Source organism: Donghicola sp., assembly GCF_025210255.1.
GTDB classification, from domain to species: domain Bacteria; phylum Pseudomonadota; class Alphaproteobacteria; order Rhodobacterales; family Rhodobacteraceae; genus Donghicola; species Donghicola eburneus.
The window spans coordinates 115343-172313 of sequence record NZ_JAOARZ010000026.1; the positions used below are offsets into that span (position 1 = coordinate 115343).

A 56971-nucleotide genomic window follows, 5' to 3' on the forward strand; every position below is an offset into this window, starting at 1 on the left:
CGCGTTCCGTGAGGGCGTTTACGCTTCGCTCGCCAAAATTATGTGATCAAGTCCGCGGTAGAACTGCGAACAAGAAGATGACCGACGCTCCGATCAGGCTGTAAATCGGCAAGGCCCACCAAAGTGAGATGCCGAGCTCTGCAATCACCCAAGCGGTGAAAACAAGCGATACCGGAATCGCAAAGAACGCAGCGCCAGGTAAAACAGCGCGCGGCTTCTCACCTGATACATCACGCTGATCGTGTTGCACCTTGGCTCTCGAAGCCGTCTGCTTTTTTCTTATTATATTTGCGCTGAACATCTCATCTACCATCGCTGTCTATTGCAGAAATATAGGTGTATCAAATGCGGTTCAACTCCTAAATTTGATATAGACTTTTTGCCGGTGGAAATCCGCATTCACTCTTTTGAAATACGGCCAAATGTTGCCGACGTTTAACTGTTTGACGCAAATTGATAGAGCAGTGTTCACAATCTGTTGTTCGGATTGATTAAAATCGCAATGCGCGAGGCGGCAAACTTGGGTGCTGTAATCTCACGGGTAACTAATTTACAATGCTTTATGTAAGTATAAGTTATTTTTCGACAATCCGCAAACCCGATTTTGCAACTCGTGAGTGAAAGAGATTGCATTTTTATAAAGTCGCGAGCCGAGCTCGCCCGCTGCTGCGCGCGCAGCATTATCTCATCCCTTTAGGAGAGATAAGGTTTCTGACGCATGTTGTACGAGTGATTTGCTAAGAGGTCCGATCTAGCGAAGTTAGTCCGACGGCAAATCGTCTAGAACGCTCAGGAACTTGTCAGATGCACGAGCCCAAGTGAACATTTTCGCGCGCTCTCGTCCTTGCTCCCTCAATTCGTCTGAGAGAGTGGTGCATTGCTCCAGATTCTCCATGGCTTTTGTCCAAGCACCTTGATCGGAAGGGGACACGCTGACGGCTGCGCCTTCAGTCACTTCGGGGATCGCTCCGCCCGTGGAGGCAATTACGGGACATCCTAGCGTCATAGCTTCTGCGGGGGGGAGGCCGAAACCCTCTGTTTTCGAAGGGAATACGAGCGCAAAAGCGTTTTCATAGAGCGCACGAAGTTCTTCATCGGTAACGCGCCCGAGCATTTTGATGTGCTCGGATTCCCTCAGGCCATTGGCGCCAAAAACGGCTAAATTTCCACCGCCTGCAATCACCAGTGGTCGTTGCTTGTCTGAACGCGCGTTGGATGCGTCGACGAGCATTTTCAAATTCTTGTGGGGGGCGAGACTGCCGATCGCCAGAAAATATCCGCCAGTGCTTAGGCTGTGCCGGTCAAGGATACGAGCATCGGCGGCAAGCCGAAGGATGTGATCGGCACCATTCGGGATGACGATAGCTTTGTCTTTCGGAACCACGCCAAAGTGCTCAAGTTCCCTCTTTGAATGCTCAGAGACTGTCAGAATAGTTTGCGCGCGATGCCCCAGACGGGGTTGAACGAAGTGGTAAAAACTGCGGAAAGCGCGAGAATAGGTCTCTGGCTGCCGAAACGCTTGCGCGTCGTGCATCATAACAACCTGCTTTTTCCTCAAAACAGGTCCCATGTTGCATAAGCTGATCAGCCAAGACTCAGGACTTTCTTTGGCAAGCGCCAGTTGCTCCCACGGGTGGCCAGTCAATTTCGACGCAGAGGTGCTGGTGATCGATAGCAAATCCTTAGGTCGTTCACTCGCCGCGACGACGGTGCCCTTAGGGCGGACGGCCAAAATATCTTTGAAGCGAGAGGGAATGCCTGCGTCCAGCGATGCAGAGATAAGTTCGGTTGCGACGCGATCGACGCCAGTGAGCGGGCGCATCAAGAATCGCGCGTTCAATACATAACTATTCATAAAGAAATACCGTGACTGAGAATAACCAGATCCTGCTATCTCTGCCTAACGCTTTTGGACCAAAAATGAGACTACGAATATCGAGATTTAGACCGAACTTCATTGTTCAGCGAAGCTGTTGCAAGGCAAAAATCCTAGATCAGAAAAAATGATCCAGAAGGAAACTATTTGCAAAAGCAAGCGCCAATATTTGTGCGGTCATTTGTTGTGCAGGTCCTATTTTAATGGCCCAAGACTTCGCTAACTGTGGCATGCTCAAAATATGTTGTGTACAAGGTGAGAGAGGTCTGAGAGTGCCGGGCGAAACACCGTGCTTGGCCTCGTAGAATTTTAGTATTTCTATTGTAGTATTTAAAAAACACTGAAGGCGTTCTTCTGATGAATTCTGTTACTCCGGTTATCTTGTGCGGCGGCTCAGGTACACGGCTCTGGCCGCTGTCTCGAAAGAGTTACCCGAAGCAGTTTGTACCGCTTGTGGGTGGGAGCACCCTGTTCCAACAAACAGCAAAACGGCTGAGTGGCGTGGGCGACGGGATCGCTTATGACAAGCCGATGGTTGTGACCAACTCTGACTTCCGGTTCATTGTGGTCGAGCAATTGTCTGAGATGGGAGTCGATCCCGGCCCTGTTCTGATTGAGCCGTCGGCGCGTAATACTGCTCCTGCCGTGCTAGCCGCCGCGATGCATTTGTATGCGTCAAACCCTGATGCGATCATGCTGGTGGCTCCGTCCGATCACATGATGCCTGATTCCGATGCGTTCCGCAGTGCGGTTGCGAAGGGGGTCAAAGCAGCAGAGAAAGGCAAACTTGTACTGTTTGGAATCCGCCCTGACCGTCCCGAGACCGGTTATGGTTATCTGGAGCTGAACGGCCAGACTGAGGACGGTGTGACCTCGCTCAAGTGCTTTGTCGAAAAGCCTGACGCAGAAAATGCGCAACGGATGGTGGATGCTGGTGGGTTCTTGTGGAACGCGGGCATCTTTTTGTTCCGTGCGGCGGACATCATTGCAGCCTTTAACGAGCACGCACCGAATCTGATCGCTCCGGTCGAAAAGGCTGTCGCAGACGCCGTACCTGACCTCGGTTTCCTGCGCTTGGCGCCAGAGGCGTGGGAGCAGGCCGAAGATGTCTCGATCGACTATGCCATCATGGAGAAGGCTTCGGATCTGGCAGTTGTACCTTATGACGCGCTTTGGTCGGATCTTGGCGGTTGGGACGCTGTTTGGCGCGCAATGGACCGGAACGACGATGGCGTTGCGACCACTGACGGTGTGACAGCAATCGACTGTAAGAACTCCGTGCTGCGGTCCGAGTCTCCTCAGGTCGAACTGGTTGGCATCGGGGTTGAAGATATCGTCGCTGTCGCAATGAACGACGCGGTTCTAGTTGCGCACAAAGATCGCGCGCAGGACGTGAAAAAAGCGGTATCCGAACTGAAGAAAAAGTCTGCACTGCAGGCAGAAGCTTTCCCCAAAGATCACCGTCCGTGGGGTTGGTTCGAGAGCCTCGTCGTTGGCTCGCGTTTCCAGGTGAAGCGGATTCAAGTGCATCCCGGTGCATCTCTTTCTCTCCAAAGCCACTTCCATCGCTCCGAGCATTGGATCGTGGTTGAAGGAACCGCCAAGGTGACCGTCGATGACGAAGTGCGTCTGGTGACCGAGAACGAGTCTATCTATGTGCCTCTTGGCTCTGTCCACCGGATGGAGAACCCCGGCAAGGTGCCGATGGTCCTGATCGAAGTCCAGACAGGCTCTTACGTCGGCGAAGATGATATTGTGCGCTACGACGATGTGTATTCCCGTGGACAGGGTGCCAAGGGTTAAGTCGATATTTGCTTAGTGCTCTGGGGCGCCCTTTGGGTGCCCCGAAGCCGTTTTGTTTTCCAGTACATTTTATTGCGAGCAGGCCAATGCGGAAGCTGTTAATCAACGGGCGTTTCCTGTCCGGCGGCGAAACGGCCGTTAATGCTGTTGCCAAAGAGTTGAGCGCTGCGTTGCATCAGCACAGTATCGCGCACCCGAATGGTTGGCAGGTCGAGCTCGTGGTGCCTCAGGCTCTTTTGTCAAAGGCAGAGGCGACCGGCATTCCATCGCGAGCTCATGGTCGTCGATCAGGTATCGTCTGGGAGCAAACCGAACTTCCGAGTTTGCGTTATGACGGCGTAATTCTAAGCCTTTTCAATACGGTGCCGGTATTTGGGCGCGGCTACGTGACAATGCTTCACGATGCCCATGTCATGACGTCTCCGGACTCTTATAGCCGTCCGACGCGGAGATGGAGAGAGTTTCTTTCTCGAAGAGCGGGGGCCACGGGCAACTACGTGCTGACCCCTTCAGAACACTCCAAGGTCAGTTTATTGGAGCATGGGATCGGACGAGCTGAACACTACGGCATTGTACCTAATGGTCCTGGGAATGTCGGGCGCGTCCAGGGGGATCGCGCAATCTTCAAGCGGTTATCGTTCAACGACGAAACCCCATTTTGCGTCGGCCTCAGTAGCCTGCTGCCACACAAGAATATCGGTGACCTCTTAAGCGCGTTCGCGCGGCCAGAGTTGGCGAACATTCAGTTGGTACTTTTCGGCAAGGCGTCTCGCGCGGACTTTGTCGCAGCGGGCCATGACGTTCCTGACAACGTGCATTTCCCTGGTTTTGTGTCAGACGAAGAACTTGCCGCACTTTACGACAAGGCGCTCGCGGTTTGTGTCCCTTCTTTGGAAGAGGGGTTCGGTATGCCCGCGCTAGAGGGCATGGCGCGTGGGGCGATTGCTGTTGTTTCGCCCTGCGGCGCGCTGCCAGAAGTGGTGGGGGAGGCTGGCCTCTTTGCCAAAGTCGGACAGCCCGACCAGATCGTAGCCCATATCTCGCGGATCAACACCGATCCGGCGTATGCCGAGGACCTGCGCGCGAAAGGGCTTGCGCGTGCTCGGGCTTTCACGTGGGAAATCGCCGCTGAAAAAGCCTTTGCACACTTAGAGGCATGGGGCTTGGCAGAGTAGGCCACCAGCGTCAGCTGATGGCCGATAGGCTTTAGCGCGACTCAAAAATGCTCATTTCAAGAACACTTGAGCGGATGCCGATATAGATTGTCGGCGCTGCGAGGATCAACGTGACCAACGTGATCAGAACAAAGCGAATTTCTTGGCTAAATTCGAACGCGCCAATCGCGAAAATCCCAGTGATGACAGCGATCCCGTAGACGCCAAGCAGCCCTAAGCCCATGAAAAGCGGCGGCATTGCGCTGCTCAGATCAATCCGACCCCAGTATTTGAACACCAGCAAGGACCCGATAAAGGAGAGGATCTGGACACCCGCCTGCGCCCACGCGATGGTCTCAAACCCCATGGGGGCAAAGACGACAATCGTCCCCAGCATTAACGTGGTCCAGACGAGGTTGGTGTGCAGTGTCACTTGGGTCGAGCGTCGGGCTGCGAAAACCGGCTCGATCAGGTCATTGCCAGAGCGCGCGACTGCCCGAAGGGCAAAAGCATAGAGGGTTCCAAGCGCCGCTGCATATTCGGGGCGGAAGAATGTCTCAATCAATCCACCGCCCAACGCTGAAATTGCGATCGCAAAACCGCCCGTCAGGAAAACAGAGCCAGCGAGCATGATTTTGAAGATCGGATCCAGAGGTTGAGAAAAGCGGGACGCGGCGCCAAATAGCTTGATGGCGAAGCTGCGCAAAGGCTGTGCGATGATGTCCACGGTGCCGGTCGCCAGTCTGTTGGCAAAGCGGTAAAGGCCAGCCTCAGTCGTGGAAAGCGCGTAGGCAAGGATCAGGTCCGTGCCGAAATTGGCCAAAAAAGACAGGAATCTAGAGCCATAGAGACCGCTGGAGAATCGCAGACCTTCGTAAGCAATCTTACGATCGAATCGGAGTGTAGGGCGCTTGGGGCATGCTGCGACAAATAGGACAAGCTCTAACAGGGTGCGGATACCGCGATAGGCGACCAATGCAAAAAGCGACTTCCAGACAACTAGAATAATGCAACCGACCAAAAGTCCGCCCAAATTTCCTGCAATCAAAATGAGAAAGTACCGCTTCATTAATCCCATGCGCGTAAGCACCGCCGAAGCCCAACCTATGATTGAAACAAACGGTTGGAATATCCCGAAATAGCGTAGAACCTCTGCGAGATCGGGCGCATCAAAGAGTCGGGCCAGCCACTCACTGCCTAGATACATGGCAGCGCCACCCACTAAGCCAATTGCCAACATGATCCAAAAGACAGTCGACAAAACTGCAGTCTCGTCCTTCTCGGAATTGACGAGGAAATGAAAATATCCGCAGTGAGTCAGCATAATTACAAACTCAACTGCGATAATAGCAATGGTGTAGGTGCCGTAATCGGCCGCTGTCAGAAATCCTGCAGCTAATAGGGTAATAACAAACGATGCAATTTGTTGAGATGCGAGGCCAAAAACGGATATCGCGGCTGTGCCACCTGTTTTTGCAAAAGATGACTTTAGCTTACTAAAGAGCAAAATATCACTCCGATAATATATCTTACGGAAACAAAAGAGGGCGGGAGAGGAAAGGCGCCCAAAGAGGAAAAATTGTGATAATTAAGAGATAGCGCTCTTGTCAGCCGTGGCGCAACCATGTTCTTTAACCGTAACCCGAAGGTGTATTTGTTCGGATAAGTGCACAATCGTGCATTTTTGGAGTTTCTATTTATGACTGATTTTGGCACCCAAAGCCCACATTTTTCGGCGCAGGTTGCTGGACGAGCCATGGGCGACTCAGATTTCATTCGCCCGGAAGAAGATGATCGGGCAGATTTGAGCCGCATGTTGCGGTCGGTTTGGGTTCGTAAGAATATTATCCTTGGTTGTATCTTTGGCTTTGCTGTTGTGTTTTTCCTGTCTGCTTATATGCAGCCCAAGAAATATACGGCGCACACAACCATCATGTTGGACACACGGGGCCAGCAGTTTGTTTCTATGCAAGAACAGGTCGTTGGCGATCTGAAGCTGGATGACGCGCTGCTAGAAAGCGAAGTGACGGTCCTGCGGTCGATGGCACTACTGAGTGCAGCAGTAGAGCGCATAGGGCTGGATCGCTTTGATATACTAGCTGGCGAAGATGGATATGAGTACTTTGACGACAGTATCGTGTCGCGTGATCAGCAACGCCTTAAATTCGTCGCCGAAGAGCTACAGAACGGGATCAATGTTTACCGTGTTGGTGAATCTTATGTGATCGAAGTCTCTGTGACGACAATTGATCCGCAGCTTTCAACTATTGTCGCTGACACACTTGTAGAGGTCTACATTGCCGATCAGCTGAATGATCGTCAGGCGGTTGCAAGCAACGCGACGCGCTGGTTGTCTGATCAGGTGGAAGTCGCACGCCAAGAAGTGTTGGCCGCCGAGGCGCGTGTCGAGGAATTCAAACGCGAAGTCCTCCAGTCTAGCGGTGCGTCTGAAGATGTTCTTGAGCAGCAGCTGGGTGAGTTGAACCAGCAACTCGCGCTCGCGCGATCTGAACGCGCGACCGAATCTGCAAATTTGCGACAGACCCAACTACTCAAAGACGCGCAAGGCGCAGTCGCGGTCGCGGATTCGCTGGATGTGCCCTACGTAAAGGCGATGCGAGAAGCACGTCAGGAGCTTTTGCGCGAAGATGCCTCGCTTTCTTCGGCTCTCGGTGAAAACCACCCAACGCGTCGGAATATCGCCAAAGAAATCGCAGAGATTGACGCGAGCATAGCCCAAGAAGTCGACAACATTATGCGAGGCTATGAGACACGCATCAATGTACTGGCGTCGCGCGAGCTGTCCCTGAGCGAAGACGTATCGGACCTGCAAGACAAGCTCTCTAACTTATCGAACTCGTCTCTGCGCCTTCGTCAAGTTGAGCGGGAGGCAGAGGCAGCGCGGCTGCGATTTGATGAAATGCTCACCCGCCTTGGCATGACACAAGCGCAGGTCGAAATTCAGAGAGCTGACGCAAAGGTCATCAACCCGGCCTCTTTCCCACTGGTGCCCTCGTCCCCGCGCGTGAAGCTGTTGACCGTGTTTGGCGCAGCGATCGGAATGACAGTAGGATTGGTCGCAGTGTTGATCATCGAGATGACCCGTGGGGGCTTCGCAACTGCACGTCAGTTAGAAAGCGCGACAGGTCTGCCTGTCATGAGCGCGCTGCCCCGCGCAGAGGTCACTTCTCCTAAAGACGTCGTCGGTCTATTGAATAGCCGTGGCTATCACCTGCTGAATGAACGGATCAGGCAGTTGAGGGCAGTTTTGCCGATCGCCACACGGCAGCGCAAGAATTGCTACCTTCTCTTGTCGTCGGCACCGGACGAGGGGAAGACCTCTACCGCTGTTGCGCTCGCGCACGCCAGCGCAATGGCAGGTGTCTCGACAATCCTTGTCGACTTGGACAATCGCCGAGGCACGTTGCAGGCAGAATTCACCGAAGGCCAAATGGTCGACCTATCGAATTACTTTAAAGGTGAAATCACAATTGATGAGGCAATCATCAAGGGGCAGAAAACTCTATTTGATATCACCGGCGCGGGCAAACATCAGTCTCTTATGGCTGATGGCGTTAATGGAGAGCAGCTTCGTGATATGGTGGCAGAGTTAAAAGAGCGCTACGATGTGGTGGTAATTGACGCACCGCCCATCCTAGCGGTGTCTGACGGGCTGCAGATTGCCACTGTGGTTGATTGGGTGCTGTACCTTGTGCGCTGGCGCCATACCTCTGAGAAATCGGTTAAATATGGGCTCGATACGCTCGAAAACGTTGGTGTGAACAATATTGGCCTTGTGATGACCATGGTCGATGTTAGGGAAGATCCTGATAGCTATGCCCAGAAATACGATTACGCATAAGCTATATGGTAATTTGCAAAATTTGAATTTATATGGTGCCCATTGCTATTATTTTGATTGTGTTTGATTTGAGTCTGCTCTGTGAATTTATGTGCTAATTTTGACAAATTTCATGGAAAAGTTTCAATTAATATGTAATTTAGTTATCAAGTTATATTTTTCAGGCCATCATTTCCTTGGCCATCAAAGACTTAGGTCGCGAGTCGCGGCAACGTTTCGCCAGATTTTATAAAACAAGACTTTAACCGGGGGCCATTGTGACAAATACCTCTACTTCAGCTGGAAATCGCGGGGGACCTGCCGGGTCCGGTGTCGCCTATCTCCTGAGATATGAAGGTGCGTTGAAACGCGTCGCCGACATTATTCTGGCAATCCTACTCCTCCCTATGCTGCTTCCGATCATCGGTTTGCTGTATCTTATTATCCGCTCTGACGGCGGACCTGGCTTCTTTGGCCACAAACGTGTGGGCCGTGAAGGCAAAATCTTCAAATGCTGGAAGCTGCGTAGCATGGTGCCGGATGCCGAAGAGCGCCTGCGCGAGCATCTTGCCAATAATCCTGCGGCAGCCGCCGAATGGGAACGGGATTTCAAACTGCGTGACGACCCGAGGATCACGCGTTTGGGTGCATTCATCCGTAAAACAAGCCTCGATGAGCTGCCCCAGATCTGGAATGTTCTGCGCGGCGAAATGAGCTTGGTGGGCCCGCGTCCCGTGACCTCTGATGAATTGTCGCGCTACGGCGCTCATCAGTGGGCCTATCTGATGATGCGTCCAGGCGTAACTGGCCTGTGGCAAGTCTCGGGCCGGAACGACATTAGCTATGACGAACGTGTGGCGTTGGATACGCGTTACTGCCGCGAGGTGTCTGCGGTGCAAGATGCGATCATCCTGTTCAATACGATTGGTGCGATTACAAAACGCACTGGTGTTTAAGTCCTAAATCTCCTTCGACCACACCCAAGGCGCGGGCGTCCATCCCCTTACGCTCGCGCCGTTTTTGTATGAACACGAGTGCGATTAAATATGCGAATTTCAGTCATCATTTGCTCCGTCGGTCGTCCCGAGGCCATCGAGTCGGTGCTGCCCTTTATCGCCCGTCAAACCAAGCAACCCAGTCATGTTCTGATCGTTGTGACGAAACCCGAAGATTTGCCGCCCGAAAGCGCGTTGCAATACAATCTTCCGATTCAGGTACTGTATTCTCCCAAGGGGCTGACCAAACAGCGCAACACCGGTTTGGACGCGATTCAGAACGAGTGTGATGCGGTCTTCTTTATTGATGATGATTATCTTCCCGCTCAGGATGCGCTGGAGGTGCTTGAGAGTGGCTTTAGCAGGTTCCAGGACGCCGCGGGTTTGACCGGTACGCCCTTGGCAGACGGAATCAATACCGAAGGGGTCTCCGTATCCGAGGCGCGGAAACTGATAGAGGCGTATGAAGCGAAGCCGCGAGATACGACGGCCATGGCCGCTCAACGCAAGCTTGTTGGGCTCTATGGGTGCAACATGGCCTATCGTTGCAGCTCGATTGGCGCGGTGCGTTTTGATCCTCGGTTGCCGTTGTATGGCTGGCAAGAGGATACGGACTTTTCCTACCGTTTGGCCGGCGAGAAAATCCGTCTCGGAAACCTAGCTGGCGTGCATTGTGGGACGAAGTCGGGCCGTGAAACGAGCGGCGTCTTACTGGGGTATAGTCAGATCGCCAACCCCGTGTACTTGATGCGAAAGAGGTCCTTGCCGCTGCAATTCGGCCTTACTTTGATGAGTAAAAACGTTTTGGCAAATCACGGAAAGATATTGTTTCCAGAGCCTTGGATCAATCGCAAGGAACGGGCGAAAGGCAATTGGTTGGCTTTCTTCGATGTCCTTCGGGGGCGCCACGATCCAGAGCGTATTTTCGAGCTAGGTGCGCGCAGGGGCTAGGAACGCACTATTCGCAAGTGGGGCGCCAGCGGAGAAACCGCCAGCGCCCCTTTTTCATTCTTGATCGCATGCGCAAAGCGGGTTCACCAGCTTGACTCGGAAATCACCGTTGTAGAGTTGCGGCATTTCTGACGGACCAAAGATCACCTTCACCTCCTTGCCTTCGGGGACGGCATAGGGGCCAAAGCTGCTTTGATCACTGCCAGAAACAACCGTCGATACCTTGGTTTCGCCCGCGACAATGATGTCCAGAGTGACTCCGCTCGATGACAGCATATTCAGCTTTACGTCGGTCTCGATGTTGATCATCTGCTCTTTCTCCGAGATGTGCTCCAAGACGACACGCATGTTCTCATCTTCGCCGCCGACGATGTTGAAGCCCGTTGGAAGCCACGCAAAGTTCCAGAGGTTCGGCTCTTTTGTCGTGCAGAGGTACGGACGCCACGGCACGCCGCCGCGTTGTTGGCCAGGACAGGTTTCCAAGTCCACGATCCGGTCATCAGATCCAACCAGCAGATAGCGGCGGAAACCTTCGACACCGTCGGCGGTCCGTGCGTTTTCTCCTTCTGCGGGTCGGAAAAACTGGTAGTAGCTGTCGGCGACGACCGGTTGCGCTCCTAGATCAATGTCCAGTTCCAGATCAATCGGTGCGCCGTCAGTGTGAAAGAAGATCACACGATCCCGCATCAGTTCTAGCTCGCGATCATATTCACGCATATCGCCGCGGCGCGGCTGCATGTCATGACGTCGGATCGCCACATCGCGCGGGGCGCCCCAAATCACCGCGTCACTGCCGCCGAAAACACAGGCATAGGTAAAAGGATCAGGCTGGTAAAACTCTACTGGCTTGCCTTGAAGTTTCGTATGCGCGTAGGTCAAGGCTTGTCCGAGCGGAGTCAGCGACATGTCCGATTGTAGCACCGGTGGATAGTTGTCCCCTCGCTGCGTCAGGGGATACCAGACTGCACGCTTTACGCCCGAGGCTGCCATTGTGCAGTAGTTCCGCCAAAAAAAGTCTGGTGCGCTGGCCAGATCCCGCTGCCCGAATTCGGTAATTTCGATGTCCATATCCTTCATCTTGGGGTGGCGGCGTAGGACAGAAAGCTCAGCCGGGATATGCTCCGGCTCTGTTGTATACGTGTGGATTGAGACGGCATCCATGTAATCGGCTGCCCCTAGATCCAACATTTCCCAGATATAGGCGCTTGCGATCGAGTGAGCCGAGGCCCCGATGATCCGCGTATTCCGTACGTTTTCGTGCTCGTTCAGCGCCTTTAGGTAATCGACCTGCACTGCGGCTAATTCCTGCGCGGATTTCTCTTTGATCGGGCCGTAAATGAAGCTCGGAGAATTGAACTCGTTCCCAATCTCGATAGACCGCACGTCAGGATAATGTTCGAGGTAGGCAGACACAAACTCAGCGAGCGCGTCGATTCCCTCGGACTTCAAAACGGTATTTCCGTCCTCGTAGTTGGCATTGTCTGCCCAAATGATGAGCGATCCAGCGAGACCCGCGCGGTTTAACTCATCCACACCCTTCTGTTGATCGACACCGAAATTGTACTTACCTTTCTCGGTTTCGATATGAGCCCAAACGGTGTTATCTCGCAAATCGTTGATGCCAAGCGATTGCAATCTTTCGATCACGCGTGTGCTGGGAACCAAGAATAAACCTGCATCTATTCCCAGAAGGGGCGCTGTATTTTCCTGTGCATACAGGCTGTTCGCGGTAAAACATACCGTCGATGCAAGGACGGCGGTAATGTTTTTGAAAAAATGCATTGGAAAACTCTACTATAAAAGAAGTTAAAATACTTGCCTTATAGTGTTGGTGTTTGGGTCCTCGATCAAGCAAAGAAAAAATATCATAAAGAGGTGGTATCGTTAAGCGCTCGACATAGGGTGACCGTGGGGCTGAAGCGATAAATCGTATGAATGTGTGTTGCGAATTTGGTGAATTCGGTTAGATAAAAGGCATTGATTTAGTAATTTTCGTGTCGCTGCGGCGCGTCATTTTATCGACGGCTAGTTTGCTATGCAGGTATTCGCCACAACGCCTTTGGCGCTGTTTATGTTGCTCTACATCATGGTACGCGGACCGGTTAAAGGTTTGTGGTGTCTGTTTTTGGTCCTGCCGATGGGTGCGGCGGCGGCGATGAACGTCTCCGGCCTTGGGTCGATCTACATGGCAGACTTCGTCATCATGGCGATGTGGGCGTCGCTCCTGCTGTTTCCGACCGGTTTTTCCGAACTTTTCGCCACACTGAAGCCGGGCCGTCCAGGTTTTATCCTGCTGTTTTTGTTGATTGTGTCGCTCTTGAGTGCGTTTTTCATGCCGCGCTTCTTTCGAGGAGACACAGAAGTGTTCATGCTGGTCAAAGTGCCAGATTGGGGTATGGCCTTCCGGCTTCGCCCCCTCGAGCCAACGACGCAGAACATCAGTCAGCCGATCCGCTTCATGATCTCCATGTCGGCCTTTGTCATCCTTACCACGCTCTTTCGCAAGCACGGCAGTGCGATGCAGATTCACAAGGGCATGATTCTGGCGACTTGGGTCAACGTGCTGCTCGCGTTTTTGGACGTTGCTTCGCACGCGGTCGGCTTCAACGACCTGCTTGATGTGGTGCGGACCTCGAACATGGCGATGCTGGATGATCAGCGGATCATGGGCATTAAGCGGATCGCAGGCGGCTTTGCCGAGGCGTCGGCCTTTGGCTTCTACACGATGGGGCTCTTCGCTTACTGGATGCGTTATTGGTTCTCGGACAAAACGTCATGGAAGAGCGGGCTCATAGCGCTCTTGATGTTTGCCCTGATCATTCGCTCCACCTCAAGTTCGACCTATCTCGCGCTGATTGCTTTTCTGGGGCTGTACTTCCTCTGGCACTTCCGCACGATGTTCAAGGCGCGCCGAGCGCTCCTGATCTACATCTCCACGATTGTGGCGGTGCCCATGATGATGATCGTTTTCATCATGCTATTTACATTGAACCCGATCCTCTCTGGGATGCTGGACGAGATTTTGTTGACCAAAATGTCCAGCGATTCCGGCGTTGAGCGTATGATGTGGAACACGCAGGCTCTGACTGCGATGATCGACACCTACGGGCTAGGGGCGGGAATCGGGAGTGTCCGCGCCTCCAGCTTTCTGTATGCTTGTTTAGGAAACATCGGGATCGTTGGAACTGCGTTGTATCTGGTATTTATCGCGCAGTTTTTGCTCGCCCGGCCGCCAAAGTCAGAGCGAGACACGCATACAGCCGCTGTGATCGCGGGCTTGCAAGCGTCGTGCATTGGATTCCTGATCCAAGCGATGATGTCAGCACCTTATCCGAACCTTGACGTGGTATTCTTTGCCCATGCAGGTCTGGCGATGGGGCTGCTCAGGCGGCAAGAAATACTTGTGCGCCGCAAGAAAAGGTCAACGCGTGCACGACCTGTCAGGATGGGTGCAGCACGCAGCATGGCGTAATCGCGGGCAAACAGGTGGTTGAAGACTCGGAGCAGTTGATCAACTAATGGCATCAACAGAGCAGCTGAAAGGTGCCCGAAGATGTCCCAGTGGATCCGATTCCTGACCTTCGCCCTGTGCGTCGCGTTTACGTTGATTTTCGCAATCGCCGCGGTCTGGGTGAATTGGCTGGGACTGCTTGCGCTGGTCTTCGCAGGTCTGACGCTGGTTGGTATTAGGGACATGCTTCAGACCAAGCACGCTATTCTGCGCAACTATCCGGTCATCGGCCACATTCGCTTCATGCTCGAGGATATTCGCCCTGAAATCCGACAGTACTTCGTCGAGAGCGACGAAGATGAGGTTCCCTTCTCTCGTGAGGGGCGGGCGATCGTTTATCAGAGGGCCAAGAACGTTGAGGACAAGCGCCCCTTTGGCACCAAGCAGCGCGTGAATGCTGCGGGATATCAGTGGCTGACTCACTCGATCCAACCGCGCAAGATCGATGACAAGGATTTCCGCGTCAAAATCGGTGGGCCTGCGTGTACGCAGCCTTATGACGCGTCGGTTTATAATATCTCTGCAATGAGCTTTGGCGCGTTGTCAGCGAATGCGATTTCCGCGCTGAACAAAGGTGCAAAGAGGGGTGGGTTCGCCCACGACACTGGCGAAGGCGGGATTAGCCGCTACCACCGCGAGGGCGGAGGCGATCTGATTTTTGAGATCGGCACGGGCTATTTCGGCGTGCGTGACGACGAGGGCAACTTCGATCCTGATAAGTTCGCCAAAGTCGCGGCCGATGATCAGGTCAAGATGATCGAGATTAAACTCAGCCAGGGTGCCAAGCCTGGGCAGGGTGGGATGCTGCCTGCCTCAAAAATCTCTCCTGAGATCGCTGAGGCGCGCGGCGTTCCGATGGACAAAGACTGCATATCGCCCGCGTCGCACAGCGCTTTTAGTACGCCGCTTGAGATGATGGCCTTTATCCAGCAGTTGCGCGAACTGTCGGGCGGCAAACCTGTCGGCTTCAAACTGTGTATTGGCCACCGCCGCGAGTTCATGTGTATCGTCCGCGCTATGCTCGAAACGGATATCACGCCGGATTTCATTGTCATCGATGGCAAAGAGGGCGGCACAGGGGCGGCTCCGCTGGAGTTTGCGAACCACATGGGCATGCCCTTGGTAGAAGGGCTGACCTTTGCCCATAATACTCTGCGTGGTGTGAACCTGCGTGACCGGATCGCGATCGGCGCTTCGGGCAAGTTGATCCACGCTTTTGACATCGCGAAGGCGCTCGCGCTTGGGGCGGACTGGGTGAATTCAGCGCGTGGGTTTATGTTTGCTGTCGGATGTATTCAGGCGCAGGCTTGCCACACCAATCACTGTCCGACGGGCGTTGCGACCCAAGATACCCGGCGTCAACGCGCGCTTGTCGTGCCGGACAAGGCAGAGCGAGTTTACTACTTTCACAAAAACACGCTCAAGGCGTTGGGCGACATGGCTGGCGCTGCGGGCTTGGATCACCCCTCGTCTTTCTTGCCGCATCACCTGATGATGCGTGAGAAAGAGCGCAACATGGTCACGGGCGAGGAAATCTATCCCTATATGCCAGAGGGTTTTCTGCTGCGCGAGGACGACGGTCGGTTTGGTTACCTGCAGCGATGGCGCCGCGCTGCCAGCGCTAGCTTCGCGCCATTTGATCAAGGCGTTTAACGGTATCTTGCGATTTTCGCGGTGTTAAGTAGCATCAAGTCTACTCTTTTGGGTGTATGGATACCCATTCGGACTGGTTTTTCAGCCCGAAGATAAATTGAGCGGTCAACGGTTTTCTCGTTTGTGTGGGCTAGTGTTAGGGCGATGCGCTTGAGCGTGTCGGGTCGAAGGGGAACCTGCGATCTGAGCCCGCTTGAGTTACGTGAAGGTCGTGGGGTCAATTGTGAAAAGCGGAGCACCCGAACAATTCAGCGCCAGCGCGCAGGTCATGAGTCTCGCGCGCGCTGCCGAACTGTCCCGTGACCAAGGCTTCGTCTTTCGCGACTTCGAAATTTCCAAGATCCGGATGATTACCGAGAGCATCCGTGCCTACCCGGTCCGGATGACACTGGTCTATCTTGCTGTGATCTTGTTTTGGACGGTCTTCATGTCCTACGGGTCCGCGTTGCATGGGCCCAATACTATCGCAGTGAACCTTAGCCCGCAGGTCTGCCTGTTTACGATCTGCGTGGGACTGTTGCTGTACCCAAGGCACCTGCTCTGGGTTCCTGTTGCGGCGCTGTGCTTTATGTACTTCGTGCCCTTTGTGCTGCCTTTTACGGGCAAGCCGATCTGGTTGGTCATGCCAGAGGTCACCCCAAGTCTGATCCTTTTCTTCCTGATCACCAACCTGATCGCGGGCTTGGTCATTGGGGTGATTGCCCGCTCTGTCTATCGGCGGATTGGACGTATGTTCCGGCCCAATGACACAGATTTGCTGATTGGTTGGGTCATCACCATCAGTTTTGCTGCAATCTGTTTTGTCCAAGTCCACATTGCCCAAGCCTATGCGCAACTTTTGCCCGCCCAAGACCTGAAGGCCTTGGGCTTTGACGAGAATTTTGTCGATTTCTCGATGAACCGTGTCCTGCGCGGTGCGTCAGTGGTGGTCGGGTTTTTTGTTGCGGTGCTGTACACGGATCGTTTGAGCGCGGTCGTTCGTTACCTTCCTGCGATGCTAATCTTCCCGCTCCTCGCTATTCTGCACCGCGCGGGGTATTTAGGTTACCCGATGCTGGATACGGCGATTGTCGGGCTGGTCTACGCGATGATCCTGCCAGCGGGGGCGGCGCCCGTCATCGTGATTGGTGGCATTACCATTTATTCGGCGCTAACCGGCCAATACCTGACAGATACGCCGCCGGGCGATGTGGAGTCAGCCTTGCTCGAGATTTATTCGATCGGCTCGCTCTTCTTGATTGTGGCCACGATGGCGTTGCGCGGGCGGGGCCGCCATGAAAGAGAGCAACGCTCCGCCAGCTTGCGGCGTCTGTCTCTGGTGCGGGAATTCGCGGGTGTCGGGCTCTTTGCGGTAAACATCCCTCGTAATAGCTTCCGGATCGAGGTTTCGGGCCAGACCCTGCTCGGGCTTCCCAGCGAAACCACGTTGGATGCTTTTATCGAAACGATCGCGATGGATCATCGCCGTGCTGTCCGTGATGCGTTTGTTGCCGGAAGCGACGAGACGAGCACTATGGTTGTGCCGCTGCTTCGAACGTTTTCCGAGGGGCAAGAGCGCCTTGTCCGTCTGCATTTGTGGGGCGAAAACAGCATCTGGAAAGAACGTATCGTCTACGGCCTGCTGATCGAAGTCACCGACGAGTACCGCCGTGAAAAGGCGCTTTCGAATGCGCTGAAGGAGTTGTCTTTGCGCCAGGAGCGTCAGAACCAGCTCTTTTCGATCGTGTCTCACGAGGTGCGCACGCCGGCCTCCGTCCTCTCAATGCTCATCTCAGAGCTTGAACGCGGCGAGGATGTCGAAGAGCTGCGCCCGCAGATGCGCGAGGCATCAAATCAGCTGTTAACTGTGCTGGACGATATGCGCCAAGCAGTGAATCCAGAGAAAAATCAGAAGATCAAGATCAGCCCCTACGTCCCAGCCGAACTGGCCGAGCAGGTGTCATCAACCTACCGGATGATGGCGCAGACCAAAAACTTCCGGATCAATATCTGTCTCGGCGAGGGCGCGGATCGGTCGATTATGGGGGATGTGTCACGCCTTAAACAGGTTCTTGGCAATCTGGTGCGCAACGCAATTATCCATTCCAAAGGCTCCGAGATTTGCATTGGTTACGAGCGCCGTACTGATGACGGCCCTCAAGGGACCAACCTAACCCAAGTCTGTTGGACAATCACTGACGATGGCGTTGGTATTCCGCCCGACGATGTTGCGCGCTTGTTCCAACCCTTCGAGCGGGGCAGCGCGGACGCGCGCAATCAGGCGGATGGTAGCGGTCTTGGGCTTTTCATTGCCAAGCAAATGATCGAACTGCTTGGGGGGCAGCTGAGTTATTTCCCTTCGCCGATGGGGGGTGCAGGCTACCGTATCGTTATGCCAGAGGTCGTGACGCCTGCAGGCCGATCGAAATCTGTCGTAGCTGCTGACAAAGATTTCGACGAACGGCTTAAAACCCTGCGCGTCGTGTTGGCCGAGGACAACATGCTTGTCGCCAAGATTACGCTCAAACAGCTGGGGCGCATTTTCGGCAGCATTGAGCACTTTGAAAACGGCGCCCTTGCGCTGGCGCGGATCCAAGCCGATCCGCCGGACCTGTTGTTGACTGACCTCTTTATGCCGGAAATGCCAGGTGATGAGCTGATCCAAGCGGTTCGGACAGAGTATCCTGATTTGCCCATGATCGGGCTAACTGCGGCGGTTGTCGGGGATGACACACGCCGTTTCGAGGAGGTTGGGGCAACCGCTTATCTGCCGAAACCACTCTCTATCGAAAAACTGAAGACGATCCTTCAAGAGCATCTGCCCTGACGGTCAGGTAGGTGTTGCTATCATCTTAGGTAGACGTTGTGATCCGAACCGAGAGTTTGGGGTCATCTTTGCGGCACACCTTTGGATGCCAGACGCTCGGATTGGACGGCGGATGTGCCGAAAATTGCTCTGCAATTGACCTTGTGCGCAGATGAACTGGTGACACTGACTTGTTAGTTTCGTTTCATAAAATGAACGACCAAGGCGTATTAGTCATGACAGTCCCTCCGCACAGAGACGCACTTGTCTCCCGCTTACAGCAGGAGTTGACGACGTTTGCGCTTGTTCGCGAAGTGTCATCGCAGGATGCCGCCAAAGCGCGTGTGCTGCACAACTGGACCTTTGTGTACAAGCCGAACGTACATGTCGAAGTTTGCGGTACAGCAGGCCAACATGTTGGGCACTGCGATGATTTCGTCATAACGGGTCGAGTCGTGCAGGTGGACATCGACGAAAAGGTCGTGGTCACCACGACGGGTCTCTATCGGCTAGAGCAAAGGCCAGCGAGCGACCGCGCGGCGCGAGACCGCTGCTCAATCAAGGTGGAGCTTTATAAGGTCAAGGAAATGCTCGATGAATACCGAGAGGATCTGAAAACCGTACGGCGTTATCTGTCCGAGATGTTGTCAGAAGACAGCATTCCGGGCGAAGGCGAAAGTTTGCGTGCACTGAAGCATGCCTTGCACTGAACCAGAAACAGTGGTGGCAGAGCTGCCACAATCAGTAAGATCAACGAAAAAGTAAGATTTACGATACTCTGCGTTTTCACATCCCTGTGATAGTTTTCTGACCGAAGGTTAATAGGGCCCGCTCGGCCCAGACGATCACAGTGAAAACGCAGGAACATTGAATGACGACTTTTACAACGAAGGCTTACGGTTGGTTCGAGAACGAGAGCGTTGATCCGACGGACATCTCTGAAGCGCAGATTTACGAGGTAGGCTTTGTCGGGACGAACGACCTGCAGATGTCCTACGAATACACGTACGAAGATGAAGATTGGCCTTTCGTAGAGATCAGCATCGAGCAAGGCCAGCTTTACAATGTGGTGATCGACGGTGAAATCTATTCGCTGCTCGAGGCGTATTCGACCTTCGCCACAGTTTCTTTGGAAAACGGCGATACAATCGATTTCGCGACTGTCCGTTACGGCGATTACGAAAGCGAAAGCTATGTGTTCCTGATCCCGCTGGCGGGCGATTACAGTACTTATTTCAACGAAAACTTCGACCTGGACGCACTTGAAAATGTGAGGTCTTCGGTAGACTTCGAAGACTATCTATTCTCTGGCACATTCGCCGAGGGCGCAACCTTTAGCCTGCTCGATCTGCCCGAAGTCGCGGTGTCGCAGGATGACTATATCGCAGACTTCCCCGGATACGACTATATCGTCAGCGGCGATGGCGATGACGAAATCTACGGCCTGTCGGGCAATGACACGATCAAAAGCGGCGCGGGCGACGATTATCTGGTTCCGGGCCAAGGGCGTGACAAAATTCTCGGCGGCGCGGGCTTCGATCAGGTCAGCTACAATGAAAGTGACGGCGTCACGCAGGGCGTGAAAGTGAACCTCGCCAAAGGGTTTGCGATCGATAACTGGGGCGATCGCGACACCGTCAAACAAGTCGAGGCGGTTCGCGGCTCTTCGCTCGACGACACGCTGATCGGGAACAAACAAAATAACTTTTTCCGCGGTCTAGAGGGCGATGACACCATTAAGGGTGGGAATGGCTCTGACCAAGTGCGTTACGACCGCGACGCGCGCTATGGCGGCGAAGATGGCGTAACAGTCAATCTGGCCAAGGGATTTGCGATTGATGGTTTTGGGGATCGCGACAAGCTGGTCTCAGTCGAACGCGTCTTGGGCAGTGACTACAACGACAAGCTGATCGGCAATAAGGGCAACAACATCCTGAGCGGTTTGGACGGGCGCGATGTAATCCTCGGGGGCTCAGGCGCTGATACCATTGAGGGTGGCGCGGGCAACGACAAGCTCAAGGGCCAAGGCGGAAATGACGTTTTTGTCTTTGATCTGGACTCCGGCCGCGACAAGGTTCTGGGCTTCAAGACTGGCAGCGATGTGTTTGACCTGACCGAAGCGGACATCGCCTTTGACGAACTGAGCTTTGAACAAAGTGGGAAGTTCGTTTTGGTGGAGTTCGAAGGCGTGGACATTCTGGTTCGTGGCTCCAGCCTGTCTGATCTGAATGACGCGGATAACTTTATCTTCTGAGCCTAACCAGTCGCAGGTAACCTTAACGTACTGGCTTTAAAAGAAAAGCGGTGGGAACTGCACGTTCCTGCCGCAAATCGGCACCCATGTTGCCGCGGACTCACCTCAGCCTGATCTGTGGTGGAATGTGGAAAGATTGGGTGCGTCATGGGGGACTTCCTCGTGCACGTCGGCTCTGCCTTTGACGAGGCGGATGACGACGATTTTACTGTCCTGGAGGCTCTGCGAGACGTCGCAGTGGTTCTGGTGGACGGCGCACCTATCACGATATCCTTGACGGGTCCTAACCCCGGCGGATGGCTGGCGGCGTGGAATTTGAGCGCCGACGTTCCGCTACTGCAAAAAATCGAGCTTTCTGGCAGCGGTATGGCAGGTGTCGATCCAGAGATCTGGGTCAATAGTGTTGGTCAAATCCTGCTCTTGGGGATGGGCAGCCAATCTCTCTCTTTGACCGCGCCGACCTCGATCAGCGTCTTGGGGGTTTCTGCCGATCTTTCAGACCTGACCCTGATTAACAGTGGGTCTCTCTATGTTGCGTTGTCCGGCGCATCAGGTGCAGGTGTCTATTCCGCGTCCGACTCTGGTTTGGAATTGCTCGGCGATTTAACACACCCTGATGGCTTGGCGCCGACTTCGCTGGCCTCGTTCGGGGGAACGGTGATCATGGGCGGCGTCGGTGATACGGTTCTGGCGGTGTACAAAGCTCAAGCTGATGGCAGCTTGAATCCAGTGTCCAACCTCGTGGCTGAGGACAATCCTGGTATCGCAGGCTTGGTGCAGCTCGCGACGACAGTTGTCGGGGGAACCCGTTTTGTGATCGCTACGGGCGCTCAGAGCAATTCGGTGAGCGTGTTCAAGCTGGACGGTACGGGAACTTTGCAGGTCACGGATCATCTGAACGATACAAATACATCGCGTCTTGCGTTTGCGCAGGTGCTAGAAGTGGTCGATGTGGGCGATCAAGCTATGGTCATCGTTGGTGGTAGGGATGCGGGCCTCAGCTTCTTTCGTCTCTTGCCGGATGGCACTCTCCTGCACGAGGGGGAAGTGGAGGATACCCTCGAGAGCGCTTTGACAGGTCTGACGGCGCTGTCGGCATACCGAACTGACGATGGGCAGATCGGCGTTATCGCAGGCAGTGCTTCGGAGCAGGGCATCAGCCAGTATCAGAGTTCCAACTCGCTCGATCGTCAGACGATTCATGCAGTAGGGGCAAGCGCTGAAGGCGACGATACCCCTGCAGTTCTTATGGGGAGCTCGGCGAACGATCGTCTGAGAGCTGGTTCTTCGGGGGATATCCTGCGCGATGGCGCCGGCGAAGATACCATGTATGGCGGGCGAGGGGTGGATGTCTTTTCGCTCGTTTCGGACGGCGCCAGAGACGAAATTCGCGATTTTGACATGAAGAATGACCGCCTCGATCTGTCTGGTTGGGCGTTCTACAGAAACCCCGATCAACTAGACATCACGGTGACAGAGACGGGTGCGACAATCTCTTACAGCTTGTTGGACCGGACCGAGACGTTGATCTTGTACAGCACCCATGGCGGGTCGATCCCTTGGTCTCGGATCATGGCCAGCTTGGTGACAGGCCCAACTCGTACACTGCAAAGTTGGGTCGAGCCGCTGGTGGAATTCTACGCTGTCGACGAGCCAACAGACAAAAGCGACCGTATCAAGGGAAAGGATTTTGGCGACTGGCTGAATGGCTTGGACGGTAATGACTGGCTGAGCGGGTTGGGTGGGCATGATCGTCTGTTCGGCGGTGCAGGTGACGATACATTGCTTGGTGGCAGCGGGAATGACGCGTTGAACGGTGGCGCAAACAATGACGTTTTGCGTGGTCATGGCGGCGATGATGTGTTGTCCGGTGGCGCGGGCAAGGACCTATTGGTTGGCGCCAAAGGCGAAGATACATTGGACGGCGGAGGCGGCGGGGACAGGATCCTTGGTGGTGCGGACGCGGATGTTGTGAACGGCGGTGGCGGTAACGACACCATCCGATCTGGCGGCGGTTCTGACCATATTTCCGGCCAGAATGGCAAGGATGTGCTGATCGGGGGAGGCGGAAACGATACCATCATTGCGGGCGGCGGCGCCGATCTTGTCAAAGGCGGCGGTGGTGTGGACCAAATTTCCGGCGGGGGCGGGCGCGATCGCCTGTATGGTGGGGCCGGCTCAGATACGCTGGAAGGCAGCGCGGGCAATGACAGACTCTATGGCAATGGCGGGTCAGATAATTTGGCTGGCGGAGGCGGCAAAGACTTGCTGTCCGGTGGTGCGGGACATGACTGGCTGGATGGCGGGACCTATCCTGATCGCCTGCTTGGTGGTGGAGGGCGCGATACCCTGCTCGGTGCCGAAGGTGGAGATGTCTTAGAGGGCGGCGGTGGGAATGATGCGCTTGATGGGGGCGCAGGCAATGACACCCTGAGCGGTGGCAAGGGACGGGACACTCTGATCGGCGGCGCAGGTCGTGACACATTTGTCTTCGTCGGAGGGCACGACCGGATCGAGGACTTTGATCCAAATTTCGATGAGTTGATGTTGGATCGCGGGCTCCGGGCTGCGCACAAAAACCTAGAGATATCGGAGACGAAAACAGGTTATCTGTTCGACTGGGGCAAAGCGGGGGATTTGCTGATCCTAGGGGATCTGGACCCCGATCAAATTCTGGATGATCTGGGCTGGTACTAGCCCGATTCTCCTGAGTCGCGCACAGCCCTAGCGGGAAAAATCGCGCCAACCGTTCGGGATTTAGAAATAACCGTCACCCTTTGCGATATATTTTTCACGCCACGGCTTAGGGAATTGTTAATGGTGCTGGCGCAACGGTTGACCGGTATCAGCCGTTTGCAAGAATTGGTTTTGAGTGCGGATTGTGGTTTTCGGTTTTATTCAATAAAAACAGTTAATTGATGTGAAACATTTCTGCCTTAGTGCATCGGTATTTCAACGAAGAGAATCCGTTTTGATATCAGGGTTTACGACTCTCTCTTCTTGGTCGCCTACCATGTTTTTTCGTGACTGATTGGCACGGATCAGGCACTTGCCTAGAATGAGGCAAAAATTTCCCCGACATTCCATATTCAAAGCGAGATAGAACGTGGCGACGGATTCATACATTGGCACAGGCGATGCGGACAGCATCAATGGCGGCAGCACCGATGACACGATGATCGGATATGCTGGCGCGGATACCCTTCGGGGCCGAGGCGGCAGCGATACAATCATTGGTGGGTCGGGTAACGACGTCCTGGATGGCGGGACGTTTGACGACACAAACGATGTGCTGGATTACTACGACGAGGGCGGCGAGGGCGCTGTCAATGTCAACACTTCGACAGGATCGGCCACCGACACTTACGGCGACACCGATAGCTTCACGCGGTTCGAGACGATTTACGGCACCGCGCTTGGCGACATCTTTCTGCTAAGCGGCGGAGACGAAGTCACGATCTGGAGCGCCGATGGCGACGACACCATTCGCGCGGGCAACGGTCTTGTGACACTGAACTATTACCGCGACTATTCGCAGGTCGACGGTCGTACTGGCATTGATGTGGACTTGGCGAACGGCACGATCACCGACGGCTTCGGCGATACCGACACGCTGTTCGGCGAGGTCGCCGAAGTGCGCGGCACGATCTACGCAGACGAGATGAAGGCCGGCGATTGGGGGGTGTCCTTTGTGGGTTCTTACGGCACCGACACTCTAATCGGTGGCGATGGGGATGACACTCTGAATGGTGGCAGCGAAAATGACTCCCTCGTCGGGCGCAGCGGCGACGACTACATCGTCGGAGAAGCTGGCGACGACACGATCAAAGGCGGCGGCGGTTCCGACATCATCGGCGGCGGCGAGGGCGAAGACATCATTCGCGGCAGAGCTGGCGGTGACTCCCTGACTGGCGGCAATGGCGACGACCTGATTTATGGCAACGGTGGTAACGACACCATTGGCGGCGGGTCTGGCCACGATACGATCTTTGGCGGGAACGGCGACGACACCGTGAATGGCGATTTCGGCGATGACCTGATCAAAGGGGGCAACGGCAACGATACCCTCATTGGCGGCGGCGACGATGATACAGTCTACGGGCAGCGCGGAAACGATGATCTATTGGGGTCGTCGGGCGATGATGTCATCTATGGCAATGGCGGCAACGACGTGGTCGATGGCGGTTCTGACAATGACAAGGTCTACGGCGGCGCGGGCAATGACAGCGTGATCGGCAACGACGGCGACGACACGCTCTTTGGTGGCAATGGTGACGATTTGGTTAGCGGCGGGCAGGGCGATGATAAATTGCGCGGCGGCAGTGGCGCAGACACCTTCTACTTTGTCGCCGGAGAGGACAGCACGAACCACGACATTGTTGTCGATTTCGAGGATGACATCGACCGCATGGCGATCGAACAGACGCTGATCGGGGACTATTCGCAAAGCGCCTTAAAAGACTACGCCGAACAGGTCGACAATAACGTCGTCTTCACCTTCTCCACGGGGGATACGCTGACGGTGCGCAATATCTTGGTCGATGATCTGATCGACGACTGCGCCTATTTCTGATGGCAATGGGGCGGCCACGGTCGCCCCTTCTTCTTGGTCGGTCAAATGGTGTGAACTGTCACAGCGCCGCCGCACACCTCTTGGGCCAAGTCGACCACATGCTTGTGATGGGTCAGGTAAATCGCCTGTCCGGTCTGTCCGATACGTGCCATCACCTGACAGGCGGATCGCGTACGATCCTCGTCAAAGGTTTCAAAGATATCATCGCAGAAGAATGGCAGGATCTGGCCTTGGGCCGCTAGTTGGTCATAGGCCGCAGCGCGCAGCGCCAGATAGAGCTGGAATCGCGTGCCCTTGGACATGTCTTTAGCCTGTTTTGCCTGCCCTGCAGCGTCATAGGCGATCAGTGTTTCTGACTGGCCAGATGGCACCGTGTCGAGCCGTACATAGGCACCATTTGTGAGGGTGGCAAAGGTGGCTTCGGCAGCCTGCATCATCCCGCTGCGATGGGTGTCGCGGTAGCGGCGGATGGCTTCTTCGGCCAAACGATGCCCGAGCCGCAATTCCAGATGGCGGCGTGCAACCTCTTGAATCTCTAGCTCAATTATTGCCTTTTGTTCGGTCAGAAGCGCAATATCGCTATCGCCCGTGACAGCCTTCAGGGCGTGTTCGGCTCGCCCGCGCTCTGCGCTCGCCGTACTGAGCGCTGTGTCCACTTCATCGATAGCGCGCCCAAGCTGGTCAATCTGATCTGCCAATGTTTCAGTAGTGTGCCCCTTCAGGCATTCGCGGGCTTGCGCGAGATTCTCTACACTGAGTTTATCCGTCAGCGCGTGTTTGCTTCTTGAGAGGGCCTCGCGCTGCTCCAAGACCTTCTCTGTGGTCGCCACGGCGCGGCGCAGGTCCGTGAGACTCTGTGTGTCAATCGACGCTGGGAAAATAGCCGCCAGATCTGCGACGCGGCGCTCAATCTGTGTGAGCTCGGCCCGTGCAGCTGCCTTGTTTTCTTCGAGCTGCCGCATTTGTTCGCTCAATTGTGCAAAGCGCTCCTCGGCTGCTTGGGCTTGGGCTGCAAGAGCTGAAAGAGACTGGTGCAAGGCATCTGCATTTGTTTCTTCAGGCAGCGCATGCTGCGTCGCTAAGTCCTGCAATTTTGCCAGATAGAGCGCCTGATCCTGTGTCATCCCATTGATTTGGCGAGACAACTGCAGACGCTTGATGTCGTTCTCGCGCAGCGACTGTAGGAGGTTGAACCCGTTTTCCAGCGCCTCTGGTGCGATATGACTTGCGAATGAATTTGTGATCAGGTCAAGCCACCGCGCTTCCGCTGTGCTGAGGGCGTCTTGCGCAGCATTCACCGTCGCCTCGCGGTGGCGTATCTCAGCCGTGACGGATCGCATTTCCGCAGCGTGGTTCTGCTTGGCTTCTCGGTCTTTCTGTTGGCTTGCTGCCTTGCGCCGTGCTGTGTCAACCGCGTCGTCTAGGGTTGGAGAAATCAAGGCGGCTGCCTGCGCAATAACTTGAGTCAGCGTCTCTGCGCGGTTCAAAGTGTTTGCATGTTCAGCGCGCACCAATTCCAAAGAGTGCTGAGCTGCGCGGGCAGCTTCTGCCGCTTTGATCCATTTGGGCAGCGAAGCGGGATCTAGGGCCTCTCGTAATCCAGCGTGTTGGCAAACCGTCTCGGCCTCTGCGATCGCGGCATCGTGGTCTGTCTGCGCTTGCGCCAAAGCATTGCCCGTTCCAGTGCGTCGCGCTTTGGCCTCGGCGAGGTCGGCCTCTAGTTGTCGCAATTCCCCCAGATCTCGCGCGTGGCTCAGGCGCCTGTCTGCAGCATCGTCAACCGCTTGCATCGCGGCTGCGAAATCCTGTGCGCTTTGCGCGTTCAAAGCCTGTAGGTGCATGGACCACAGGGTGTCACGCTCTTGCTTCAACGCGCTTGCTGCATCGTCGCCGATGACACCGCCCCCGTCCCTCAGTTGGTCAATTCTTGCAGTTTTCGCGGCGATGTCGCTGTCGTGGTCCGCGGCGGTTTTCTGCAGTTCCGACAAGTCATGGCGCAGGTCGCGAACCCGGTCAGCCAACGCTTCGGCGGCGTCAGAGGCGATCGGGACAGTCGGTGTCGTGTCGAACTGTTGATCCGCAATGGTCAACGCAGCAAGACTCTCAGAATACGTGCGCTGGGCCTGAGCGACGCTGTGGCGCGCTGTTGCATACGCCGTAAGCAAACGATCCGCCCCATATTGCTCTAGCAATGCGGTCCAGTCGGTCGCTTCATCGGATGTTACCGGGGCCTGTGAGTGCAGGGCTCTTTGACGGTCTTGGAGCGCTTGCAAGTCCCCTGTGGTCCCCTCGGCGTGTCGCCGCGCATCGCGCAAAGCGGTCCGAGCACCCTCGATCGTGGTCATCGTGCCTTCGTCGATCAACAGGGCATCCAACCCATCAGGAGTGGCGCCCAACTGCCGCGCGATGGACGTCATTTCCGCTGTGATATCTGCGTGTTCGCTCCGGCGGCGGTCCAGATCGCGCAGAGCCCCTAGATGCCGCGACCGCAACTCTTCGAGCGCTTGAAGCGCGTCGATCAGAGGGAGATGTTCGGGGTGGCGTTCAATCGCTTCCAGATCGACGCGAGCTTTGGCCAGAGCCTGTTCTGCTGTGTCGATCCGAGATGTATGCTTGCTTTGCTCTTCGATCAGGCCGACCAGCTCTTCGGGGTTAATGTCGAGTTGTTCGGGGTAGTCATCCGTGCGAGCCAGCACGGCCGAGAGCCTATCGACCTCTGAAAGCATCGGAAGGGCGCTTGCCAAGGTTTCGGCGTCGGCCCGTGCACTGCGGAGTTTGGCGCGTCGCCCAACCAGATCCTGCTCTTCGCTCTGAGCCGCTTCCAACGCCTGTTTCAGCTTTCGATAGGCACTCGCAGGAACGTCGAGCTCTTTGATCTGCTTGTCGAGCGCCTCGCGTTCTTTCTTCAGAATTGCGAAACGCGTTTTAGAGGCGCGGGCGCGGTGCAGGTCATCCGCTTCGAACTGGACTTGGTCCAGCACGGCGGTCAGGTCGCTAATCCCTGCGGCGGCGGAAAACAGCAGCCGACCGATGTCGCCCTTGCTGCTAGCAATCTCTTCTCCGCCCTTTTCGATCGTCTCATCATCAAGGCAAAGAAGTTTGCGATAATCGGTCTCATCCAATCCACCAAGGATGCCCGCCATCGCGTTTTCAGGCAGGGCTACGCCGCTTTCGTCCGTTAGCGCTCCGTCGCGCTGGGGCAGCCGCGTGAAATGGCGCGTTTGATCACCAATCTCCAAAGTGCCAGAAATGCTCAGGTTCTTGCGTTGGTGCTGAAAGCCGTAGCTGTCTTGATGCGGGAAGCCGTAGAGTAGGCGCAGGAAACCTTCCATCGTGGTGGTTTTTCCGGCTTCGTTCGGGCCGTAGATCACGTGGAAGTCGCCTGACGTTGAGGCGGGGCCGAAGTCATAGCTTTTGCCAGTGAACCGGCCAAAACGATCGAGCGAGAGGTTGCGCAGGCGCATCAGTCTGCCGCCCCCTTCATCCGTGCCAGAATATCGGCGGTGCCCTTTTCGGTGAGCTCGCGCGCGAGGGTGCGCACCGCCTCGGCATTAGGCGCAAAGTCGGGTCGTAGAGCGGGGGGCAGGTCGTTCAGCATGGACTCGACTTCCCCCTCTAGCGACGCGGCAAAGCCGTCCTCTTGGGCGATCTGGGTCATCAGGGTCTGCAATTCACCCGTGGCGGATGTGTCGGGCGCGCTTGTCTCGGCTTTGATGTCGAGGCTGACCTTTTCGACCCACACAGTTCCCGTTTCTAATGCGATGTCCTGAACGGACTGTGTCCAAGTCTCTGCATCGCGGCGGATTTGCCAGTGGCGCGGTGTGGCACCGGTCAGAGTAACGCGCAGAATGGCGGTGTCAGAGGTAAGCTGGTCAGCGAACTCTGATAGGCTTCGACGGAGGAGTGTGCGCAGGTCATCGTCCGACGTGCATCCAGTGCAGTCGACCGAGACTGACGCGAATTCCACAGCTGATGTCGGGATGACGTCGATGGACACCTTGCCATCGTCGATATCGATCAGTGTTGCGGACTGCGGACCCGCCTCGCCAATATCGCGCCCTTGGGGGATGCCGGGTATAACGACCCAAGGGTTTTGGCCGTGGACCTGCCGTTTGTGCACGTGCCCGAGCGCCCAATAGTCAAATCCCATGGTGCCAAGTTCGGCCAAGGAACACGGGGCATAGGGGTCGTGCCCCGACGCGCCCGCCAAAGAGGTATGAAGCATGGCAATGTTCACGGCATCTGGCACGGGCGCGGCGAACTTTGGCAGCAAGCTTTCGGGGGCATGTTTCCCGCTAAAGCTGACACCGTGGACCCAAACCGGACTGTCTGCGATCTGCACTTTGCCCGCGCAGGCGCCAAAGATGTGGACGTTTTCGGGCAGTGCGACTTCGCCAGTGATCGGGTTCTCGGCGTCATGATTGCCCTTGATGTAGAAGACAGGGATCTCGGCCTTCTGCAACCGCTCCATCTGGCCGGACAGAAAGGCTGCAGTCTTGGCGCTGCGCTCGGCCCCGTCATACAGATCGCCGCTGATCAACAGGGCCGAGACCTCGTGTTCCAGCGCTGCGTCCACGATACGAGTCAGCGCCATACGCGTCGCGGCCTGAACGCGCGCTTGCAGAGATTCGTCCCGCAAGGCCAGCGATTTGAGGGGCGAGTCGAGGTGGATGTCGGCGGTGTGCAGGATCTTCATATATGTCTCATGATCTAATTGGAGAGTGGCCCGCAATCGGACCTTCTGCAACCGGATTTCCTGATCGCCCTTGGGCTGTGCTCGTCCCGTCTTGCAGAAGCGTTGTTTCCAGAGTGTTTTCAAGTGTGCCGGCTGAAAATCTTTTAAAAACAGACGTAAACCTCAGGATGATGACCCTGCAACCTGAGATTTAGGGCGTTCTGGTGCAACTTAGCGGCGATAGATTTGGCAGGTCAGGCGGCGCAGTGTCTAAGCCAACGGCACGTCACACACCCTTTCACGGCCGTTTCAACTTCACTGCTTACCTGCCCGAAAAGGATCTCCGATATGTTCAAGAAAACCCTGACCGCCCTCGCTCTTGTCTCTACCGTAGCCACTGCTGCCTTTGCGTCTGATGTCATCCTGAATGACGAGAACACGGCCAAAATCCGCAGCATGCTGACCGAGCAAGGCTACGAGGTCGGCAAGATCAAACTCGAAGACGGCCTGTACGAAGCCTACGCCCGCAAGGATGGCATGAAATACGAGGTGTTCATGAACGGCGCCTTCGAGGTCGTCAAAGTCAAAGAAGACTGATCTGGCGCCGCGGGGGCCATGTGTCCCCGCACCCACCTGCCATAGGAGGACCTCATGCAGAATATAAAAGTCTGGGACCCAGCGGTCCGCCTGTTTCATTGGAGCCTTGTGATCGCGTTCACGGCGAATGCTCTGATCCTTGATGACGATAGCAAGCTGCACCAGTATGTCGGGTATGTTGTCGTTGGCCTTGTTGCCTTTCGTGTGCTCTGGGGCTTTGTCGGGTCGCAATACGCGCGGTTTAGCAGTTTCCCCCCAAGCGTTGCGGGCGCGACCGAGCAATTGTCCGATATGGCCACCGGCCGGACCAAAATTCACGTTGGCCACACGCCACTTGGCGCCTTGATGATCTATAACTTGCTGGGAACGCTGGCGATCATCGGCGCTTCGGGCTATTTGATGACAACCGACATGTTCTGGGGCGTTGAATGGCCCGAGGAAATTCACGAGTTGTCCGTTGCTTGGGCCGAATTTTCGGTCGTGTTGCATATTGCCGCTGTTCTCTTTGAATCCCGCCGGACCAAAGTGAACTTACCGCGGGCCATGATGACAGGCGTCAAAACCGTTCCCGACGCCAAAGGAGGCTGATCGTGCTGTTTTCCATGCGAACGTCGCAAAGCAAGGCTGCAGCTCTATTCGGACTGATGATTGCGCAGATCTTCTGCGCAGTCTTCTTTGTCTTGGATGTGATCGCGGACTACCGCGAAGCGGGAACCGAGGCGGCCTATCACCTGCATCTATACGTGGAAACACTGGCGACCTTCAGTCTAGTCTTTGCGATCGTCTTCGAGGGTAAATTCCTGCTCGCGATGCTGCGGCGGCAAGCCCACTTGGAAGAGAGCCTGAGCAACGCGCGCTCTGCGGTACAAGATATCATGGAAGATCGCTTCTCTGACTGGGGGCTCACTCCGTCCGAGCAGGACATCGCCACTTTCCTGATCAAAGGCTTCAGCACGTCAGAGATCGCCGAACTGAGGGGCAGTGCCGAAGGCACGATCAAGACCCATCTGAATGCGATTTACCGCAAGGCAGGTGTTCGCAACCGTACCGAGGTTCTGAGTTTGCTTCTGGACTGCATTATGGTGACGGACAAACCCGCGACGTAGTGGCTGCGGGGTTTGTGATGTCTCGAATCGTTCGATTTGGGGGCTAACTGCTTGAGGCAGTTGCGTGTGGATTTGGTGATAGCGCTGCTGGCGATCATCTCAGTCCGTGATGTACTGCCAGCGAACGCTCTCTAAATCGGTATCAAGCAACGTAAAGCTGTTGTCCGGGTCATCTGCCAAAGCGTAGACGACATCGTCATTGATCTGTTTGCCACTTGCACTGAACGCAGTAGCCCCGCCGATCGACTTGTCCCCGTACATCAGTGTGTCCACCGCGGAATCGAAATCAGTGATCACGTCGTGGCCGCTGCCGAAGTAAAAAGTATCCATGCCCGCGCCGCCAGTCAGGGTATCGTTCCCCAGTCCGCCATCCAGATAGTCATCGCGCAGCCCTCCAAAGAGCCTGTCTGCCCCGCGTCCTCCATCCAGAACATCTGCGCCCGCGTTGCCTCTGAGCGTGTCTGCGCCTTTTGCGCCGATTAAGGTATCCATGCCTGTGCCGCCGTGGACATCGTCAGCACCGGCCCCCGCCTTGAGCAGATCGCGGCCTTGATCGCCGAACAGAGAGTCGTTCCCCGATCGGGCCTTGATGGTATCGTGGCGCGCGCCGCCGTACATGTGGTCTAATGCGAAAAAGTTGAAAACATCATCGGTCTCTGGGGTACCGGTTAGAAGATCATCTCTGCCTGAACCGTCGAAGAGATAAACAGCCGGTGCTGGCGTGGTGGTGTCAGAAAGTTCGGCCGTCATTGCGTCAGGGAAAATGAGCGTGGCCTCATCATAAATCGGAATATACGCGTCGTTCAGGTAGACGAAATAGAGGGCCTCTGGGCCATTTATGCCCGCGTCCTGTGTGTCTAACAGCATGTCCGAAGTGACCGTCAGAAGGGTCTCGCCAAGGGGCAAAAGAAATACAACCTCTTGGGTCAAAATGACATTGTTCGTGATAGTCATGCCGGTAGTGGAGGGTGTGCTCGAAAGCATAGATTTCAAAGTCATAAGGGGCCTGAAATAGAAAATAAGCAATGATAGTTTTGCAAAAATGAAAGATTAAAGGCTGCATGTCAAGGTTGTGGCAGCAGATTGATCCCGGTGCTCCCTGCAGCCAAAGAGAGAGTGGCTATTGCGTGTGTCTCCGCTACTTTCCGCTCAATATCAGTGCTCCAGAACTTCCGCATTGATTAATAGACGAAACGGTCTAATTAATGGCTTATGAACGCTTCGACACCCGATTCCAACATGCCTCCCGCCCCACGTCGCAGAGGGCGTCCCCGCCGCGATCCAGCGGATGCAGAGGCTCGTAACCAGCTGATCCGTAGCGGGCTCGAGCATTTGACCGAGCGCGGATATTCAGCCATCGGGATTGATGAAATCCTGCGCCATGCCGGTGTGCCGAAGGGCAGTTTCTATCACTACTTCCAAAACAAAGAGGCGTTCGGTCTGGCGCTCATCGCCGCCTATCAAGCCTATTTCGTCGATCTGCTCGAGGGCGCGTTGAGCGATGATAGGCTGCCACATTTGGACCGTCTGCGCCTGTTCGTGCAGCGCGCGACCGACGGAATGGCCCGTCACGATTTTCGCCGCGGCTGTCTGGTGGGCAATCTAGGGCAAGAGATGGCCGCGCTACCCGAGAGCTTTCGCGCCGAGTTGGTTGCTGTGTTTGCGGACTGGCAAAGGCGCACCGCGCGATGCCTCTCGAACGCCAAAGGTGCTGGAGACCTGCCAGCGCAGGCTGACCCAGACGCCTTGGCGCAATTCTTCTGGATCGGATGGGAGGGCGCGATCCTTCGCGCCAAGCTGGAACAGGGACCGGAACCGATCCGCCTGTTCGCCGATCTATTCTTTTCCATGCTCAAAGAGGGGGAGCCGAACCGATGACCCAAGCCGTTGTCATTGATAAAACCGAGGACCAACAAACCGTCACCCTGCGCGATGTCAGCGCCGCTGACTTGCCCGAGGGGGACGTGTTGGTCGACGTGGCCTATTCCACGTTGAACTACAAAGATGCGCTGGCGATCACGGGGGCCTCGCCAGTGGTGCGCAGCTTTCCCATGGTGCCGGGCATCGACTTTGCCGGAGTGGTGCGAGACAGCAGCCATGCGGACTTCAAGGTGGGCGACAAAGTCATCCTGAATGGCTGGGGCGTTGGCGAGAAGCATTGGGGCGGGCTGTCCGGCCAAGCGCGTGTTTCTGGGGATTGGCTGATCCCGCAGCCCGCAGGCATGACTGCGCGGCAGGCGATGGTGATCGGCACCGCAGGCTACACAGCGATGCTGTGTGTGCTGGCGTTGGAAGAGCATGGGGTAACGCCCGACAGCGGCGAGATCGTTGTCACTGGCGCAGCAGGTGGTGTCGGCAGTGTCGCGACCATGCTTCTGGCGGCCAAAGGCTTTCAGGTCGCAGCCGTAACGGGCCGCGCCTCCGAGGCGGACTACCTAAAGAGCCTTGGCGCGAGTTCGATCATCGACCGCGAGGAATTGTCCGGCAAGCCTCGCCCCTTGGCCAAAGAGCGTTGGGCGGGCGCTGTCGATGTGGCGGGCAGTGTCGTGCTGGCCAATGTCATTGCGTCGATGAAGTACGGTGGATGTGTCGCGGCCTGCGGTCTGGCGGCGGGCATGGACCTGCCCACCAGTGTCGCGCCGTTTATTCTGCGTGGGGTCACTTTGGCGGGTGTGGACAGCGTTATGGCGTCCAAAGCCAAGCGCATTGCCGCCTATGATCGTCTGGTCAGCGACCTTGATCTGTCCAAGCTAGATGCGATTGCCACGGAATTGGCCTTGGAAGACGTGATCGAGACTGCTCCAAAGTTTCTGTCTGGCGAGGTGCGCGGTCGCATCGTTGTTCCGGTCAATCCGTCGCTCGACGCCTGAGTGATCAGACGCGGGCTATAAAATGCCCGCGTTCTTGATGTCTTCGACGGCGAAATCAATTAGCGCGCGCACCTTGCGGGGCAGGGTGCGCCCTTCGAGGTAGACGGCGCTGATTGGTCCGCTCTCTACATCGTAGTCCTTTAGCAAGGGGACGAGCCCGCCGCTCTCGATTGCAGACCCGATGGCAAAGCGCGGCGGATAGGCAATGCCCACGCCCTGAAGCGCGAGTTCGACTCCCGCCCGCGCAGAATTGACCTGAAACCGGCCTTGCACAGAGGCTTCGAACGTTTCTGTGCCTTTGGTGAATGTCCATCGCTTGGGTGTCAGGCGGTTAGTATCGATGATGCAGGGCAGCTGGTTCAGGTCCGACGGATGCTGAGGCGTGCCGAAACGCTCCAGAAATGCTGGACTGGCCACGAGCGTGGACCTGAAGGTGCCCAACTTGCGCGTCTTCATGGATTGCATGGCGCTGCGTCCCAAGCGGAAGGCCAGATCGATCCCTTCGCTCGCCAGATCAGAGAACTGGTCGGACAAACGCAGATCAAACATCAGATCAGGGTTTTCCCGCCCGAACCGCTCTAGCATCCCGACCACATAGAGTTCGCCAAACGTCACAGGTGCGGACAAGCGGATGACGCCAGAGAACCCTTTGGATCCTTCGGATACCTCTGCCAGCAGCGCGTCCAGATCGTCTAGCAGGGCAGGGGCGCGGGCCAGTAAATCTGCGCCCGCGGGGGTCAGGCCGACTTTGCGCGTGGTGCGCTGGAACAGCCGGATGCCAAGCCGCGCTTCAAGTTCAGCCACGTATTTCGAGGTCAGTCGGTTCGAAACGCCCAACTGCTCGGCCGCGCCGGTGAAAGAGCCTGTCTGAGCCGTTGCCACAAAGGCGCGCAGTTCGTCGACGATATCCATGATACATTCAGAACAAAATGTGGAAGGTCATTCCATAAAGTCTCCATTTTGTTGAATGCGGTCAATCGCTAAGTTTGGTGTCAGACAACAGATCACGCCACAACACAGTGGTCCCGAACTTTGGAGACAAGATAATGACACCCCAAGCACAAAACGACATTTCCGCCCTGATCCTGCGCCTTGCCAGCGGCGCGCTGTTTCTGGCCCACGGCTGGATGAAGGTCAGCGTTTTCACCATCCCCGGCACCGTCGGCTACTTCGAAAGCCTCGGCCTGCCAGGATTCGTCGCCTATCTGACCATTCTGGCCGAACTTGGTGGTGGTCTGGCGCTGATCCTTGGCGTTGCAACACGCCTTGTGTCGCTGGCCTTGATCCCCGTTCTGCTGGGGGCCGCATGGGTCCATAGCGGCAACGGCTGGACCTTCTCGAACGAAGGCGGCGGTTGGGAATTCCCCGTATTCTGGGCAGTGGCTCAGGTGGTGATCCTGATCAAAGGCGCTGGTGCATATGCTCTGCGCATCCCTGCACTGAACCGGACCTTAGGCCAGTTCGCCTAATCGATTATCTAATGCAAAACGGGTCGCCCCAAGGGCGATCCGCCCCGCCACAGGAGACTGAACATGAGTACCGTCCAAACACTGAGCGCCCTGCGCGACCGACTGAGCCCTTCGGACCGGATGCCTCTGGTCTTTCTGGGGCACGGCAGCCCGATGAATGCGATCGAAGACACCGAGTATAGCCGCGCCTGGACTGCACTGGGCAAGAACCTGCCTCGTCCCAAAGCGATCCTTGTGGTGTCCGCCCACTGGACGACCAAAGGGACCACGCTGGTCGATGTCTCGGCCATGCCTCGCACGCTTCATGATTTCTATGGCTTCCCGCAGGAGCTGTTTGATCAGCAATACAACGCCCACGGCGATCCGGCTTTGGCCCGCGAAGTGACCGCTCTGCTCGGCAGTCACCACGCCCAAGAGGATGACACTTGGGGTCTGGACCACGGCGCCTGGAGCGTGCTGAAGTTCCTGTACCCCAACGCAGATGTGCCGGTCTTTCAGGTTTCGATCGATATGACGCAGGACCTGTCCTACCAGCTGGAAATCGGGCAAATCCTGTCCGAACTGCGGGACCGCGGTGTGCTGATCCTGGGGTCCGGCAACGTGGTGCACAACCTGCGCGCCCTTGATTGGGGCGGTAAACCGCAGGACTTTGCCATCGCGTTCGACAAACTCTTTGCCGAAAAGCTGGAGGATCGGGATTTCAACGCGCTTGCAGACCGCAAGGGTCTGGGCACCCTGCTGCGGATGGCGCACCCAACCGTCGACCATTACCTGCCCGCGCTGACCATTGCGGGCGCGTCCGACACCCGTGACCAACTGACATGGATGACGGACTCGATTGATCTGGGGTCCGTGTCGATGCGGTCCTTTGTATTTCACGCATAATTTCAGAGGCTGACATGCTTGTAGATGGAAAATGGAGTGCGGACTGGCAACCGGTCCAGAAAGCCGATGAAAAGGGCCGTTTCGTCCGTCAGGTCTCGGGCTTTCGCAACTGGATCACTGCGGATGGTAGCGCAGGTCTGACGGGCGAAGGTGGGTTTCCCGCCGAAGCTGGCCGCTACCGCCTGTATGTCGCCTTCATCTGCCCCTGGGCATCGCGGACGCTGATGGCCCGCAAGCTCAAGGGGTTGGAGGATATCATCCCAGTCACAGTCGTGAACCCCACCATGACCGATCAGGGTTGGTCCTTTGGCGGATATGATGGCGCGGATGAAGACCCTCTGTTCGGGTCGGAGTATATTCACCAGATCTACACCCGCGCAGATCCGCACTACACAGGCCGCGCCACGGTGCCAGTCTTGTGGGACACCCAGCGCAACGTGATCGTGAATAACGAGAGCGCCGACATCGTCCGCATGTTCGACACCGCCTTCGAGCACATGGTCCCCTCGGACCTGCGCCTCTACCCCGAGGATCTGGGGGCCGAGATCGACGCTCTGAACGCCCGCATCTACGACAAGCTGAACAACGGCGTCTACAAAGCAGGCTTTGCCAGCAGCCAAGAGGCCTATACCGAGGCGGACGAGGGCGTGTTCGAGATGTTGGACGAGCTCGAGGAGCGTCTGACTGGCGACTTCCTGTTCGGCGATCGCCTGACCGAGACTGACCTGAGGACGTTCGTGACCCTGATCCGGTTTGATGCGGCCTACCACGGATTGTTCAAAACCAACCGTCGCCAGATCGCAGCCTACCCGCGCTTGTCGGCCTACATGGAGCGGATTTTGCGCCTGCCCGGAGTGATCGATACCGTGAATATGGATCACATCACCCGCGGATATTACTCGATCAAGGCGCTGAATCCCAAGCGCATCCGGCCGACTGGACCGGCCCATATTACCAAGCTGCTAGACGACGTTCGCGCAGCCTAAGCTATTTCATCAAGCGTTGCGCCTCCGATCCTGTCGGGGGCGCTTTTTTGTGCCTAGTCCGCGCGGCGACGCTCTGCGTGCAAGACGACTTCGGCGGCGGCGCGGGCGTCTTCCTCGGCATCATGGTGCTCGAAATTGAGCCCGAGATAAGTCTTTAGGTTCCCAAGCCCATGCCCGCCATTGCCCCTGAGTTCTGGCCACGCGCGTCGCGCCACAATCAGGCTATCCATCCACTTCCAATCGGGCGGTGTAATGCCCGCCAACCCGCAAGCGGAGTTTACTGCGCCTTTGTCGAAGTGGCTGTGTTGATACACCGTAAATCCGTTCAACATGCCGCTCAGTAGCGGCAGTATGTCAGAGAAGACTGGTGCTTCGACAACTGTGCGCGCCGTGATCCCATGGATGCGCGTGCACGACCAATCCTCTGTCAACGGATCAATATAGGTCGACCATGTCTCGATGCTGTTGTCAGGGCGGACACCCGCGATGCCGATCTGGCATATGCTGCTGCGCTGGCGGTTGGCTGTCTCGACGTCCAGCGCAAAAAACCGGAACGCTCCTGCCAAAGGAGGTGCCTTGGGTATGGCAGCAGTTAGGTGCATCGGCTTTTGGGTCCTTTCGGCTTTGCTGGTGGCCCAGACATTTCAGAAAACTAGAGTGTCGGAAAGGTCCGAGTGCCTGAAGGCTTGAATAAATTCCAATAATGGAATACGAATGCCAAAATTTGAGATGAAATGGATCAGGCCATGACGAAGATGTTGTTGATCGCCGTACTTTTCCTTGGGGGGGCGACTTATGCCATGATGTCTATGCGCGCGCGAAGCTTGCCCGAGAATGTGAGTCTTGCGCAGCTTTCGGGTGCCGAGTTGGAGAATGATCCAGTTCTGCTTGTCGTCGACATTCGGACGCCGGACGAATGGAGGCAAACGGGCGTGGTTCGTGATGCTCTGCTCGTCACGTACACGGGACCAGAAGCCTTTCTTGAAGCTGTGAATGCGCGTAAACTGCCGCAGCAAAAGATCACGCTGATTTGCCGTTCTGGAAATCGTTCGACTAAGGCGGCGCGCCAGATCGCAGAGATGGTGGAGGGTGACGTCATCGACGTTGCGGGCGGCATGACCCGCGTCCTGCGCGAAGGTTACCGCGCAGTGAAACCGACCAGAGAGATGGGCTGCGTTGTTTGCGACTAAGCGCGTTGGGCGCGTCGGACTATCTCTGGCTTGAAGAATTGGTAATATTATAACATAACTTTCTTGCGTAATGTAGGAGAGCTTATGGCCGCCGTCACGAAGCCCAAAAGAGCAGGAAATCTGGGAGCGACCCAACAGAAGCTGCGCTCCCGATCAACAGATCCGATGCTGGCGTATGACCGCTTACCCCCAGAATTGCGAGCATGGATGGCGGGGGCTGCACTGCCTTGGTCGCCAAAGTCATGCCTCGGAATTTGGCGCCGCGCCTTGCGCGAGGGTGCCTCGCTAGAGCAAGCTTTGCAGAGACTGAACCGAGCAGAGCAATCCGCGTTGCGCCGAGAACGGCCGCCGGCCCGCGTCGCGTGACCATTCTAGTTGTGGTCTAAGGGCTTTCTGAAATGTGAAGCGCGAGATGTTCCAAGCCTTTGTCAAAGGCGATAAGATTAATCCCGAGACTGCGCTGCCGAACAGGGGATATTGACATGCTTCGAACTTTCATGCGGGCGCTCGTCTTTTCTCTTGCGTCCACGAGTGCGCTCAGTGCCGCGCCAAAACAGGTCACTTGGGATGATCTGATCGCGCCCGGTGCGCCGTATTCGGAAATCGTCGGCGATGGGGTAATCGATTTCGAGAATGATAGGTGGAAGCCGGAGTTCGACGAAAACGCAAACCAGATGAACCCTGCCTTGGATGGCACGGACATCCGTATTCCTGGCTACATTTTACCTGTCGAAATTGATGCCGAAGGCGTTCATGGCTTCATCCTTGTTCCTTATGCGGGGGCATGCGTGCACACACCGCCGCCGCCGCCCAATCAGGTAGTCTATGTGACAACAGAGACTCCGTGGCGCGCCGACAGCATGTGGGACGTTGTCTGGGTCGAAGGGGCGATGGCGATCAAGCAGCAGTCAACCGAACTGGCCGAAATTGGGTACGAGCTGACGGCGACTCAGATCGAATTTTTCGACGAATGATCGGTTGACACGTGCAGCAATCATCGGTTTCGCTGCGTTTTTACGCAGCGTCGTGAAAAATTTTCTCATCAGGTAAAATTTTTATCTGCCTTCCACCACCACAGATACCTGCCGGTCTGGAGTGCTTTTATAGGGTGGTGCCATCATGGCGCACTCATGTGCCTCCGAAAACCTTTGGTTTCATTCAAAATTATCGAGATATTCCAAATTCCGCCTCGACGATGGCGAAAGTCGTTGGAATATATAAGAAAAGTTGACGAAGTACCCAAAGATTTAGGGGGTGACGCTTTGTCGGGGTCTGTGGCCCAAAGATAGAATTGCCGTTCATTCCGCGCCAACTATTCTGATTATAGCGAACATCAGTGGGAGGTGGAGAAAGTGCCAATCAACAGACTTTTGAACTCCGACGAGCAGTGGAAACGGTTCTGTGACACGCTCGCGGACAACCTGAAATCGGTAAACGGTAAAGACCGCCGGATGAAGCTGCTCCTTGCGCTGGGCAAGATCGGCGAAACGGAGCGGAATTTGTTCCAACCAGCGGCAAACCCGCAGACCAGAGGAAGTCGTGGGTCCTTCCACGCACATTAAGCGTCGAAACCCAGAAATTGGAAACGTGTGCAGATCATCGCTTGCTTGCCGCAGGCGATGATCTTGCATTTTCGGATAGATGATTTTTTTACTCGGGTTTAAACTTGACAGAATTAGTCGGTCGCTATTACGCCTGCCCAAAATATGATTAAGAAGGTGCACGTGATGGACATGTCTGCAACTCTTTCGACCGAGCGGCTGGCCGAACTGACTGAATTTATTCGCCTTGGTGGGCCTTCTATCTGGGCGTTGGCGTTGCTGTCTGTGCTGACCTTGGCGCTCATCTTATGGAAGGTTTGGCGACTGGTCCTGAGCGGCGCATGGAGCGGTGGCAGCCGGACCGAGCGGGCGCTAAACCTGTGGCAAAGAGGTGCAGAGGCCGAAGCGATTGATCTGCTGACTGGCCGCAAGGGCGTCCGTGCGAAATTGGTGCGAACGGCCATGCTTTCGATGAAACAGGGGCCTGATGCAGAAACCGATGCCCGCGAAGAGACAGAGCGTGTGGCGCGCTTGCTGTTGTCCGATCTGCGCTCTGGGTTGCGACCGCTGGAATTGGTGGCGACGATTGCACCGCTGCTCGGACTGCTGGGTACGGTTCTCGGTATGATCTCGGCCTTTCAGGCCTTGCAAGAAGCGGGCAGCCGCGCGGACCCCGCCATGCTTGCCGGCGGTATTTGGGAGGCGCTGTTGACCACAGCTGCGGGCATGGCAGTTGCGATTCCCGCCTCTGTTGCTCTGACGTGGTTCGAGTCTGTGGCTGATCGCCTGCGGTTGCAGCTCGAGGACGGTGCAACGCGTGTCTTCCTAGCCGCGCACTAAGATGTTCGACTTTGCCCAACCCCGCCGCAAGCGGACCCCCAGTCTGACGCCGATGATCGATGTGGTGTTCTTGCTGTTGGTGTTCTTCATGCTGGCCTCCCGCTTTGGCATCGACATGGAAATCCCGCTGAACTTGGCGGGGCAGGGGGCGGAGCGTGCGTATTTTGGTCCGCCGCGTCTGGTGGACATCACTCCTGAGGGCGTTCGCTTGAACGGTCAGACAACAGACCCAGAGCGTTTGGCCAGCCAGATTGAAGCCCTGACGGAAAGTCCCGAGGACACGATTGTGTTGCGGTCCAAGGATGGCGCGGACGTGCAGGCGGTGGTGGCGGTTATGCAATCCTTGTCCGAGGCAGGTTTTTCTCGGCTCGTGTTGGTGGAGTAGTCAGATGCAGTTCGAAATGCCTGCGCAACGGCCGCGCTCTGAGAGTGTCGTGCCCATGATCAACATTGTCTTTCTTTTGCTAATCTTCTTTCTCATGACGGCGCAGATCGCGCCGCCCGCCCCCTTTGAGGTGACCCCGCCCGAGGCAGAGAACGAGACCCCGGCCGAGGGCACCTTTACGCTGCATATCAGTCCTGAGGGCACGCTCGGGTATGCTGATGCCGAAGGCGACAGCGCGCTAAAGGCTTTGGCGGCGGCGTGTGAAAGCCATTGCCAAGAGGTTGCCTGCGATGAGACGGGCCCCGTGCTGCTTTTACGGGTTGATGGCGCCGCGGACGGCGCTGCGCTGGCCAAGCTGATGGGGCAAATCGGTGAGACTGGGTTTCAGACTGTAAAACTGGTCACCCGCGCGAATTGATTAAGCCTAACCGATCAGGTCCGCGTACTTTGCGTTCAGCTGATCGATCGCCGTCTGGGGCGTGAGCTCGACCATGACGCCACGTTGGCCTCCGTTCAGAATGATCCGCTCGTGATCCAGCGCGCTTGAGTCGAAGGCGGTCGGCACGCGCTTTTTCTGGCCAAAAGGGCTGATCCCGCCCACTCGGAAGCCTGTCAGGCGCTCGGCCTTCGGGACCTCCATCATCTGCGCAGACTTGCCGCCCAATGCGCTCGCTGCACGCTTCATCTTGACTGTCGCGGCAACTGGGATCACCACGCATCCTGGTTTGCCATCCACTTCGAGCATCAAGGTTTTGAATACCCGCGCTGGGTCGGCGCCGATCGCCTCTGCGGCGTGCTCGCCGATTTGATGACCGCCCTCATAATCATAAAGATGCACGTCATAGATGATTTTAGCTTTGTCCAAGGCCTTGGTCGCGGGGGTGGCAGTCATTACGGGCTCCTGCGGCTGACCCGCCGATAAAACGCGAAACCCAAGCGAAGGAAAAGGCGAAATTGAATCATGTATCACAGGGAACTTGTCCCATACCGCACCCGTTGACCTACTGAGATACAAGGGCCGCGCGAGCGACCGGAAAGGTTCCCAATGAGTGTTCTAGAATGTGATGTTGCCATCATCGGTGCTGGTACGGCTGGGCTCGCGGCTGAACGGAATGCACGGCGCCACGGTGCGCACACGATGCTGATTGACCCCTATTTCGCTGGGACCGTTTGCGCGACGGTTGGGTGCATGCCCTCAAAGCTTTTGATTGCGGCGGCCCGCAGCGCCGAACGTGCGCGCCAAGCGGATGAGTTTGGCGTCATGGTCGGTGAGGTGCAGATTGACGGGCCCGCTGTGATGGAGCGTCTGCGCTACCATCGCGACCGGTTCGCGCGTGCGACCCGCAAGAGCTTTGCCGATTTGCCCGATGGGACCTGCATCGAAGGGCGGGCAACATTCACTGGGCCGTCAACGCTGTCCTTGGACAATGGCGACCAGATTGAAGCCAAGGCAATCGTTATTGCAACCGGATCGGCGCCCTCGGTGCCGGAACCCTATCAGGGTCTTGGGGACCGTGTTCTGACCAACCAGACGATCTTTGAGTTAGAGGATTTGCCAGAAAGCCTTGCCGTCATCGGTGGCGGCGTCATTGGTGTGGAGTTGGCGCAAGCGATGGCGCGTCTGGGGGTCCGTGTGCGCCTGTTTGATGCAGACACGCGGCTGGCTCAGGTGCGTCATGATGGGGTGCACGACGCCCTCAAAAGCGCTCTGATGGAGGATTTGGACCTGCACCTCGGCGTGACACCATCGCCAGAAGAGGCGGACGAAGGCATCCGGCTCAGTTGGAACAACCAGTCCGAAGTCTTTGACCGTGTGCTGGTTGCGACGGGCCGACCGCCGAGCATGGATGGATTGAATCTAGAAGTGACGGGCCTGACGTTAGACGACCAAGGCATGCCCAAAATTAACCCGGACACCATGCAGTGCGAGCACAGCGCGATCTTTGTTGCGGGTGACGCGAATGCCGCGCGGCCCGTCTTGCACGAAGCGTCTGACGAGGGCGGCATTGCGGGCTTGAACGCGGCGGCGCATCCTGCTGTGATCGAGTCCGCGCGCTCTGTCGTGTTGACGATGACATTTACCGAACCAGCACTTGTATCCGTCGGGACCGGACCGAACGACGTGGATTTCAGCGCGGTTGCCGATTACTCGAGCCAAGGGCGTGCGACGGTCGAGGGCGAGAACCAAGGTCTGGCGGTGCTCTATGCATCTGCTCCTGACGGGTGTCTTGTAGGCGCCGATTTGTGCTGTCCGGGCGCCGAGCATTTGGGCCATCTAATCGCTTGGGCGGTGACCAAGGAAATGACGGCTCACGACCTGCTGTCGATGCCCATTTATCATCCTACTCTGGAAGAGGGGCTAAAGCCCGCATTGCAGGAAATTTGTAACGCCGCAGAGGTTTCGATCCGCAACGATCGTGACACCGGTGTTCCGTCCGGCGGCTGACTCATCATGCGGCAGGGTGTCGCTCTGCGTCATGTTATCCGATTACCTCGTTGAAATGGCGGTGTTAATTCAAGGTATGGTGTTTTGGTTTATACGATTCCGCGCTTTCGCGCTGACAGCGCTGCTGGCCTTCGGGCTGGTAAGCACTGCGTTTGGCCACCACTTTGCGTCCGCCGATGATCAGGCGCTCGCAAGCTTCTACCGATCTATCGGAGCAGAAGACACTTTGTGTGGGGACGATCTGCTGTCGGGCAAGGCCAAGTGTAATGCCTGCCGCTTGGTGTCAGCTTTTATTTTGGCTGAACCCATTCCTTCGCCAATTGCAACGACCCTGCGGTACGAGCGGCAAGTCTACCTGCCGCGCCTAGAGCGCGCCGCGCTTATGGGGGGCTATGCGCTACCCCAAACAAGAGCACCGCCGCGCGCCTAAGGGCAGCGTGCTACTCCTAGGCCGCGCCAGCGCTGCTGCGTTCGGTTCTTGGAGAGACCAGAATTTTCCAGATTTTCGCGCCGTGTAGGGCGCACCCTCATTCTATTTTCAGGATATTCCTATGAATGCTCTGACACCGCTGTCCGAAGCGACAGCTCTCCCGTTGACGGGCGCTGGGCCTTTGCCATTCGATCATCCCCTGTTCGCGGGTCTTCCTCTTTCTGACATCGCAGAGATTGGAAGCGTGATGTCATGCCATCGCTTTAAGGACGATGCTTTGATCGCTGCAGATGATGTGCCTTTGGTCGGGATCATTTTAGCCGGCGCTGTAGCGCGGATTGCAAAGCAGGGGGATCAGGTCAGCACGGTCGGGCTACTACTGCCGAACGACTTGTTGATCCTTGAGGGGCCGCGCACAGCAGCGATCCACTCAATGGCTGTGGGCCTGACAGAGATCTTGGGGTGCTCTGCGCCAGAGTTTGACGCCTTGTTGCGGCGGTTTCCCAAGCTGCAGCTGAATTATCTGGATCTTGTTGCGTCAGAATTGCAGGCCACCCGCGAGTGGTACACCTTGCTCGGGCGCAAGACCGCGCCAGAACGCGTAGCCACTCTGATCCTAAAGCTGTCGCGTCATTCCGATCATCCGGACAGCCCTGTGATTGATTTGCGTCTGACACGCGATCGGATCGGCACCCTGTTGGGGCTCAAGATGGAGACTGTGTCGCGCCAGATCAGAGCATTCGCGAAGTTGGGGATTATAGCATTGTTCAGCCCGACAAAGATCGAGGTGCTCGACCACGGGGCCTTGATGCATGCGACCGGAGACGTTTGGCGCGAGAAAACGATGTTGTGATAAGCTAGCGCTGCGATGTCGCCAATTTGACCGCTAGGCTCAGAAAAACGATGCCCGCAGCGCGGTTTAATAGGGTTTGCCCCCACGGCGACCCCCGAAGCCAGCGGCTGAGACCGCCCGCCACGAGAGAAATGGTTGCAAAGGATGCAAACGCGCAAAGGATGAACAGGCCGCCCAACAGCATTATTTGTCCGGCCACGCTGCCGCGAGACTGGTCAGTAAATTGCGGTAGGAACGCGAGAAAGAAGATCGCAACCTTGGGATTGGTCAAGTTCATAACCACACCGCGCAAAATCATCGCCTTGGCTGAACGTTTCGCGATCCCCGTGTTCGCCAGCCGTTCGGGTTTCGCGAGCAGGGCTTGGTAGGCGAGATAGACCAGATACGCGGCGCCCGCGTACTTTAGCAGATTAAAGGCCATCTCGGACTGTTGAAAGACAACCGCGACGCCCATCGCGACGGCTACCGTGTGGCCCACTAACCCGAGGCAAAGTCCCACTGTCACGAGGATGCCATCCCGCGGCCCGCAAAGCGCCGATTGCGTCAGAACAAACAGATTGTCCGGTCCGGGTACCCAAGCCAGAAGCGTGGCAATACCGATGAAAGCTAGGGAAACGTCGTAGGTCAGCATAGCGCGGACCGTCTCATGCCGGCCGTCTTAGCGCAAGCGTGCTCCCGTTTGAGGCGCGGAGTGACACTGCGCTTGTTGAGCTCGGCACACCTTTATCGTGTATCTGTAACATCGCTTTTGCGAAATTTGATTCGTTCGGATGCAGTTGCGTTCTGGCTCGGCTGCGAAAAGTTGACGCGCAATGCCCTTACGTCAACTTTTGGCGTGAAAAGTAAACGGATTCCGCTGAATTTCTCCCCGGAAAATGTATCGGGTGCTTCAGTTTTTTGATGAAATAGTTGCGATTATTTAAATTAAGTAAGTATTTGCAGTATGTTGGGTGTAATTTTCGTAGATATGGTATGGAATACCTTACTATCCTAAATGATACCAAGTTATTACCAAAAAGTTAATTCAGGTTTCGGCACGCAACGTTTTTTAGTGTCTCTTGTTTGTCAGTCCGTCGTCATACTGTCTCGTCCTATACAGTTTCGGACAATTTATTTTATGACGTTGACCGGTCGCCAACTTAGTTGGTGGCCGGTTTTTTCTTGGGCGCGGACGGCTGTTTCTGATGGGCTTAGGAAGCCTGCAATCGCCTCTGCGTTGTGTTCAATCAGATCGGACTTGCTTGCTTGTGGCAGTGCGCTAGCCTCGACGCGAACCTGTTTCGGAGGATGATATGAAGATCACGTGGTTAGGGCATTCTGGTTTTCGATTGGATATCGCGGGGCAGTCCCTGCTGATTGATCCGTGGCTCGCTGGCAACCCGAGTTTCCCCGAAGAGCGTCGGGCTGACGCGCTCAATGGTGTGACGGGCATTTTGCTGTCTCATGGCCATGGGGATCATGCTTCGAATGTCATCGCTATTTCCAAAGAGCTCGGGGTGCCGGTCTACTGCATTCACGAACTGTCGAATTGGCTCGCGGGTCAAGGGGTCGAGGTTACCGGATTTGGCAAAGGGGGCACTGTGAAGATCGGCGATGTCTCAGTCTCTATGGTGACGGCGGTTCACTCTTCGTCCATCGATTTCACCGATACGCCACTTTACGCGGGTGGCGAAGCTGGCTTCGTTATCAAGGGAGAGGGGCACAGCATCTACTTCTCCGGCGATACCGATGTGACGATGGAGATGGATATCATCGCTGACCGCTATAAACCGGACGTGGGGATCTTGTGTGCGGGCGGCCATTTTACCATGGATATGGAAGGCGTGGCCTACGCAGCAAAACGGTTCTTTGACTTCAAGACTGTGATCCCCTGCCATTACGGCACCTTCCCGATTTTGGAGCAATCAGCGCAGCCGCTGGTCGACGCTTTGCCCGGCGTTGATGTGCGGGTGATGACCGTGATGGAGCCTGAGGACCTATGATACCTGTTTGATTTGGTCAGTGTGTGGCGCGGAGGATGACCTCCGCGTCGAGCCAGATCATCTCTGACGCCTTGGCGGGATTGGTCTGCCGGCGGTCTAATAGGTCGAGTATCGATGAAACCAGGCCGTTGATCGGGTTGCGCAGGGTTGTGAGTTGGATCGATGGCCATTTTGCCATGCTAATGTCGTCAAAGCCGATGACAGAGATATCCTCGGGGACAGTTCGCCCGCGCTCGCGAAGCGCGCCCAACGCGCCAATAGCCATGGCGTCATTCGCGCAGATCAGCGCGTCGAGAGCTGCGCAATTTGGCAGAGACATTACAGCATCGTAGCCGCTTTGGACGGTAAACGCGCCAGTCGCATCGGCGTGAAGCGCGAGGCCCGACATGTCCAAAGTCTCGATCACGCCCGACTTGCGTTCCGCCGAAGCACCAAAACCTGCAGGCCCGCCGATGTATCCGAACCGTGAGCGACCGCGCTGGATCAGAAGTTCTGTGCCCTTCGCCATGCCTTCGTGATTGCGGCAACAGACATTATCGACTCCTGCGGCGTCCAGAACGCGCCCGCTGGCGATCACGGGGATCCCTAGTTTGCCGCAGGCTTCGGAGATGTCGGTGGACAGGCTACCGGACCGCAAGATCATTGCTTCCAGTGGATACCTAAGGACATTGTCGACGGCATCACGCGCTGCGTCCCCGCTGCCACCGATCACGATCGGCCATTTTCCTGCTTCATTCAGGCCGCTGATCAGCTTGGCCGCGACCTCTTTGTCGTACTCATTGGCCATTTCCCCCACGAAAATCGCGATCAGATTAGAGCGGCGCCCTTGCAAGCCAGCGGCCATGGCATTTGGGCGATATCCAAGCTCATGGGCGGCGGCCTGTATCAGCGCGCGCTTGGCGGGCGCAAGATAGGCGCCGTCCGTAAAGGCGCGCGATACCGCAGAGCGGGACACACCAGCTCGTTTGGCGACATCGGCAGCGGTTACCCTGCGTTTCGCGTCACTGTCCATTTTTGGCCTTTTGGAAAAACTTCGTCGTTCCGACATCTAGCCGTTACATGTGGCGATTATGTGAACACGTGTGCACATCGGGGGCAAGGTCGAAAAAGGCCAGCACACCGTGTGGGCAAAACCGTTGCGCCCACTGGGACGCAGCCCTTTTGACCGCCCTGCGGGGCATAAAAACCGGATGAGTTCAATGAAGCGTCTTTCCATCGTCTCCAGCCTTGCGCTGATGCTGGCCTCGAACGCAGCTTTCGCCGAAACCCAAATTACGTGGTGGCACGCTATGGGCGGCGCACTGGGGGAAACCGTCAACCAGATCGCGACTGACTTTAACGACAGCCAAGATGAATACAGCATCACGCCCGTCTTCAAGGGCTCGTACGAAGAGACTCTGACCGCTGGTATCGCTGCGTTCCGCGCAGGCGAGCAGCCCAACATCATGCAGGTGTTCGACGCGGGCGCCGCGACTGTCATTGGTGCCAAGGGCGCAACTATCCCCGTTCAGGACCTGCTGACCCAAAACGGCGCTGACTTTGACATCAATGACTACATCTCGGGCGTGCGCTATTTCTACGCCGATGCGGATGGCAAGATGATTGGCATGCCCTTCAACTCGTCTTCGCCCATCATGTATTTCAACGTAGACGCTCTGGCAGCGGCTGGCGTCGAAGCGCCCAAGACTTGGGAAGAGTTCGAAACCACCACCGCGCCCGCTCTGATCGAAGCAGGCTATATCCCGCTGGCGCAGTCGCACTCGCCTTGGATTTTCGTCGAAAACTTTATGTCGCGTCACCATCTGCCGTTTGCGACGAACGACAACGGTTACACTGGCACCGACACTCAGATCCTCGTCAACAGCGACGAGATGAAGATGCACTGGACCAACGTCAAAGAGTGGCTGGATGAAGGCAAGTACGTTTGGTACGGCGCATCGTGGGATGACAACCAAGCGCCCTTCGAAGAAGGAAAAGTTGCGATCTGGATGGGCTCTTCGGGTTCGTTCGGCGGTCTGATGCAAAAAGACCTGCCGTTCGAATTCTCGGCCACCTATCTACCCTACTGGGAAGAAATCACCACCGAGCCGACCCAGACCTTTATCGGCGGCGCGTCGTTGTTCGCGATGGCTGGCAAGTCGGACGAAGAGAATGCCGCAACCGCTGCGTTCTTTGAATTCCTGACGTCGCCCGAGGTTCAGTACATGTGGCACCGTGAAACCGGCTACGTTCCGATCACCACCGCAGCTTACGAGCTGGCAAAAGAAGACGGCCACTACGACCGCTTCCCAGCTGCCGAAGTTGGCATCCAGCAGCTGTCGCTGGCGTCGGGCGAGAACACCAAAGGCTACCGGATGGGCTTCTACCCGCAGATCCGCGACGTGATGAACCGCGAGTTCGGCCGCATCCTGACCGACGAAACCTCGGTTGAGGCTGCGTTCGAGACCATCGAAACCGAAGCGAACGAGCTGCTCTCGCGCTTCGCGATGACCCAGAACTAATCAACCTGCCAGTTCCAGAGGTGGCCGCGACCATGCGGCCGCCTCTTCTGTTCATACGTACGGAGGGCTCATGAAACGTGCCGGATTTTCCGACCGTTGGCTGCCGGTTCTGTTCCTGCTGCCCCAGCTGACCATCATCGTTATTTTCTTCTACTGGCCTGCCGCCCATGCGGTCCGATCCTCATTCTTCCTGCAGGACCCCTTCGGATTTGGCGAAACCTTTGTGGGGATCAAGAACTACACCATGCTGCTGGACTCCGCGTCGTACCTGCGGGCGGCATGGTTTACGGTGATTTTTGTGGCTTTGGTGACCTTCCTGTCGCTGGCCATCGCACTGCTCTTGGCCGTCAAAGCGGACAAAGTCATTCGCGGGGCCAAGACCTATCGCACGCTGCTCATGTGGGTCTACGCGGTTGCGCCCCCCGTCGCCGGCGTGATCGGTTTGGTGCTGTTCGACCAATCGTGGGGTCCGGTCAAAGATTTCGTCGCGCAGTTCGGTTGGGATTTCCGTCTTGGGGTGAACTACTTCGACACCGCCTTCACGCTGGTCGTCATGTCAGTATGGAAGCAGTTGCCGGTAAACTTCATCTTCTTCCTGTCGGGCTTGCAGTCCATTCCGCGCTCGGTCCGAGAGGCCGCGTTGATCGACAACCGCTCTGCGGCAGGCCGGTTCTTGGATGTGACCTTCCCGCTGCTCGCGCCGACTGGCTTCTTTTTGTTGATCATCAACATCACCTACGCGCTGTTCGACACCTTTGGCATCTTTGACACCACTTTCAAAGGCGAGCCCGGCAACAACCCGATGACCCTTGTGTACAAGGTCTATCTGGACGGTTTCCGCGGCAATGACCTTGGCGGCTCGTCCGCGCAGTCGGTGATCCTGATGGTGCTGGTGCTGGCGCTGACCATCTTCCAGTTCCGCATGGTCGAACGCCGCATCCACTATACCTGAGGACCCCAGATGTCTGTTTCAACACGTCGTATCCGTTGGTCCGCGGTATTGGACCACTCCATCCTGATCATCGGATCGCTGATCATGATCCTGCCCGTGGTGATGCTACTGCAAATGGCCTCGACCACGGACGTTCACACCATGAAGAACGGACCGGGTCTGGTTTTCGGCGACCAGTTGCCCGTGAACTTCGACAAGGCCATGTTCAAGGCCGACGGCTTTTCCGGCGAAAATACCGGCCTCAGGATGCTGTATAACTCGATGATCCTCGGCTTTGGCTTTGCGATCGGCAAGATCTTCATCGGGATGATGGCCGCCTACGCGATCGTCTACTTCCGGCTGAAGTTCGCGACGATGGCCTTCTGGGTGATCTTTACCACGCTGCTCCTGCCGCTCGAGGTCCGCATTCTGCCCTCCTACGAGATCGTGCAGAAGCTGGGGATGCTGAACACCTACCAAGGGCTGATCATTCCGCTCATCGCCTCGGCCACGGCGACTTTCTTCTTTCGGCAGTTCTTCCGTTCTGTCCCCGAAGAATTGGTCGAAGCCGCTCGCATCGACGGTGCGGGGCCCATCAAGTTCTTCGTTGATATTCTGGTGCCCCTGTCGCGCACTATGATCGCTGCGATGTTTATCATCATGTTCGTCTACGGATGGAACCAATACCTGTGGCCCACCATGATCACCACGGACGAGGGCATGTACACACTGGTCCGCGGCATCAAGCAGATCACCCAAGCGCTCGAGGGGACAAACCTGCCGGAATATGGCCGGTCCAACCTCTTGGCCTTGATCGCGATCCTGCCCCCCGTTCTCATCGTCATTTTCTTCCAGAGCTGGTTCGTCAAGGGCCTCACGGAATCCGACAAGTAAGGAATTTTCCCATGGCACAGGTCAAACTGAACGCTGTCCGCAAAACCTATCCCAACGGGTTCGAAGCGGTGAAACCCGCCAGCTTTGACATCGCGGACGGCGAGTTCGTGGTGCTGGTTGGCCCCTCGGGCTGCGGCAAGTCCACGATGCTACGGATGATCGCGGGTCTTGAAGACATCAGCGCGGGCGAGCTTTGGATTGGGGACCGCGTGGTTAACAACGTGGACCCCGCCGACCGAGACATCGCGATGGTGTTCCAGAACTACGCGCTGTACCCGCACATGACGGTCCGAAAGAACATCGGCTACGGGCTGAAGAACCGCAAAATCCCCAGCGCCGAGATTGACGCCAAAGTCGCCGAAGCAGCCAACATGCTGAACCTGAAAGACTATCTGGATCGCAAGCCCAGTCAGTTGTCGGGCGGCCAGCGTCAGCGCGTCGCCATGGGGCGCGCCATCGTTCGTGATCCTGCGCTGTTCCTGTTCGACGAACCTCTGTCGAACCTAGATGCGAAGCTGCGCAACCAGATGCGGATAGAGATCAAGGCCCTGCAACGTCGTCTCGGCGTCACCGCCGTCTACGTGACCCACGACCAGGTCGAGGCGATGACTATGGCCGACCGCATCATCGTGATGAACGGCGGCGTAATCGAGCAAATTGGGACCCCGTCAGAGGTGTATCACAGCCCCGCATCGACCTTTGTCGCCAGTTTCATGGGCGCACCGCCGATGAACTTGTTCGATGGCCACGCAAATGGGTCCGAGGTCCATGTGGGCAGCACCCCGCTGCATCGTCATGCCCATCAGGGCAAAGTTACCGTCGGCATCCGCCCCGAAGACATTGTACCCGATGTCACCGGTCCCTTGGCGATCAACGTCAACATCATCGAAGAGCTAGGCGCCCATCGTTTGCTGCATGGGCACATGGCAGAGCAGCCCGTCACCATTCACGTCGCCAAAGACTTCCCCGCCGCTATCGGCCCGATGACCGCGTCAATCAAACCCGATGCTGTCTCGCTCTTTGACACTGCGACGGGGCGCCGCCTATGACCCGCGTTGTTGATGTTTTGCCTCCAGCGACGGAGGCGCAGATTGATGCAATCCGCATCGCCCCGCGTACCGCTACGGCGCATCGCGTCTTACTCGCTGATCTGGACTGCATGAACGCGGTTCAGGTGGGCGGGCAGGGGCCTTCGACCCCTTTGCCTGCCGATCCGCGCATCATCGCGTGGAATGTGGAGCGTTGCCTCTTTCCCGAAGAAACAGCGGCGCAAGTGGCTGCGCACGGGGCCGATGTCGCCCTGTTGTCCGAAGTTGACTGCGGCATGGCACGCACCCAGCAGCGCCACACCACCGCCGATATGGCTGACGCGTTGGGGCTGCACTACGCTTTCGGGGTGGAATTCCTTGAGCTTGGGCTTGGCAGCCCCACGGAACTTGAGTTCTGTGAAGATGATCATAATGCGCGGGGTTGGCATGGTAACGCGATCCTGTCACGCACGCCTTTCAAGCGTGTAGAGATGCTCCGTCTCGATGATCACGGCCATTGGTTTTGCCCTGACTTCGGCGCGGACCCTGGACAGCCGCGCGTTGGTGGCCGGATGGCGCTCATGGCGGTGGTTGACACAGAGACAGGGTCGCTCTGCGTTGTCTCAACTCATCTGGAAAGCAATGCTGGCCCTGAACATCGAAAAGAACAGTTCGACCGATTGCTCGATGCGATTGACCGCTTTGCGCCTGATACGCCGGTAATCATTGGCGGCGACCTAAATACTGGAAACCACGTCCCGCCTGACTACAGCTGGCAGTCTGAGACTCTGTTTGCGGGGGCACAGGCGCGCGGCTACTCGTGGTCCGGTACGCCAGAAGGCATGACCACGCGCCCCAGCCTGATCACGCGTCACCCCGAGCGCCGGATGAAACTTGATTGGTTCGCAACGCGTGGCCTGCAAACTACTGAGAGTGTCTTGATAGCGTCTGATGCGACTGGCCAAGTTCTATCCGATCACGACGCTGTATTGTGTCGCGTGACGCGCGAAGCCGTTTGATCAATCGGGACTTGGCAGGGCGACTCCGCTGCGACCTGCCAAGCGGCTTTGGTCGAACAAGGTCCTGATCAAATCGGCTGCAGCGCCTGTTTCCATCCCGCCCTTGCGAATGTTGGACACGCAGTAGCGCTCCGAATCCCGGGTGTCCACTCGGGGCTTCCAAGTCAGATAGGCGCCCAAAGAATCTGCTGCAGACAGGCCTGGTCGTTCGCCGATCAGTGTCAGCACCGCCTTGGCCTTGAGGGCCAAGGCGATCTTGTCACCAGTTGCGACACGGCCATTCCTCAGCAAGACGGTGCCGAGCTTTAGGTCATTCGGTAGCCGCTCTGTGAGCGCCTTGATCAAGGGGGCGGCGTTTTGGTTCACGGCAAGCGATGACAACCCGTCGCCCACGACGATGCACAGGTCACATTTCGTGCCTGCTTGCTCCAAAGCATCTTGCGAGGCTTCGGATAGGACACGGCCAAGGTCCGGACGTGTGAGATATTCCTCGCGCGACGTGACCGCCGACTCCGCGATAAGGGGCCATGGGCTATTGGCTAATGCTTGGGTCAGGCCGTCGATATCGAACTCAGACGAGATCGCATCGCGGGCTTTGGCGTGATCCAAGGCGAACCGCAAAACGGTCTTGGTGGGCTGTGCCGCCCCAGCTTGGCCGAGTCCGATGCGCGCGTCCGTGAAACGCTTCAGACGCTCCAGCGTGTCTGAGGTGAAGATACGGCGGGGCAGATCGGGGGGAGTGCTCATTGCGCCATCTCCAGCAATTGACCAGCGCTGCCCTGTAGCCAAGTTTGCGCTCCGGTCGTGCGACCTTGGGCGTCGATAATATCTTTCTCAGCCAGCCATTTCGCGAACTCTGGCGCCGCGGTTAGGCCCAGAGTTTCGCGTAGTTGGGCCAGATCGTGATGAGACAGACTCTGATAATTCAGCATGATGTCGTCCGCGCCCGGCACGGTGATCACAAAGTTCACACCCGCATTTGCCAGCGCGTGTAGCAGAATATCCATGTCGTTTTGATCCGCTTCGGCATGGTTGGTGTAGCAGACGTCAACGCCCATCGGTACGCCTAGCAATTTACCGCAAAAGTGGTCTTCGAGCCCTGCTCGAATGATCTGCTTGCCGTCGTACAGGTACTCTGGCCCGATAAACCCGACCACAGTATTCACCAGCAGACAGTCATAGGCCCTTGCGACTGCATAGGCGCGGGTTTCGATGGTTTGCTGATCTACACCGTGATGCCCGTTCGAAGACAGCGCCGCCCCTTGGCCTGTTTCAAAATACATGACGTCCAGCCCTACCGTTCCACGGTTCAGGGCGCGCGCGGCCTCCTGCGCTTCGGTCAGATGAGCGAGGGTGACCCCAAATCCGGCATTTGCGGCTTCGCTGCCAGCGATGGATTGGAACACCAGATCCACTGGCGCACCAAGGTTCATCGCCTCAATCGCGGTTGTCACATGTCCCAGCACACAGGATTGAACCGGCATATCAAAGGCAAGTCGCAATTCGTCCAGCATGCGTGCGGTTCGAATGTATTCGGTGATGCCGTCGGTGGCAGGGTTCACTCCGATGACCGCGTCACCAGAGCCATAGACCAGCCCGTCTACCGCACTGATCGCGATCCCCAAGGGATCGTCCGTGGGGTGGTTCGGCTGGTTCCGGCCCGCGATCGTGCCCGGCAGACCGACCGTGGTGCGGAACGCTCGCACGACCTGAATTTTTCGCGCGACCGAGATCAGATCGGCATTCCGCATTAGCTTGGACACGGCTGCCGCCATTTCGGGTGTCAGCCCCCATGCAATAGAACTGATTTGCGCCCCGTCAGCGCCCAACAGCCATTCCCGAAACTCCCCTACGGTCAGGTGCGCGATGGGGGCAAAGGCCGCTGGATCAAGTTGTTTCACAATCAGATCGGAGACGTCGTCCTGAACCTCGGGGATCAATGCCTCGTCCAAAAATGCCTTGAGCGGCAGGTCTGCCAAGCAATACTGCGCCGCGATGCGCTCCTCGGCGCTTTGGGCGGCGATCCCTGCCAGAACATCACCGGAGCGGTGCGGCGTAGCGCAGGCCATCAGACGGCGGAGGTCGTCGAACGTCCAGCGGGTTGCGCCGAATGTGTGAGAGTAGCTCATCAGAGGGTGTCCTGCTGTCTATACTTGCGGCCAGAGTGTTAGGGCGCGGTCCGACTTGCAAGAAGTGCAGGGCCGCTGCGCGCCGCCATAGCGGGCAGGTCTGGCCATACTGCCCAGAGGATAGGCGGCTTTAGGGGCTTCGGGTGATGATCAGATAGGCTCCGCTCAGCAACAGAAGCGCGCCAAAGGCCGCGCTGCCAATCTGGTGCAGGTCAAACCGCTCTGCTTTCAGAATGTCCCACCCCAAACCAAAGATGAGCTGACTGGCCACCAGGATAGAGATGGTCGCGGCCGCCCCGAGCTGCGCATACCCTGTAATGCTGGCGAAAACGAAGAATGACCCCAAAATTCCGGGCACAAGCGCCCATGGTTTTAGGACGTGCAAGACCTCTGCCAGCCCGCCAAGCCCAACCTTTCGCAAGAGCAATGTAGAGAGCAAAACCAGACCCACAGCTGAATTGAGCGCAAGGGCAAACAGGATCGTCGAGGTCAGATCGGTAATCCGCGCCATCAGGATGTTCTGCAACACCAAACCCGCACCCGCAGCGATCAATAGCAGCATGTAGGTGTTCATTAGCGCTGCCCTATATCGTCTGGATCATCGCGCGCGTCGAGGGTGAGTTGCAGGAACGCCAGATCCAGCCAGCGTCCGAACTTGGTGCCGACCTGTGACATGTGGGCGACTTGTTTGAACCCAAGCTTTTCGTGCAGGTGGATCGAGCCTGCGTTGCCCGCTTCTATTCCCGCGACCATTACGTGTTTTCCGATTGATCGAGCGCGGGTGATTAGAGCCTCCATCAATGCTCGGCCAGTGCCTT

General features: G+C 56.5%; 53 protein-coding genes (2 of these 53 cut by a window edge). 37 read left to right on the forward strand and 16 right to left on the reverse strand.

From position 1 onward, the window contains the following. Positions 1–46, forward strand: the end of a protein-coding gene (locus N4A58_RS12725) for a glycosyltransferase (RefSeq protein WP_293710148.1). The gene continues 1013 nt to the left of window position 1, outside the view; the window shows 46 of its 1059 coding nt (coding positions 1014–1059); the start codon falls outside the window, past its left edge; its stop codon occupies positions 44–46. Here the strand turns inward: N4A58_RS12725 and N4A58_RS12730 are convergent, their stop codons facing one another. Beyond that, the gene (locus N4A58_RS12730; RefSeq protein ID WP_143095381.1) at positions 47–250 is read right to left on the reverse strand and encodes a hypothetical protein; all 204 of its coding nucleotides are present in this window, start codon (positions 248–250) and stop codon (positions 47–49) included. It lies immediately after the preceding gene. A gap of 510 nt (positions 251–760) precedes the next feature. After that, entirely contained in the window at positions 761–1822 is a 1062-nt protein-coding gene (locus N4A58_RS12735; RefSeq protein ID WP_293710325.1) for a glycosyltransferase family 1 protein, read from the reverse strand. Between the two features lie 411 nt (positions 1823–2233). On the opposite strand from N4A58_RS12735, the gene N4A58_RS12740 reads away from it, so the two are divergent. Continuing rightward, positions 2234–3679 carry a mannose-1-phosphate guanylyltransferase/mannose-6-phosphate isomerase gene (locus tag N4A58_RS12740; protein ID WP_293710152.1) on the forward strand — a complete coding sequence of 482 codons (1446 nt, stop codon included), beginning with the start codon at positions 2234–2236 and terminating at the stop codon, positions 3677–3679. An 86-nt stretch (positions 3680–3765) separates the two neighbouring features. Then, a complete protein-coding gene (locus N4A58_RS12745) occupies positions 3766–4854 on the forward strand; it encodes a glycosyltransferase family 1 protein (protein ID WP_293710154.1) in 1089 nt (362 codons plus the stop codon). A 31-nt stretch (positions 4855–4885) separates the two neighbouring features. Here the strand turns inward: N4A58_RS12745 and N4A58_RS12750 are convergent, their stop codons facing one another. Further along, a complete protein-coding gene (locus N4A58_RS12750) occupies positions 4886–6340 on the reverse strand; it encodes an oligosaccharide flippase family protein (RefSeq protein ID WP_177218618.1) in 1455 nt (484 codons plus the stop codon). A gap of 249 nt (positions 6341–6589) precedes the next feature. On the opposite strand from N4A58_RS12750, the gene N4A58_RS12755 reads away from it, so the two are divergent. The 3 genes from N4A58_RS12755 to N4A58_RS12765 all read left to right on the forward strand — a co-directional run bounded on the left by N4A58_RS12755 (position 6590) and on the right by N4A58_RS12765 (position 10620). Then, a complete protein-coding gene (locus N4A58_RS12755; protein WP_293710157.1) occupies positions 6590–8695 on the forward strand; it encodes a polysaccharide biosynthesis tyrosine autokinase in 2106 nt (701 codons plus the stop codon). Positions 8696–9036: 341 nt separating this feature from the next. Further along, positions 9037–9630: a sugar transferase gene (locus N4A58_RS12760; RefSeq protein WP_338060991.1), complete on the forward strand. Its 594-nt coding sequence runs from the start codon at positions 9037–9039 to the stop codon at positions 9628–9630. A gap of 90 nt (positions 9631–9720) precedes the next feature. Next, positions 9721–10620: a glycosyltransferase gene (locus tag N4A58_RS12765; RefSeq protein WP_293710159.1), complete on the forward strand. Its 900-nt coding sequence runs from the start codon at positions 9721–9723 to the stop codon at positions 10618–10620. Between the two features lie 54 nt (positions 10621–10674). Here the strand turns inward: N4A58_RS12765 and N4A58_RS12770 are convergent, their stop codons facing one another. Next, positions 10675–12402 carry a hypothetical protein gene (locus N4A58_RS12770; RefSeq protein ID WP_293710161.1) on the reverse strand — a complete coding sequence of 576 codons (1728 nt, stop codon included), beginning with the start codon at positions 12400–12402 and terminating at the stop codon, positions 10675–10677. 253 nt (positions 12403–12655) lie between these two features. Between N4A58_RS12770 and N4A58_RS12775 the strand changes: the two genes are divergently transcribed. The 7 genes from N4A58_RS12775 to N4A58_RS12805 all read left to right on the forward strand — a co-directional run bounded on the left by N4A58_RS12775 (position 12656) and on the right by N4A58_RS12805 (position 25396). After that, the gene (locus tag N4A58_RS12775) at positions 12656–14092 is read left to right on the forward strand and encodes a hypothetical protein (RefSeq protein ID WP_293710163.1); all 1437 of its coding nucleotides are present in this window, start codon (positions 12656–12658) and stop codon (positions 14090–14092) included. Positions 14093–14173: 81 nt separating this feature from the next. Further along, positions 14174–15784, forward strand: a complete 1611-nt coding sequence (locus N4A58_RS12780) for an FMN-binding glutamate synthase family protein (RefSeq protein ID WP_293710165.1) — start codon at positions 14174–14176, stop codon at positions 15782–15784. 223 nt (positions 15785–16007) lie between these two features. Beyond that, positions 16008–18590, forward strand: coding sequence for a hybrid sensor histidine kinase/response regulator (locus N4A58_RS12785; RefSeq protein WP_293710167.1), 2583 nt, complete (start codon positions 16008–16010; stop codon positions 18588–18590). Between the two features lie 215 nt (positions 18591–18805). Further along, positions 18806–19279: a hypothetical protein gene (locus N4A58_RS12790; RefSeq protein WP_293710169.1), complete on the forward strand. Its 474-nt coding sequence runs from the start codon at positions 18806–18808 to the stop codon at positions 19277–19279. A 161-nt stretch (positions 19280–19440) separates the two neighbouring features. Further along, positions 19441–20823 carry a calcium-binding protein gene (locus N4A58_RS12795; protein WP_293710171.1) on the forward strand — a complete coding sequence of 461 codons (1383 nt, stop codon included), beginning with the start codon at positions 19441–19443 and terminating at the stop codon, positions 20821–20823. Between the two features lie 147 nt (positions 20824–20970). Beyond that, complete coding sequence (locus N4A58_RS12800; protein ID WP_293710173.1) at positions 20971–23520, forward strand: calcium-binding protein; 2550 nt, start codon at positions 20971–20973, stop codon at positions 23518–23520. Positions 23521–23929: 409 nt separating this feature from the next. After that, positions 23930–25396, forward strand: a complete 1467-nt coding sequence (locus tag N4A58_RS12805) for a calcium-binding protein (RefSeq protein WP_293710175.1) — start codon at positions 23930–23932, stop codon at positions 25394–25396. 41 nt (positions 25397–25437) lie between these two features. Here the strand turns inward: N4A58_RS12805 and N4A58_RS12810 are convergent, their stop codons facing one another. Together N4A58_RS12810 and N4A58_RS12815 are read right to left on the reverse strand one after the other, a co-directional pair. Beyond that, positions 25438–28860, reverse strand: coding sequence for an AAA family ATPase (locus tag N4A58_RS12810; protein ID WP_293710177.1), 3423 nt, complete (start codon positions 28858–28860; stop codon positions 25438–25440). After that, positions 28860–30092, reverse strand: coding sequence for a DNA repair exonuclease (locus N4A58_RS12815; RefSeq protein WP_293710179.1), 1233 nt, complete (start codon positions 30090–30092; stop codon positions 28860–28862). The genes N4A58_RS12810 and N4A58_RS12815 overlap by 1 nt, the downstream gene beginning before the upstream one ends. A gap of 327 nt (positions 30093–30419) precedes the next feature. Between N4A58_RS12815 and N4A58_RS12820 the strand changes: the two genes are divergently transcribed. Genes N4A58_RS12820 through N4A58_RS12830 form a run of 3 tightly spaced genes read left to right on the forward strand, consistent with a single transcriptional unit; the run spans position 30420 to position 31774 of the window. After that, positions 30420–30668, forward strand: a complete 249-nt coding sequence (locus tag N4A58_RS12820; protein WP_293710181.1) for a PepSY domain-containing protein — start codon at positions 30420–30422, stop codon at positions 30666–30668. Between the two features lie 54 nt (positions 30669–30722). Then, complete coding sequence (locus N4A58_RS12825) at positions 30723–31256, forward strand: cytochrome b/b6 domain-containing protein (RefSeq protein ID WP_293710183.1); 534 nt, start codon at positions 30723–30725, stop codon at positions 31254–31256. Between the two features lie 2 nt (positions 31257–31258). Beyond that, positions 31259–31774: a helix-turn-helix transcriptional regulator gene (locus tag N4A58_RS12830; RefSeq protein WP_293710185.1), complete on the forward strand. Its 516-nt coding sequence runs from the start codon at positions 31259–31261 to the stop codon at positions 31772–31774. A 99-nt stretch (positions 31775–31873) separates the two neighbouring features. Here the strand turns inward: N4A58_RS12830 and N4A58_RS12835 are convergent, their stop codons facing one another. Then, entirely contained in the window at positions 31874–32728 is an 855-nt protein-coding gene (locus tag N4A58_RS12835) for a calcium-binding protein (protein ID WP_293710187.1), read from the reverse strand. 285 nt (positions 32729–33013) lie between these two features. Here N4A58_RS12835 and N4A58_RS12840 point away from each other — a divergent pair, with 285 nt between their 5' ends. Next, on the forward strand, positions 33014–33652 hold the full coding sequence (locus N4A58_RS12840) for a TetR/AcrR family transcriptional regulator (protein WP_293710188.1): 639 nt from the start codon (positions 33014–33016) through the stop codon (positions 33650–33652). Further along, positions 33649–34644, forward strand: coding sequence for an MDR family oxidoreductase (locus N4A58_RS12845; protein ID WP_293710189.1), 996 nt, complete (start codon positions 33649–33651; stop codon positions 34642–34644). The genes N4A58_RS12840 and N4A58_RS12845 overlap by 4 nt, the downstream gene beginning before the upstream one ends. A gap of 15 nt (positions 34645–34659) precedes the next feature. Here N4A58_RS12845 and N4A58_RS12850 read toward each other — a convergent pair whose 3' ends face one another. Then, complete coding sequence (locus N4A58_RS12850) at positions 34660–35556, reverse strand: LysR family transcriptional regulator (protein ID WP_293710190.1); 897 nt, start codon at positions 35554–35556, stop codon at positions 34660–34662. A gap of 134 nt (positions 35557–35690) precedes the next feature. Between N4A58_RS12850 and N4A58_RS12855 the strand changes: the two genes are divergently transcribed. From N4A58_RS12855 to N4A58_RS12865, 3 genes are all read left to right on the forward strand, one after another. Next, positions 35691–36113, forward strand: a complete 423-nt coding sequence (locus tag N4A58_RS12855; protein ID WP_293710192.1) for a DoxX family protein — start codon at positions 35691–35693, stop codon at positions 36111–36113. A 63-nt stretch (positions 36114–36176) separates the two neighbouring features. Beyond that, positions 36177–36998 carry a 4,5-DOPA dioxygenase extradiol gene (ygiD, locus tag N4A58_RS12860; protein ID WP_293710194.1) on the forward strand — a complete coding sequence of 274 codons (822 nt, stop codon included), beginning with the start codon at positions 36177–36179 and terminating at the stop codon, positions 36996–36998. A 14-nt stretch (positions 36999–37012) separates the two neighbouring features. Further along, positions 37013–37984, forward strand: coding sequence for a glutathione S-transferase family protein (locus N4A58_RS12865; protein ID WP_293710196.1), 972 nt, complete (start codon positions 37013–37015; stop codon positions 37982–37984). Positions 37985–38037: 53 nt separating this feature from the next. Here N4A58_RS12865 and N4A58_RS12870 read toward each other — a convergent pair whose 3' ends face one another. Continuing rightward, positions 38038–38586: an exonuclease domain-containing protein gene (locus N4A58_RS12870; protein ID WP_293710198.1), complete on the reverse strand. Its 549-nt coding sequence runs from the start codon at positions 38584–38586 to the stop codon at positions 38038–38040. Positions 38587–38730: 144 nt separating this feature from the next. Between N4A58_RS12870 and N4A58_RS12875 the strand changes: the two genes are divergently transcribed. The 7 genes from N4A58_RS12875 (at position 38731) to N4A58_RS12905 (ending at position 42358) form a co-directional block, all read left to right on the forward strand. Further along, positions 38731–39174 (forward strand): rhodanese-like domain-containing protein, encoded by a 444-nt coding sequence (locus tag N4A58_RS12875; RefSeq protein ID WP_293710200.1) that lies wholly within the window; start codon positions 38731–38733, stop codon positions 39172–39174. Between the two features lie 84 nt (positions 39175–39258). Continuing rightward, entirely contained in the window at positions 39259–39540 is a 282-nt protein-coding gene (locus N4A58_RS12880) for a DUF6525 family protein (RefSeq protein ID WP_092464672.1), read from the forward strand. A gap of 116 nt (positions 39541–39656) precedes the next feature. After that, positions 39657–40148: a DUF3299 domain-containing protein gene (locus N4A58_RS12885; RefSeq protein ID WP_293710202.1), complete on the forward strand. Its 492-nt coding sequence runs from the start codon at positions 39657–39659 to the stop codon at positions 40146–40148. 378 nt (positions 40149–40526) lie between these two features. After that, complete coding sequence (locus N4A58_RS12890; RefSeq protein ID WP_293710204.1) at positions 40527–40736, forward strand: hypothetical protein; 210 nt, start codon at positions 40527–40529, stop codon at positions 40734–40736. A gap of 171 nt (positions 40737–40907) precedes the next feature. Then, a complete protein-coding gene (locus N4A58_RS12895) occupies positions 40908–41555 on the forward strand; it encodes a MotA/TolQ/ExbB proton channel family protein (RefSeq protein WP_293710206.1) in 648 nt (215 codons plus the stop codon). A 1-nt stretch (position 41556) separates the two neighbouring features. Further along, the gene (locus N4A58_RS12900; protein ID WP_293710208.1) at positions 41557–41940 is read left to right on the forward strand and encodes a biopolymer transporter ExbD; all 384 of its coding nucleotides are present in this window, start codon (positions 41557–41559) and stop codon (positions 41938–41940) included. A gap of 4 nt (positions 41941–41944) precedes the next feature. Further along, a complete protein-coding gene (locus N4A58_RS12905) occupies positions 41945–42358 on the forward strand; it encodes a biopolymer transporter ExbD (RefSeq protein ID WP_293710210.1) in 414 nt (137 codons plus the stop codon). Positions 42359–42364: 6 nt separating this feature from the next. Here the strand turns inward: N4A58_RS12905 and ybaK are convergent, their stop codons facing one another. Next, a complete protein-coding gene (gene ybaK, locus N4A58_RS12910; RefSeq protein ID WP_293710212.1) occupies positions 42365–42832 on the reverse strand; it encodes a Cys-tRNA(Pro) deacylase in 468 nt (155 codons plus the stop codon). 153 nt (positions 42833–42985) lie between these two features. Between ybaK and N4A58_RS12915 the strand changes: the two genes are divergently transcribed. From N4A58_RS12915 to N4A58_RS12925, 3 genes are all read left to right on the forward strand, one after another. Continuing rightward, on the forward strand, positions 42986–44386 hold the full coding sequence (locus N4A58_RS12915) for a dihydrolipoyl dehydrogenase (protein WP_293710214.1): 1401 nt from the start codon (positions 42986–42988) through the stop codon (positions 44384–44386). A 76-nt stretch (positions 44387–44462) separates the two neighbouring features. Further along, positions 44463–44816: a hypothetical protein gene (locus tag N4A58_RS12920; protein WP_293710216.1), complete on the forward strand. Its 354-nt coding sequence runs from the start codon at positions 44463–44465 to the stop codon at positions 44814–44816. 121 nt (positions 44817–44937) lie between these two features. Then, entirely contained in the window at positions 44938–45669 is a 732-nt protein-coding gene (locus N4A58_RS12925; protein ID WP_293710218.1) for a Crp/Fnr family transcriptional regulator, read from the forward strand. Between the two features lie 4 nt (positions 45670–45673). Here N4A58_RS12925 and N4A58_RS12930 read toward each other — a convergent pair whose 3' ends face one another. Further along, positions 45674–46300: a LysE family translocator gene (locus N4A58_RS12930; protein WP_293710220.1), complete on the reverse strand. Its 627-nt coding sequence runs from the start codon at positions 46298–46300 to the stop codon at positions 45674–45676. A 661-nt stretch (positions 46301–46961) separates the two neighbouring features. On the opposite strand from N4A58_RS12930, the gene N4A58_RS12935 reads away from it, so the two are divergent. Further along, entirely contained in the window at positions 46962–47651 is a 690-nt protein-coding gene (locus tag N4A58_RS12935; protein ID WP_293710222.1) for a metal-dependent hydrolase, read from the forward strand. A 16-nt stretch (positions 47652–47667) separates the two neighbouring features. Here N4A58_RS12935 and N4A58_RS12940 read toward each other — a convergent pair whose 3' ends face one another. Continuing rightward, positions 47668–48663, reverse strand: a complete 996-nt coding sequence (locus tag N4A58_RS12940; protein WP_293710224.1) for a LacI family DNA-binding transcriptional regulator — start codon at positions 48661–48663, stop codon at positions 47668–47670. Positions 48664–48850: 187 nt separating this feature from the next. Between N4A58_RS12940 and N4A58_RS12945 the strand changes: the two genes are divergently transcribed. The 5 genes from N4A58_RS12945 to N4A58_RS12965 all read left to right on the forward strand — a co-directional run bounded on the left by N4A58_RS12945 (position 48851) and on the right by N4A58_RS12965 (position 54024). Then, a complete protein-coding gene (locus N4A58_RS12945) occupies positions 48851–50152 on the forward strand; it encodes an extracellular solute-binding protein (RefSeq protein WP_293710226.1) in 1302 nt (433 codons plus the stop codon). 70 nt (positions 50153–50222) lie between these two features. Further along, a complete protein-coding gene (locus tag N4A58_RS12950; protein WP_293710228.1) occupies positions 50223–51104 on the forward strand; it encodes an ABC transporter permease subunit in 882 nt (293 codons plus the stop codon). Between the two features lie 9 nt (positions 51105–51113). Beyond that, entirely contained in the window at positions 51114–51977 is an 864-nt protein-coding gene (locus N4A58_RS12955; protein ID WP_293710230.1) for an ABC transporter permease subunit, read from the forward strand. Between the two features lie 11 nt (positions 51978–51988). After that, positions 51989–53026 (forward strand): sn-glycerol-3-phosphate import ATP-binding protein UgpC, encoded by a 1038-nt coding sequence (locus N4A58_RS12960; RefSeq protein WP_293710232.1) that lies wholly within the window; start codon positions 51989–51991, stop codon positions 53024–53026. Continuing rightward, a complete protein-coding gene (locus N4A58_RS12965; protein WP_293710234.1) occupies positions 53023–54024 on the forward strand; it encodes an endonuclease/exonuclease/phosphatase family protein in 1002 nt (333 codons plus the stop codon). The genes N4A58_RS12960 and N4A58_RS12965 overlap by 4 nt, the downstream gene beginning before the upstream one ends. On the opposite strand, the gene eutC is transcribed toward N4A58_RS12965, so the two are convergent. The 4 genes from eutC to N4A58_RS12985 form a co-directional block, all read right to left on the reverse strand. Next, positions 54025–54771, reverse strand: a complete 747-nt coding sequence (gene eutC, locus N4A58_RS12970; protein ID WP_293710236.1) for an ethanolamine ammonia-lyase subunit EutC — start codon at positions 54769–54771, stop codon at positions 54025–54027. Further along, positions 54768–56153: an ethanolamine ammonia-lyase subunit EutB gene (locus tag N4A58_RS12975; RefSeq protein ID WP_293710238.1), complete on the reverse strand. Its 1386-nt coding sequence runs from the start codon at positions 56151–56153 to the stop codon at positions 54768–54770. The genes eutC and N4A58_RS12975 overlap by 4 nt, the downstream gene beginning before the upstream one ends. Before the next feature lie 130 nt (positions 56154–56283). Further along, on the reverse strand, positions 56284–56727 hold the full coding sequence (locus N4A58_RS12980; RefSeq protein ID WP_293710240.1) for a DMT family transporter: 444 nt from the start codon (positions 56725–56727) through the stop codon (positions 56284–56286). After that, positions 56727–56971 carry the end of a GNAT family N-acetyltransferase gene (locus N4A58_RS12985; protein ID WP_293710242.1) on the reverse strand. It continues 280 nt past the right edge of the window, so only the last 245 of its 525 coding nucleotides appear in the window; its start codon lies off the right edge, out of view — the gene reads right to left on this strand; its stop codon occupies positions 56727–56729. Before N4A58_RS12985 ends, N4A58_RS12980 begins: the two co-directional genes overlap by 1 nt.

What these genes read in the sequence shown, in the direction of transcription:
- N4A58_RS12735 (WP_293710325.1), bottom strand. Translation starts at nt 1,822, where the DNA reads ATGCGCCCGCTCACTGGCGTCGATCGCGTCGCAACCGAACTTATCTCT.
- N4A58_RS12740 (WP_293710152.1), top strand. Translation starts at nt 2,234, where the DNA reads ATGAATTCTGTTACTCCGGTTATCTTGTGCGGCGGCTCAGGTACACGG.
- N4A58_RS12745 (WP_293710154.1), top strand. Translation starts at nt 3,766, where the DNA reads ATGCGGAAGCTGTTAATCAACGGGCGTTTCCTGTCCGGCGGCGAAACG.
- N4A58_RS12755 (WP_293710157.1), top strand. Translation starts at nt 6,590, where the DNA reads ATGGGCGACTCAGATTTCATTCGCCCGGAAGAAGATGATCGGGCAGAT.
- N4A58_RS12765 (WP_293710159.1), top strand. Translation starts at nt 9,721, where the DNA reads ATGCGAATTTCAGTCATCATTTGCTCCGTCGGTCGTCCCGAGGCCATC.
- N4A58_RS12770 (WP_293710161.1), bottom strand. Translation starts at nt 12,402, where the DNA reads ATGCATTTTTTCAAAAACATTACCGCCGTCCTTGCATCGACGGTATGT.
- N4A58_RS12775 (WP_293710163.1), top strand. Translation starts at nt 12,656, where the DNA reads ATGCAGGTATTCGCCACAACGCCTTTGGCGCTGTTTATGTTGCTCTAC.
- N4A58_RS12780 (WP_293710165.1), top strand. Translation starts at nt 14,174, where the DNA reads ATGTCCCAGTGGATCCGATTCCTGACCTTCGCCCTGTGCGTCGCGTTT.
- N4A58_RS12790 (WP_293710169.1), top strand. Translation starts at nt 18,806, where the DNA reads ATGACAGTCCCTCCGCACAGAGACGCACTTGTCTCCCGCTTACAGCAG.
- N4A58_RS12795 (WP_293710171.1), top strand. Translation starts at nt 19,441, where the DNA reads ATGACGACTTTTACAACGAAGGCTTACGGTTGGTTCGAGAACGAGAGC.
- N4A58_RS12800 (WP_293710173.1), top strand. Translation starts at nt 20,971, where the DNA reads ATGGGGGACTTCCTCGTGCACGTCGGCTCTGCCTTTGACGAGGCGGAT.
- N4A58_RS12810 (WP_293710177.1), bottom strand. Translation starts at nt 28,860, where the DNA reads ATGCGCCTGCGCAACCTCTCGCTCGATCGTTTTGGCCGGTTCACTGGC.
- N4A58_RS12815 (WP_293710179.1), bottom strand. Translation starts at nt 30,092, where the DNA reads ATGAAGATCCTGCACACCGCCGACATCCACCTCGACTCGCCCCTCAAA.
- N4A58_RS12820 (WP_293710181.1), top strand. Translation starts at nt 30,420, where the DNA reads ATGTTCAAGAAAACCCTGACCGCCCTCGCTCTTGTCTCTACCGTAGCC.
- N4A58_RS12825 (WP_293710183.1), top strand. Translation starts at nt 30,723, where the DNA reads ATGCAGAATATAAAAGTCTGGGACCCAGCGGTCCGCCTGTTTCATTGG.
- N4A58_RS12835 (WP_293710187.1), bottom strand. Translation starts at nt 32,728, where the DNA reads ATGACTATCACGAACAATGTCATTTTGACCCAAGAGGTTGTATTTCTT.
- N4A58_RS12840 (WP_293710188.1), top strand. Translation starts at nt 33,014, where the DNA reads ATGCCTCCCGCCCCACGTCGCAGAGGGCGTCCCCGCCGCGATCCAGCG.
- N4A58_RS12845 (WP_293710189.1), top strand. Translation starts at nt 33,649, where the DNA reads ATGACCCAAGCCGTTGTCATTGATAAAACCGAGGACCAACAAACCGTC.
- N4A58_RS12850 (WP_293710190.1), bottom strand. Translation starts at nt 35,556, where the DNA reads ATGGATATCGTCGACGAACTGCGCGCCTTTGTGGCAACGGCTCAGACA.
- N4A58_RS12855 (WP_293710192.1), top strand. Translation starts at nt 35,691, where the DNA reads ATGACACCCCAAGCACAAAACGACATTTCCGCCCTGATCCTGCGCCTT.
- ygiD (WP_293710194.1), top strand. Translation starts at nt 36,177, where the DNA reads ATGAGTACCGTCCAAACACTGAGCGCCCTGCGCGACCGACTGAGCCCT.
- N4A58_RS12865 (WP_293710196.1), top strand. Translation starts at nt 37,013, where the DNA reads ATGCTTGTAGATGGAAAATGGAGTGCGGACTGGCAACCGGTCCAGAAA.
- N4A58_RS12870 (WP_293710198.1), bottom strand. Translation starts at nt 38,586, where the DNA reads ATGCACCTAACTGCTGCCATACCCAAGGCACCTCCTTTGGCAGGAGCG.
- N4A58_RS12875 (WP_293710200.1), top strand. Translation starts at nt 38,731, where the DNA reads ATGACGAAGATGTTGTTGATCGCCGTACTTTTCCTTGGGGGGGCGACT.
- N4A58_RS12880 (WP_092464672.1), top strand. Translation starts at nt 39,259, where the DNA reads ATGGCCGCCGTCACGAAGCCCAAAAGAGCAGGAAATCTGGGAGCGACC.
- N4A58_RS12885 (WP_293710202.1), top strand. Translation starts at nt 39,657, where the DNA reads ATGCTTCGAACTTTCATGCGGGCGCTCGTCTTTTCTCTTGCGTCCACG.
- N4A58_RS12895 (WP_293710206.1), top strand. Translation starts at nt 40,908, where the DNA reads ATGTCTGCAACTCTTTCGACCGAGCGGCTGGCCGAACTGACTGAATTT.
- N4A58_RS12900 (WP_293710208.1), top strand. Translation starts at nt 41,557, where the DNA reads ATGTTCGACTTTGCCCAACCCCGCCGCAAGCGGACCCCCAGTCTGACG.
- N4A58_RS12905 (WP_293710210.1), top strand. Translation starts at nt 41,945, where the DNA reads ATGCAGTTCGAAATGCCTGCGCAACGGCCGCGCTCTGAGAGTGTCGTG.
- ybaK (WP_293710212.1), bottom strand. Translation starts at nt 42,832, where the DNA reads ATGACTGCCACCCCCGCGACCAAGGCCTTGGACAAAGCTAAAATCATC.
- N4A58_RS12915 (WP_293710214.1), top strand. Translation starts at nt 42,986, where the DNA reads ATGAGTGTTCTAGAATGTGATGTTGCCATCATCGGTGCTGGTACGGCT.
- N4A58_RS12920 (WP_293710216.1), top strand. Translation starts at nt 44,463, where the DNA reads ATGGTGTTTTGGTTTATACGATTCCGCGCTTTCGCGCTGACAGCGCTG.
- N4A58_RS12925 (WP_293710218.1), top strand. Translation starts at nt 44,938, where the DNA reads ATGAATGCTCTGACACCGCTGTCCGAAGCGACAGCTCTCCCGTTGACG.
- N4A58_RS12930 (WP_293710220.1), bottom strand. Translation starts at nt 46,300, where the DNA reads ATGCTGACCTACGACGTTTCCCTAGCTTTCATCGGTATTGCCACGCTT.
- N4A58_RS12935 (WP_293710222.1), top strand. Translation starts at nt 46,962, where the DNA reads ATGAAGATCACGTGGTTAGGGCATTCTGGTTTTCGATTGGATATCGCG.
- N4A58_RS12940 (WP_293710224.1), bottom strand. Translation starts at nt 48,663, where the DNA reads ATGGACAGTGACGCGAAACGCAGGGTAACCGCTGCCGATGTCGCCAAA.
- N4A58_RS12945 (WP_293710226.1), top strand. Translation starts at nt 48,851, where the DNA reads ATGAAGCGTCTTTCCATCGTCTCCAGCCTTGCGCTGATGCTGGCCTCG.
- N4A58_RS12950 (WP_293710228.1), top strand. Translation starts at nt 50,223, where the DNA reads ATGAAACGTGCCGGATTTTCCGACCGTTGGCTGCCGGTTCTGTTCCTG.
- N4A58_RS12955 (WP_293710230.1), top strand. Translation starts at nt 51,114, where the DNA reads ATGTCTGTTTCAACACGTCGTATCCGTTGGTCCGCGGTATTGGACCAC.
- N4A58_RS12960 (WP_293710232.1), top strand. Translation starts at nt 51,989, where the DNA reads ATGGCACAGGTCAAACTGAACGCTGTCCGCAAAACCTATCCCAACGGG.
- N4A58_RS12965 (WP_293710234.1), top strand. Translation starts at nt 53,023, where the DNA reads ATGACCCGCGTTGTTGATGTTTTGCCTCCAGCGACGGAGGCGCAGATT.
- eutC (WP_293710236.1), bottom strand. Translation starts at nt 54,771, where the DNA reads ATGAGCACTCCCCCCGATCTGCCCCGCCGTATCTTCACCTCAGACACG.
- N4A58_RS12975 (WP_293710238.1), bottom strand. Translation starts at nt 56,153, where the DNA reads ATGAGCTACTCTCACACATTCGGCGCAACCCGCTGGACGTTCGACGAC.
- N4A58_RS12980 (WP_293710240.1), bottom strand. Translation starts at nt 56,727, where the DNA reads ATGAACACCTACATGCTGCTATTGATCGCTGCGGGTGCGGGTTTGGTG.